Genomic DNA, 57671 nt, shown 5'->3' with positions numbered 1-57671 from the left:
AACAATGCATCGGTAAATAACTTTACTCGCAACAATCGTGCTGGGGCGAGAGCCGCTACAGCGGAGCGTTCTGGCGTTAGGGTAGAGGATGATTTTTATCGTCCTGGAACTACTAGAAGAGAGAGAGTCGTTACTCCCACACGCCGCGACATCGAAGCCAAACTGACTTTACCTTTAGATCGGGCATATCGTGGCGGTAAAGAAAAAATTCGGCTCGAAGATGGGCGATCGCTAGAAGTAGCTATGCCTCCTGGAATGGTAGACGGACAGAGAATCAGGCTTAAAGGTCAGGGTATTGAAGGGGGCAATCTCTATCTCAAAATTACCGTCGCCCGCCATCCTTTTTTTGAAGTTCAGGGGGCAAATATTTATTGTAAAGTTCCGATTACGCTTACTGAAGCAGTTTTGGGCAGCTCGATCGAAGTACCGACTATCGATGGTTTGGTCAGAGTAACCGTACCCCAAGGCGTAAGATCTGGTCAAAGATTGCGTTTGGCTAACAAAGGCTATCTCGAACGCTCTGGCGATCGCCCCGAATCATTTAATGGTAATGCTCGTGGCGATCAGTTGGTCGAACTGCAAATTGTCGCTCCTAAAGAAATAAGCGAAGCCGAACGAGAACTATACGAACAATTGAGAGAATTAGAGCAGTTTAATCCCCGTCAGAATATAATCAAAAACTTACGGTTTTGAAGTTGAAATTCATAGCCAAGGAAGCAGAGAAGAAAGATATATAGTCATTTTAATTTAGAGTGAAACAATCTCTTTTTGCTATAAAAGTCTTCCAGCCAAAAAAAATGTTTCGTTTTTATTTGAAATAACGATACTTTCTACTTTCTACTTTTTACTTCCTACTTTTTCATGATTCCCAGACGCTATCAAAGAATAAAACAAGTTTTAGACCGCCGACAGCCAGATTTAACAATTTTGACCGAAGACGTTCACAAACCCCATAACTTTTCGGCAATTATTCGTACCTGCGATGCGGTAGGAGTTTTTGAGGTTCATGCTGTCAATCGCCATAGCGAAATGCCTACCTATTCTCAAGTCGCTCAGGGAAGTGAAAAATGGGTTGGTTTGCAGGTGCATCCCGATATCAAAACGGCGATCTCTCGGTTACAGCAGTCGGGACACGCAGTTTATGCCGCTCACTTTAGCGACAAGGCGATCGACTATCGCCAGGTAGACTATACTCAACATACGGCAATTTTAATGGGTACGGAAAGATGGGGCGTAACTGAGACTGCTGCCAATTTAGCCGACGGACATTTAGTAATTCCCATGTTAGGTATGGTACAGTCCCTTAATGTCTCGGTAGCTGCTGCCGTAATATTGTTTGAAGCTCAACGTCAGAGATTGGCAGCAGGTTTATACAATAAAGTTCGTCTCGATCGCCAAATTTACCAAAAGGCAATTTTTGAGTGGGGTTATCCAGAACTAGCAGCGATGTATCGCCAACAAGGAAAACCCTATCCCGAATTAGGAGAAGAAGGCGAAATAATTAAATAATCTCTGCTAAGATAATAATCAATTTATCTTAAGGTACACGATCGCAATATTGATTTAAACTAATTCTGCTCTTGCTTTTTGGAGAACTTTTCCCGCAGATTGGGCAAAAACCACAGTGAGTAATAGCCCTAAAATGAAATCTGGCAAAAACGAACCAGTTAGTAAAACTAAGCCAGCAGTTATTAACACTGAGGTATTGGCAATAATGTCGTTACGTGAACACAGCCAAACTGAAGACATATTAATATTGTCGTTACGGTGACGAATCAGCAGTAAAAAGCAGATTAGGTTAGCTACTAAAGCTAAAATACCGATCTCGCTCATCAAACCAACTGTAGGGACAGTTTGAGCAAACAATTGACAGGTAGCTCTGGCAAATACAGCGATCGCCGTAAGAAACATAATACCGCCTTTGAGTATAGCCGATCGCGCCTGGGCTTTTTTACCTTTTTGAATGACACAAAGGCTACAGCCATAAACTAAAGCATCGCCCAGCATATCTAAGGAATCACCTGTTAGAGATAAAGAGGCTGCTTTAATTCCCCCGCTAAACTCTACTACGAACATCACCGCATTGATTATCAAAATAATCCACAACACTTTACTCTGGCGTTGTTGTAGCTTTTCTAATTCCTTTGCTTTGTGTTGACAACAGTGTTCTGCCATTATTATTTTAACGTTCAAATGATTGTTTGAATAATATTTATGATATCTCTCAAACGTTCAAAAAAACATTAGAATATAAGCTACATTGAAACTATCGAAATAGAGAAAAATCAAGTCATACTGAGTAAAAGCTATATTAACTCACGCAAAGAGTAGCTGAGAATATCAGTTATACGCCTATCTTTTAGGGAATAATAAGCTAATTTACCGTCATTACGATATTTAAGTAATTTCAGATCGCGCATTTTCCGCAAATGATGGGAAGCGGTAGCGATCTTGACATTTAACAAGGCAGCAATATCGCAGACACAAAGCTCATCACCGTTTCTCAGGGCATAAAGTATCTTAACCCGCGATCGGTCTGCCAAAGCATTAAAGATAACCGTCATTTCCTCTAAAGTATCTTCATTAGGTAAAGTTGAGCGAATTTGCGTAACTAACTCGGTGTTGAAACATCTTACCTGACAAAGATCGTCTGCTTTGGTTTTACTCACGGGTTATATAAGGGTAACGGCTAAATTTTATTTAGTTCAATGGTACAAGATAGTTGATTTTCTAATGGGTCAGAAAGCGCGATCGCAGCTAAACCAAACTACAGAACTTAAGTAATGCGATCTGAACATTAATTAAAATGTCTAGAAGAAGATAACTAATCTAATCAAGATTTATATGCCAAGGTAGAAAATTTAACTATCTTTTGAATTAGAATCTTATAGGCAAATTTTAAAAAACTGGATTTTTCCGAAGTATTTTATGCTTGGGATTGTAGCAATTAAGATGAAGCCAGTTCATGTTGGCGATCGCTTCTACAACTAAAAAATTACCCGATCGCCAAAAAGCCGAAAAGATTTACTGTTTCGGCGATCTAGTGGGTTATGGTCTTTATCCCACCAATTTCACGCTAATTAGATACTCTCAACTGAGAACCCCGATCGCCTTTATAAACTTCAATTCTTGTTTGAAAGGCTTCTTTAAATTGCGGCATGTGGGTAACGGTAAGGATACAGGCAAAATCTGAAGCGATCGCATTAATTGCTGCTACCAAACGTTCGCAACCTTCGGCATCTTGAGTGCCAAATCCTTCATCGACAATTAACATCTGAAGGGCAGTTCCCGCTCGTTGAGCTAGGAGTTTAGCTAATGCCAATCTTACCGAAAAATTAATCCGAAAAGCTTCACCACCAGAATAAGTTTCGTAGGGGCGCGTTCCTCCTGCATCGGCAATTAAAATATCTAAGGTATCGATAAGCTTAGTCTTTTTCTTAGAACGGTTTTTGCTTGCTTTTTGGGTTAAAAACTGAACGTGAAACTGATTTCCCGTCAGTCTGGCTAAAATTTGATTGGTTTCGGCTTCAAGCTGAGGCAGGACATTTTCAATGGTTAGTGCCTGAATGCCATTTTTACCAAAGGCTTGGGTTAGCTCTTGATAGATGCGAAACTGTTTTTCATACTCTTTTAACTGTTTGCCTTTTTCTTGGTATTTTGTTTTGAGGTTATCAATTTGGCTTATTGTCTGCTGCAACCTACCGCTTTGAGAAATTAATTCGTCTAACTGCTGGCGGCGTTGGTGAATAGTAAGATCTAGCTGTTGAATTTCACTACGGTAGTCGTCTATCTGGTTTTTCTGAGCGATGTAGTTATCTAACTGTTGTCGGGCGGTATTTTTGTCTTGCAAACGCGAGCGTAACAAGCTTTCTAACTCCTGCAATTTCTTTTGTAGTTGGGGATATTCCTGTTTGGCTTGCTGTAATTCTTGATGTTTGAATTGCCAAGATTGTGCCTGACGTAATGAAGCCAAAATATTTTGATGGATAGTGCGATTGTAACCCAACTCTTTTATTTGCCGTTCTATATCGTTTATTTGCTGTTGAATTTCCGAATCAATAGGTAACTTATCTAACTGCGTTTGTAGCTCGGTAATTTGCTTTAGTAGCTCTGGTTTTTGCCGATCTAATTTTTCCTGACGCGATCGCGCATCTTCTATTTTTGCCTGCTTGATTTCTGCCCATCTCAGGTTATTTACTTCACCTCGAATTAAAGCGTGAGTTTGTTCGTCATAATTTAGCTGCTTAATTTGAGTATCTAGCTGCTTAATCTGTGTCTGAAACTCGACTGCATAATTACCATTACGTAGAGAATTTTCTAAGCTATCTTTTTCTTCTTTAGTAGCCTGTAATTTGTCGTAAATTTCTTCGGTTGCTTCTAGCTGTGCTTCTAGTTGCCCTAATTGTTGCTGCAAAGAATCATAATTTACTATTTCACGAGATATCTGCTGGTATTCCTGACGCAGCAACTGTAATTCGCGATCGCTAGTGGTTAGTTGCTCTCTAATTACCCACATTTGTTCTTCTATTTCTTGTTGCTGTTTGCGGGTTTTGTCAATAACGCGATCGCGATGGTGACGATCTAACTCTTGTTGACATAATGGACAGGCAGCATCGGGTATTGCCAGCATTTCTAATTTTTGCTGTAATTCATGTTTTTGCCGTTCGTAAAGGCGATGATTTTCCTGTAGCTTTGAGCGAAATTCTTTTCTTTCGTTGCCTTTTTCTTCAACTCGTTTTTGATATACTTTTTTCTTATCTAAATCTTCAATCCGAGCATCTACTGTCAACAGGCGATCTCGCTTTTCTGGCACTGTTTGAATATCTAATGCTAGCTGTTGGGCAGAGGTTTGTAATCGCTCCAATCGTTCGTAAAGCCGCGCTTCTTCTCTTTCTATTTTGGTTTGTAAGTTATTTCTCTGTTGCAATAACGGCGAGACATATTGTTGAATTCGATCTAATTCTTGAAGTCTTTGACGATGCTTATTTAATTTAGCGACTGCCTCTGCTACTTCTTCAGAACGAGCTACAGTTTTATGTATTTCTCCTTCCTGTTGCTCGATTGCCTCAATACGAGTTTTTATCTGACTTACTTGTAGGGCGATCGCGTTTTGCTGCCGAACTAACTGTCTTTCTAACTGTTGTTTTTGCTGCTGTGCTTGTTGATGTGCGTCTAGCTTTGCCGATAAATCTTTTTCTGCTGTCTGCCACTTTAATAGTTGTTCGTAACCTTTGGTAATTTCTGTTTCTCGCTGTAGCAATTTGGCGAGTTGCTCTAGTTTGCTTTGTAAGCCTGTAATATCTTCCGTAGCGCGATCGCAGTCTTTAACTAAATTTTGATATTGATTTTCTCGAACACCAATCTGTTGTTCCCAACTCTGACGCTGATATTCTACTGCCTGTATTTGCTGTAGTCTGGCGCGATCGCTTTCCTGTAACTTCTGTAGCTGGGTTATTTGCTGTTTGCCTTGCTCTATTTGAGCTTCAATTTCTTTTCTTTTGGCTAATTCTGTTTCTAAGGGTGCTAGACTCTGCTGTGTTTGTTCGATTTTAATTTTATAATCTCTAGCTATTTCTTTGGCTTGGGAGGCTAATTCTTCGTAGCGATCTAACTTTAATAAGTCTGCCAAAATCTGCTTGCGTTCGCTAGGACGGCGTAACATAAATTCATCCGCTCTCCCCTGGCGTAAGTAAGCGGAGTTGATAAAAGTATCGTAGTCTAATTTCAAACAGGCATTTATTTCATCCTGTGTTGCTTTCAAGCCTTTGGCGGTAAGGGAACGAAATCTTCCAGACTCGGTTTCTACCTGAAATTCTAAGGAACTACTTCTACCTCTAGGGCGGGAGCGAATAATTCTATAAGTGCGATCGTTATAAATAAAGTCAAAATCTACCCTAACGTTATTTGCTCCACCATGAATCACATCGTCTTCGGTTGCAGCGCGACTTTTACCCCAAATTGCCCAGGTAATTGCTTCTAACAGAGATGACTTTCCCGCGCCATTAGCACCGCAGATACAAGCCGTATGTAGACCGCGAAAGTTTAAGCTTGTATTGCGATAACTTAAAAAGTTCTTGAGAGTAAGCTGTAGCGGAATCATGCTTTAGGGCAATGTCTAAATAAAATAAAGACTGTAGGAGTATATTTGACCTGTTTTCTAGTTTATTGCCGTGTTTATTAGGTTTTCCGCTTTTTTGTTATATAGTTTATAAAAATTTACATTGATTACTTTAATCTATAAATTTTCTTTTGTGTCAGTTTTTGAATTTTGAAACATTTCATAGTAGGGAATACTGTTTTGTACTGAATAATCGATCTTAGAAGCATAGAAATTACCTTCTTTGTCGTAAAAAGCCCAGGCAGTGGGAAAACGCAAGATTGCTCCCATAGTTAAAGGCACTCCAGATTCTTTTAAAACTTTGATTCTTCTGTGGAGTGTACTTCTAGATAACCCTGTTTCTTCTATAAGCTGTTTGTAGGTGTATTTTTTACCGTCAATTAACATCGTTTTTGGTGTTTTTGTGTCATAAATTTAATTGTGACACAAAAAACTGGTTTGAAACTAGTGCGATCGCATTAATTCAGACATATAACACAGCTAATTCTTAACTTCTTTGACTGTTAAAGCACTTATTAAAATACTGATACGTCGCGCTATCTCATAAGCATTCTTCTGAGTAACGATTAGTCTATCAATATCTAGATCTAGCGATCGCCATTAAAATTTTTTCAGTTTTCTTTTGTGTCAGTTTTTGAACTTTGAAACATTTTGGATAGAATGTTGTTTTGTACCGAATAATCGATCTCAACGGACAATATTTATTTCATTTTAAGGTAAAAATAATATTGCTTTTTAAAAATGTATCATAAATTTAAATATGACACATAGATAAAGAGTTAAGCTACAGATAAATAATTTGTATTTCAGTCGCTCATGGCACTACCGAGAATTAAAGTAGCCAAAGATAAAGCCGAATTGGTTCGTAACCTTCTAGATACTAGAGGTACAACTGCACCATTTCAAACTTATGCTGATGTCATAGCGTTTGCTGCTAGTTTGGGAGCAAAACATCAACATCGAGTACCAATTAAAGAAGTATCTGGTAACGAACCCGCACCTATTAGCCTGGAAGTATTTATCTCTCGCGGTTACGATAGCTTAATCAAGCTGCTAGCGATCGCCGAAACTCAAAATATCAAAATTATTGCGCCTCATGATGTTAAAGCAGAGGAGCAAAGAATAGCGATTTTTGAAGAGTATGCCAATGGTGGACTAGAAAAGCTAAGAGAAGAGTTACGCGGTGCGGTAGATTATACAGAAAGATTATTGTTGATTCTCAATGCAGAAAGATTTAAAGAAGAACCTATTGACGAAGAGTTTGACTTAAGTAGGTTTTTGTAAAATCGCGATCGCGTTAATGGCTATGTGAGAGATCGTATTGCCTTTACCAATTTTAGTAGTTTTTTTTGCCAATCATCAGTAAACGAACAATATGTAAATACTGCTGCCCATATTTTTGTATCAAATATTGAACTTTGAAACATTTTTAGAAAAACTGAAATTAAGTGCTTAAACATAATTAATTACATCTTGCGATCTTCCGTTTCCTATTTCCCATTTTCCTTTTACCGCTCTTAAGCAGGAAATTGATTTTGTGAAACAATTTTTATCGCTACATTTGTGTCATATATTTATATTTGACACAAAACTAAAGTTTTTAAAACCTCAAAGAAAAAAGCCTTTGAGGATAAAAATATCGTTGAGAAGTAAAACTAAAACTATTCTGCACCGCGCTCTTCAACATTTACTCTTTGGGTAAACATAGTAATACCGTCGCCACGTACTAAAATAGTCGATAGCCAGTTACTATCTGGAAGCAGCGGTGCGGTAACTAATTTATAGATCCCTCCTGCCGACAGTGGCTGTAACTCTAAAGCAGTAGGATTGAGGTAGCGATCGCTTGTCGTTCTCTCTTCTTCTACCGCACCTAACAGTACGTCTTGCTGAAGGGGTTCGGTAACGACAACATCAAAATTATATTGTTCGCCAGTTTCTACAGTTTTGGGCGCGAAAACTTCAATCTGTGGGGGATTTTGACCAGAGGTTAGTTTGGTTTCTTCTGATAAAATCTCTTGACGAATTATTTTACCATCTTGAAAATACTGGCGCGATCGCAAAGTAGAATCGAGCCGAACGTCTCTTCCTTGGTTATTTTTAGTTCCACTAATTTTGGTTGAGGTTTCGGCTACTAGCTCATTGCCGTTATTTTCCCATGATTCTATGGTAGTTGTGTAGTTTAGATTGGAATAGTCTTCCCACATTTGAGACAGTGCCTGAGATAGAGAACTGCGCGACAAACCATCGGTGTTGGTATATTCGGAACTATAGTATTCCATCACTGCTGATATATCTTTATCGTTAGCAGCCGCTTCTATTTCTGAAATAATTGTTTGTAGTTTTTTAGGTGCATCTGCAGTTTGCGCCTCAGCCAGACTTCCAGATACTCCCCAAATACCCAAACCAAGTAACAAAGCGATCGACCAGTTATACTTAAACAGGCGGTTTTTCATATTAGCCAAAATTTTCATAAAGTTTATTTTTGGTATTACAAGTAAAATATATAAAACTTTTTTCTGCTTAACGATTCTCAATAAATTAGTAATAGCATTTTATTAAATCTTTAACATATTAAAACCCAAGTTTATCAGATCTTCATCATTGGCACTTCAAAACTATTCACAATAGAATAGTGGGTGACAAAAAAAGTTTATCGATCTCTAAAAAGTCTTTTGGCGATCGACTCTTAAAAGCCCGACTCTATTTTTATTAGTTATTGCAAACAGCAAAAACTTTTATTTATAGGGTAAGTTTTTAATGAAAAGTTGGTATTAATTTAAGCCTTATTACTCTCTTACACACACAATAATTAAGATGAATGAAAACTATCGTAGCCAATCTACTGATTAGTAGTTTTTACTGTGCCTCTTTATTTAATACTCCTGCTTTTGCTAATTCTCAACCCCATAAACATCCAAAATCATCAAATCGTGACTTGTCGGCAAAATTATTCACTTATGATAAAATATCGACATTTTCGCTTAATGTCAACCAGATAAATATCGATCGCAATATAGGCGTAAAACTCAAACAAGAAGGAGTTAAAATAAATCCAGTTAACGACAGAGTTTTATCTTTAAAGCAACAGCCGTTTACACAACAAAACCAAAAAGAAAATTTAATTCTTGGTTTTCAAAACACGTTTTGGCCCAGTCAAAATCAAAAATATTGGGGTCTAACTACTATCGAGCATTTTGGTAAAGGACATAGCGAAGAAAAATTTAATTTATCCAGATTAAATTACGCTAACGAAGCCCCTGTCTTAGCTCCAGGGAATGCAGTATTAACTGTTTCTGGAGGAGGCAACAAAGACTTAGTCGATCGCACTACTAATTCTAAAGAGTTTGAAGAATTTAGAGGCGGGGTTGCCTATCATCAAGGTTTGTCTGATGATGTCACAGTTGGTGTTGGTTTTATTTACGAAAATTTATTACAAAGCTTTAGCCAGTTTACTTACCAAAGTGATTTTTTACCTTTACGCACCACTGTCTCATTGTTAACTGGAGAACGAGGATTAGAAGTTCGCTCTCACATTCGACTCAAACCTTTAAACGATCTGGTTGTTAACTACTATAACGAACCAGAAAAGCAAAGGTTCGATTTAAACTGGGCGATGCTTTCGGGCTTGAATCTAACAGCCAGGGGGAACAGCCAACAAGAACTTTTAAGTGCGGGATTAAAAGTAGCAGCTAAAAACGAATACTTTTCTTTAAATGCCAAAGCCGAACTAGACAACAACAACAATTGGAATTGGCAATTAGACTCTCAACTAGGCAACTTGCAACTAGTTCTTGCTGCCAACAAATTCAAAACTCAATCGGAAGTCAATCTGAATATTTTAGATTCGCTACCTGTAGGTTTTGACTGTTCTCTCTTTTTTAAATACGAAATACGTCAACTACCAGATAGCCAAAAGAATTTAACTATTTGGGGAGGAAGTTTGCATTCGCGTTCGTTGTTTAAAAGCGATCGATACCGATGGAAGTTCGATCTTGGTTATGGCTATGGTTCTCAAGGAGATGGTGCGATATTATCTACTTCAGTCAGGTTGAAACCAAATTTATCACTTAGAGTAATTTACGAAGAAGTGTCTGCGCTGTCTGATGATACTAATGTCAAGTTGCAGTTAGCTAAATAACAAAAATTGGCTGTCATTCCGCTTCAATTGACCTGCCAATTACAAAATTTATATTTCTTTGAAAAACTTTAATGCGGTCGCTACAGCTATTGCTGTTAAATGCAATCGTTTAATTCCGATAAGAGTAATTATAAGCAGCTTTAAAGAAAACAACAACAACGTTCACAAAGTTAAAAAGTAGTATTAAATACTATTGTTGTATAAACTATTCTGATACCATATTCTTAACTTCTACAACGTTAATAGAGATAAAATTACTGATATCTATGCCTTACCCTCTAAGTGCTGAAAAGCTGGCAAAAACAAAACAGGTAATCTAGCTTTTAAAAATGCACTCGTGGGCAACCGAAGAACTAAAGTATGCTAAGCTTCCAGACAAAAGATTAAATCAAAGATCGATCGAAATTGTTGAAAATTTAGCCCAACAACCTCATGGGAGTGTTCCGCAGGCAAGCGGTGACTGGGCAAACACCAAAGCTACTTACAATTTCTGGAAATCGTCACGAATAAAGAGTACCTTTGGAAATTTTAAAGCAACAAACACGGACAAGACCTCTCAAGACTAAGAAAAAAAATCAAAAAGAGGCAATCGAAGGAATTGCTTCGGATGGTCAATTAGAAATTGTAGTTCCCCGCCAAGATGAGCAAAAATCTTGGACTGCTAATTTGACAACTCGCCATGCTAGCTTTGACTTGTGGAGATTTTAGAACAACAAAATAATTTTTAGGAGTTCATCAGGAAGAATTGGCAAAAACTGAAGAAATAATAGAAAAGGCAAGAGCAAATGATTGGGAAAGACAGATTGAAATGAATACGAAAGTAGCTAATAATTTAAAAAAAAATAAATAGTTCTTTGGAGGAGAATGATGGGTGACAAAAGAATAGAGGTACTTACTAAGGCTGCTGAGAAAAAAAAGAAAGAAGCTTTAGAAAGAACCGAAAAAGCAATTCAAACTTTAGTCAAGAAGCAGCATAAAATTACTATTCGCTCTGTAGCTAGAGAGGCTAATGTTTCTGTTAGCTATATATATAAATATCCAGAATTAGCATATCGTATTCAAACTTTGAGAGAGCAACAGAAATATCATCCTGTTAAACCTCAATCACCTTCTAGTAAGACTCATCAAATAATTGCTACGCAACTTCGTAACCGCATCAAAATATTGGAACAAGAAAAAGCAGAACTAACTAAAGAAATAAAAATTATCGCTACCAATGTTTATGAAATGGGAAAAAGCGAAAATACAGTAGATCGTCTGAAAGCAGAAAATATTAAATTAATGGAGGAAAATAAAAGACTTAGAAAACAGTTGGACTTTACCGAAAAACAATTGTCTGAATCAAGAAACTTTATTCTTTCTCAAGGATATAAAAACAAGACAGAAAATACAAAAAGTCCAAAGAACACAGAAAAAGTTATACAATTAGTACCCAAAGAAAATGATTTAAGTTCTTTTTTTTCATCTGAACAATCAGCTTTAATAAGCGCACAAATAGACGAAGAAATACAAAATTTACTTTCAGAATTAAACATCAGATTAAGCAAAACCTTAATTGAAGAAATTAAAACTAAACCAAGAGAGCAAGTTATTAGTGCGATTGCTGTTGTTCGAGAGAATATAGATACTGGAGTTAAAATTAGAAGCAAAATCGATCTTTTTAGAAGTGCTTTAAAAAGTGAACATAGTTCTACTGTGCTATAGAAACGACGTTTTTGCTGCGTTTCAGTAGCAATATCTGTTATAAAATCTGTTTCTTTACTAGTGCGATCGCTAGAAATAGATTCAAAAAATGACGAGTCAGACTGGATAAGAGCTTACCTAACTTATGCGGTTTGACTAATGAGGTAGGTACTGCCAGCATAGGATCGAATAAATGGGCTAACTGAATAAGATGGGCTTCGCTAACCAAACGGAAAACTTAGCCGTCGCCGCCCAAGCTCCAGGGTAAAGATGAAGTGAGAATTTCTAATTCTGGTTCGCGATCGCGAAAGACTAGTTCATCACCTGTAACTCCATTAGCGTCTCTATAGGTAAACGTGAGCGTGGTTCTGGGGAGAAGTTTAAGTTATTGGTGAAGAAGTGTAATAGCTTCTATCCCGTCTAAGAGAATTGAAAGTAAAACTGAACCCAGGCTAGAACACTTTTTTCATTGGACAGAGTGAAGCAGCAGGAGAAGAATAGTGGGAAAATCAAAGCTATTAAAGATAATAATTTGTATGTTTAACATGATTCATCAAAACATCAACGCCAATCTTTGAAGTATTATTGTAAATTTTTGATGAAGTTTATTGCTGAAAATGAGAAGATTTGATGAAAAAAGCTAAATATACACTAATAAAGATTCATAATGGAAGACAAGACTAGATGTTCATTATTATTTACCTTTAACCATAGCGCGTTGTAACTGACGTGCTTTTTTTTGTGTACTCAGCACTACAATTGATATTGTGCTTGAAGGTTAAGTAATTTGTTTGTCGCTGCTTCAGCATTGTCAGCCAATTCGGCAAAAGAAATTAGTCTAGCTAGTTCTTTGCGTAGTAAGTTTTTTTCTACTTCCCATGTGTCGCGATCTAAGTTGGGCGGTATAACAATAGTATCGAATAAGGCTGCTTTTTCTTTACCAGGATAGGGACGTAAAATTCTACCGCGACGTTGTATAAACTGACGTGGATTGGTACTACTAGCTAAAATTACGGCAGTTTTAATTGCGGGAATATCGATGCCTTCATCCAAACAGCGAATGGCAACTAAACCCTGTAATTCTCCTCGTTCAAACTGACGGCGCAAACTTTCTCTTGCTTCGACTGAAGTGTCGGTAGTATAAGTATTAATACGATAGCCTAATTCTCTGCCTAAAATATGGGTTACAGCTTCTATTTGTCGCTGATATCGATCGCTATAGTTGGCAACGCAACCATCACTGCAATAAAAAAGTGTATGGCTGGTATTGAGTCTGGTTGACATTAATTCTTTCAAAATTACTAATTTATTTGCTGCCGTACCAATGAGGCGCGATCGCTTGGTCAGTAAAGCTGTTAAATTATTATTTTGCAAGTTGGGATTTTTACTCAAAGCCCAGCCAATTCTTTTAGTTAACCTGGCATAAATTAATGCCTCTGACTCAGTTAAATTTACAAACAAAGGATAATAATCATAACGAACTAATGCACCTTTATTTATCGCGTCTGCCAGGGTGAATTCAGGTTGAATTATCGCACCAAAATAGCTTAATAAAGCATCGGTACCTGCTTCATCAAAATGCCGTTCGGGAGTAGCAGAAAGAGCCAAGCGTAAGCCTATATTACGCGGCAAGCTAGCCTCCAAACGACTAGAACCCAAATTATGCGCCTCATCGCCAACAATTAAAGTTTTGGGTGGAAAAAATTTAAGCTGCGATTGAAACCCCGTTTTGATAAGAGTTGAATTGGTAGTAATAATAGTTAAAAACGATCGCTCGCGGTTGCGAAGATTATATAGTTGCGTAGATAGTTCGCTTTGCCAATCGTTTACTCGCCTCATGGCAATAATGGGCTGCAGATTGAATTTAGCACATTCTCTAGCCCATTGAGTAACTAAATGGCTATAGGGGCAAACTATTAATAAAACCTGCAAACCAATTTGTTGGTAAAGTTCGGTAGCGATCGCCAGGGCAATAATGGTTTTACCCGCACCAGTTGCCATTTTTAAAGTGCCTCTGCCTTTATTTTCTAGCCAACTAATAACTGCCTGCTGCTGATAGTCTCTCAGCTTTAAATTGCCGGGTAAAATCGGGATTTCTGGCGGTTGATATTGATAAGAATGTTTATTTTCTTGTAAGCGATTACTTTTAATGAAGCCTTTAGTTTGTTTGACTCGATATTGTAAAGCTAACTGGTGCCAGTTTATTTGCCAGTTGCTACTGTTGGCAGATTGTTCGATAATTAAATTTTTATCTCGATCGCAGTTTACTTTCATCTACAATAATTTAACTAATAACCGATTTTTTATTGTAAATAATTGCTGGTGCAATTGCGCTAACTTTATCTAAATGTATACGGCAAAATTTAATCTCTTAGACTACATCTTAATTAACTATTAACTACTAACGACTATCTGTAACGTCTGATGTAAATTAAAATGACTGAATAAATAAGTTGAAACGAAACAAATTACGTAACCCCAGATGTACAATAGTTAATTTTTGAAAGATTAAAAGTATAAAGGCTAATAGCTACGAACAAATAAGCTTTCAACGAAGCTTCTTGGTGAGCATTCCCTTGCGGATTAAAAATTCTGCGGGGTCTCACCGCTATTCACATTAAGCGTATCTGTATTTAAGAACAAGTATTAAAAATATCAAAGACAATTTGAATCGTACAGGCAAAAGCAACTAAAAAAATTATTAGTAAAGATGACAATAAGCTACTCGCCAAAGCAATAGTAATAATAAAAGCTGCCGCACCAAGTCGATAAAAAGTTACAATTCTTTTACACTTAGTCTGTCCCAAATCGCAACTCGTCCAGTGTATTCCCGATAAAACTAACAAACATAGAGCCACAGAAAGACAGAAAAAAATATTATCGCCAACAATATCCGAACTTTCCAAACTATGATGAATAATTTTTTCTACTCCTACACCCGTCGCCGTTAACCCAATTGTTAGAGGAAGATGGGCATAAAGCCAAGTAAGAGCAATCGCCATGTTACCTTGTTTCATAGCGTAAAGAGGTGAATTATCTACGGTATCGAAATACATCCACCAAAAACTAAAGGCGATCGACAAACCTAAAAATGCAGTAGCGATCGAAACCATACTCCATTCCTGCTGCGAAACGCTACCGACAACAGCAACTATCGATTCGCCTAGAACAATAAGAGTAAATAGCCCAATTCTTTCGGTAGTATGAGATAAACTGGGGGGAACTTTTTTAACTCTTTTACCTGCTGTAAATGGCGTAGCAAAGTCAATAATCAAACCTATTCCCCAAAAGACAAAACGCCAGGGAATAGGCACTATAGTAGAGATTAACCAGAGAACGACACTGCTACTAAAACCGATCGCATACCAGCTTGTTAGCGGTCGCGCTTTGGGAATATGGTAGCCTGCATGAAGATATTGACAAATTAGCACGACGCGGAAAGCAATATAGCTAAAGGCAAAAGCGATCGAAGAAGAATCTAAACCTCGATAAACATTAGCAGCCATAGCCGCAACAATTGCCATTTGTAGTAAGGTAATTAGGCGATCTACTAAGCCATCGTTACTAAAGCGAGTATCGTAAAAAGTAGCACCGATCCAACACCACCAGACGGGAACGAACAGAATTACAAACTCAACTAAACCAAATCTAGAAAAATTTTCATTGAGGTTATGAGCGAGTTGAGCAATAGCTACGACAAAGATCAGATCGAAGAACAGTTCTAGCCAGGTTGCACTACGTTCTTCTTCTTCGCACTCATCACGACGTAATATTGGCGGTTGAAATATGGCTTTGGTCATTACAGTAAACAGTCAATAACTAGAAGTTTATCAATAATTTATCAAAAGCATTACTCTAAAAATATTGAGAGATAATATAAATTAGAAACTAGAAGCTTAAAGCTAGTGGCTAACAGTTTTGAAGACGATTCAAATACAATAATTAGAATTGTGTGAATTACTGAAAGCTTTATAAATTAAGTAACTTAATTTGTAACTTCTTGGCGAGCGTTCCCTTGCGTCTTTCGCCAAACAGCGCATTCGCAAGGGCGCGTGGCTTGAATTTACTTCAAGCCCTTGTGTCGCCCGCGCAAGCGTCGCGTAGCGACTTTAAGCCGTTAGGCTCTGTGGTTCTCGCCGCTTTTAACTTTTAATTTTTGACTTTTGCTGTATGTATGCAGTTATTTCTCCAGAAAAAATCGAGATTCCCCCAGAATCGGTGTTAAAAATACCTGGTAGTTGGACAGAGTATAAAACTCTATTACAGCAATTGGGCGATCGCTCGATTCCTCGCTTAAAATATCGTCCTGGAGAAATTTGGTTGATGAGTCCTTTACCAGAACACGGACGCAACGCTAGTTTAATCGCTGATATGGTAAAAGCGATCCTAGATTATCTTGGAAAAGAGTATGACTCATTTACTCCTATTATGATGAGCTTGCCACAAACAAGTGGTATCGAACCAGATTACTGTTTTTATATCGATAATTGGCAAGTAATTTCGGGCAAAAAAAGAGTTAACTGGGAAGTAGAACTGCACCAGATTTGGTAATCGAAATTGATATTATCAGCTATACAGATGTAAATGATTACTTGGCTTATAAAGTTTGAAGTTTGGCTGTTTAAAAGCGATGTGGTGACCATTTATTGTTTGGAAGGAGAATGTTATCAAGTTAAAAACTTTAGCCGTAGTATAGCCGCAATAAAAAAGCATTAAACAAAGCAAAATTCTTTACTTAATAGTGCTTGACATGATATTGTATTCATAATGGCAACTTGTGCGTAATGCGAACCAGTTCTAGTTGTGTCAAGTTGCAGCGATTGAGAATAAGCAATTTAACAATTACCAGAAATAACCTGGCTTTATAGTAGTATGACCTTTATTGCGATCGTATTCTAATAGATATTCTCTGGCGATCGCTTCTTGTTCTCTGAGTTTGGTTACTTCTATTTTGCCAACTTCGGTATCGGTAGATAAAAGAATTACTTGATGGGAAGCAGTGGGGAAATATCTTTCTACTAAGTTGTGACGGTGAGAAGAATCTAGTCTACTTAAGGGTGTATCGATCGCAATGGGTAAATTTTTACCCGATACTCTAGCCAGTCCCCATAAAAAAGCAATTGACAGTAGCTGTTTTTCCCCAGCAGATAAACGCTGTTTGGGTACTTCCATCCCTTGAAAATCGTAAAGGGAAAGACGAAAAGTATTAGTTTCAATAACCACGCGGTTAACTAAATTCGATTTGTGCAACAGGTAGCGAAAACATTCAGTTACTTCGGTTTCTAGCTTGTTTAATTTTTTGAGAGTGAGTTTTTCTCTAAATAATGCCAAAGTTTTTTGTACCTTAGCTGCCGACTCGATGATATGCTTATCGTTACTAAGATCGATCGCGCTTTCGCTATAGTTTTTTAATTCTTTTTTGGTGCTTTCAATTTCTCTTTCTACAGCATTGTATCGCTGTTCGAGCGTATCTAAATCGGCTTTATATTCGCTGACTATCTTTTGTGCTGCTTGCATCGTCTCATCTAGTTTGCGATAGTCTTCTGGTGAAGCAGCACTAGCTAATTGTTTGTCGGTTAGATCTATTTCTGCTTCAAGTTGTTTGAGCTTGTTGATATTGTCGATCGCCTGTTGTTTTTGTAGTGGCAAACGTTCGGCAATTAAAGCATTTAATTGTTTGATAATATCTTCATCGATATTTAATTTATTCTTTTTGTGAGCCAGAGAATCTTCCAATAGACGATTTTCGCGATCGATGAACCATGATATTTTATCTATATATTTGTCTGGTAAAGCAACTTCGTTTAAATAGTTTAGTAATTTATCATCACGCTCTATAATAATATTTTTAGCCTGTTGAAACTGTTGTGCTTTCAATTCTGCTTCCCCCTGTTGCTGCGCGTCGAATAACAGAGAAGTTATCATCATTAGCGGTAAGCTACTATCGGCAAGTTTAATCAAATCGTTTCTAATCGCTTCGGCATTGCTAGATAAATCTTGGCGTTTGGTTTCTAACTGGTTTCTTTCGGCGGCAATCTTACCACCTTCTACTTTAAATTTATGTATAGCGCGATCGCGTTTTTTATAAGCGGCTTTTAGCTGTTTTTCTATTGCAGTTTTTTTATTAACTAATTCTTCTTTTTGCTTTATTTTAGTTTCTAACTTTGCTTCTATTTCTGCTATGGTTGCTAGTTGAGATTTATTAGCAACCGCCTTTCTTTTGCGACTAACCAATACTTCCAAATCTATTGCCAGTTTATCGGCTAATTCTAACCCCAGTAAAGCATTAATCGCATCGACAACATTAGAGGGTGGCGTATCTAATTCGGCTAATTCTTTTACCTGTTCGCCATCGAATAAAAATAGATTGGATATACCCAAAGGTAAAATATTTTCAATATATTCATCCCAAGTAGATTCTAAATTGCGATCGAACTCGCCTTCTACTTCAATACTGAGGCTTTCTTTTCCGTCTTTCAAATCTCGATTCCAAGCACGAATAATTTTAAATATCGTCCATTTATCATCGACAATATATTCGAGGGATAGCTCTATTTTAGTGAGTTCTCCTGAAGTTGCCCGACTATTTATCGACTGAATTAAAAAATCGCTATAACCCAAACTTCCTCGTGTCGAACACTTAGCTCTCTGTCCGTATAAAGCCAGTCTAATTGCATCCATGAGGGTAGTTTTTCCGCCGCCGTTCATCCCACCTAATAGAATAATCGGGCGAATGCCACCATCATTTTCTGGACGAAGATTAATTACCTGCTTGCCAGCATAAGCACCAAAATTTTCTAATACTAATTCGGTAAAGATCATTAATTATTTATTGTCTTTGAAATGAACGAGCAAACTGTTTAAATACTGGTAAATATTTACCAGTAAGCTTATTGTCAACTTGTCCTTGCATAAGATAATAATAATTTTCACTATCTAATAAAACTACTTGATATAGAACAATTTTTTCTTCAGATTTGACATCTTTACCTACTGCGGTAATTTCATAACCATTGAGGTTATTTATGGTAATTTTACTTTCTGATGCGATCGCAATTTCTCTTAGATTATCAGTTTTTAACAATCGTTCGCGGGCAAATATTCCTAGTTCTTTATACAGTGGTGCAACGGAAGGAGCGACTACAAATACAGGAGCATTTGTAGATTGAGAGGAAAACTCACCATTTTTAGTATAAATCAGAGAGTTGACTAGCCTTTGAGCTAGTTTAAGATCTCCATATTCTTGTAATGAATAATCTAAACCCTCAGTTGGAGAGGTTGCTATTTCTGAATTCCAAGTAACTGTCAGCAAACTATATTTTAAACTTTCTGAATACTGTGCTTCAAACTCTTGAGGAAAACCAGCCGCTACTAAAACAGACTCGGTATTATTTCCCAACAGTAAAATCCATTTAAGAAACTCCGTTCCATAAGCCTTCTGACGAACCTTAAGCATAGTAGCATCTTTTCCATCTACCACAACTGTCTGCTGTGTTAATAAAACCATTCCCTGTTTGGCTAGTTCTTCTGAATTAATCAAACCAGGCTTTAATTGAGAAATAGGTGCGGAAATTTCAGTAACGACTATCGAACTGTTGCTTTCTTCCTCTTGATAACCAGAAAAACGAGTTGCGGCTACAAAACCTGCTGGCGGTACTATACTAATTTTTGTGCCTAAAATTTTCTCTAGCTTGTCTTGAGACAAAGCTGGAGTAGCAATTAAGCCTAAAGTGAAGACACTGGTAATTAGTAAAGAAGTTAGTTTTTTCATGCTAAATTAACTTTGATTTTAACTTGTATCACCTGCAAGCTAACTTATCATCAAAAAAGTCAACCTCCGTAGTTGTACCAAACAAAACTTACACTAAAAAAGAGTAAATCATTTTTTAGTAGAGAATTTAATATTTGCCCAAGATAGTTGCTCTACTTGTTTATTATCATCTAATTCTTGAAGCTGTTCTTTTACTTTTTTGATATTGCCCTCAGCTGCAGCAGTTTGTAAGTTATGTTTTTTATGTGCATTAGCAATGGCATCATCTTTATTTCTCGAACTGCTATCAAAGCATTTTTCCAGACTTTCATAAATACCAACGCGCCGAGACTTAGTATGAAATTGTCTTTCCGTATCTAATAACTTTGACATCAATTCTAAGTACATTTCATCATCGCAAATTTCTTCCAGCACTTCCCATTCGTCGCCACCAAAAACTTTGTTTTCTTCTACACCTACTCTAATATCTTTAAATTCCTCTCTCGTCACTTCTTGGTAAATGCGAGGTAAGCTATCATCAAACTCGTGTTTTTCTTCCAGCCAAATTCTTCTAATTTCGCTCAATTCTTCGGGAGTAATCAAATTAATATCTTTAAATTCTGCTGGCGCATTGTCTCTAACCTGCACTTGCGCTTCTAAAACTTTTCTTAGCCAATTTTCACGCCACTTTTTAGTATAAGGTCCAGGTATGTTCTTAATAACCTTTTTACCTTTGCTCTCACGCTCGAAAAGCTGTACCTGACCTCGAAGACGGCGAAAATCTCTGCGATGGCGGTCTTGATGAACATCTAGTTCATTACGTATGTCTAATAAAGGCTGTAACCATTCTTTTTCTTCATCATTTTGAATCATAGCTTCCATCGACCTATCTTTATTTACCATTGTGCATACCCAACAGCCAAATCTAGAGTCGCCGCAGCTAGGAGTAGAAGTATCAACTACCAAAGGACATTCATTATCAGCAGTTGCGCCGCGATACATAGTAAATAAATCTTTGTTGCTTTTGCCCCAAGGATTGTCCCACTGCATCAAAAACAGCCATACTTCGTCATCTCGCCATTCTTGTATTGGACTATAAATTAAGGCATTGGGTAACGTATCACTGTAGCGTAGAGAATTGAGTAAATCTGAATTGGAATTTAATAACTCACTAACTTTTCTAACTTCGTACTTAGTCATCGTCGCGGCTCTTTTAGTACTTTCGGCTTTGCGAGTACCTAAAACTAAAACTACTTCACCACTAACTCGGACAACGTTACGAATAAAATCATTGGTAGGACGAATTTTTAATCTTTCAGTACACCAGCGAAATCCATGACGCGGTGCTGGATAGCCTTTACCCATCAAATTAACCCAAAATGTACTTTTAACATCTGGAGCAAGTAAATGTGGCTCTACAGGCAAGTTTTGTCTATCAGCAGCAAGTTTAATTTGTTTCAAAGACTTGCTAACCCAAGTTGCCACAATAGGATTTTCTACCAACGTATCTGTAGTAATAACGTAAATCTTTTTATTTCTTTTTTCTTCAGGCAATTTGGCTATAGCATTCCAGACAAGCTGTAAAGTTGCTGTAGAATCTTTGCCACCAGAATAACCGACAACCCAAGGTACACCATCATGACAATATAATGCTTGAATTTCCTGAATTAGTTTATTAACGTGAGTGACAAAATCTGAGACATTACGAGATGCTGACAATGAAGTTTGTCCTTGTGCCATGTTATCAACTAGGTTTTGTAATTGGAATTTTAATATAGCTATGATCGAACATAGCAGCAAAATGGTTCGCTCAACTTAAATAACTAGGCAAAATTAATAATTTAGCGTATCTGGCTGTAGGACTTGAATCAAGCGATGGTACTTTCTAACAAAAGTTTCAAGTGACTGAGGACGTTCATCCATTCTTTCACAAAGTACGTCAAACCCTCCGTGTGCATATTCATTCATTCGCTTAATTCCTTCATTAGATAAGTATGGAGGAGAAGTAATAACTAATTCCGATATCTTACTGTACACAGATGTACGCTCTTTTAAATCTATTCCTATTCGAGAAAGTTCTGTGTTTATTAATAGACCTACTAGTAGCTCACCACGAGGACGAAAAACACCAGGAAAATCTCTAAACAATTCATCAACTTCATTTGAGGGAATATTTATGTTTCTACGTTTAGTAATAAATCCAGGTATCAAGCAAAAATAATAAAGATCGAAGAGAATAATAGTTTTCTGTTTGATGTCTCGGTCAAAAGCTTTAAACCATCTTTTTGCATCCTGTCGTAATTCAAATCCCAATTTGACTATATCTCCTGCTCTAAATCGAATTGTTCAAAAAACTCTTTTCCTTCAACCAATATTCCATTGCTTGTTTCAGTAACAAGACTGTCATCTTGGTTTTGCCAAAGATGCTTTGTTTGGGTAACTTTGCTAAATAGTGTAATGTAGTTAACTTCTCCATCTACTGTTTTATGCAAAGTATCAATAAATCCATTTCTCTCGCTTGAAATAGTGAAAGCAAAAAATTGATCGAATAAAGAAGGAATAAAGCCTGCTACTTCTCTTCTAACATTGAGATCGAGAGAAATAGCGGGACTATCAACAATAAAAGGTAACTTATAAGTACTTTGGTCAAAAATAGTTGCCAGGAAAGCATAAGCAACGGACAAAGTTTGACCTTCACTTCCTCTTTTACGGTTTCTTAGTCGAAGCGAATTTTGAATATCATCTAAAACGACAGGATTGCGAGTTAAAAGTTGAGATATACGTTGATTAGTTCCATCAATCATATATCTCCGTAGCTTTTCTCTAGCTTGTTTATGAGCCTGAGTTAATATCGCTTGGATTATTTTTGTTCTTTTAAGCAAATTTATCGTATTGCTTGCTTCTGCTACATCAGCCTCTGCTTGTTTTATTAATCTATCTAGTTCTTTTAAACATTTGGTGTCATCTTTAGGATTGCTTAGGGCAACTCTTTCTATTTCACTTAGTTGCTCTTCATAAGCTTGCAAATTTGATTTCAGCTTTTCTTTTTTATATTGTTTATCTTCTATTTCTGAGTCCCCCTGCTCTATACGGTGTTTTTCTATTGCGGATATTTCAGTACTTTTAGTATCTCGTAATCTAACAGAGTTTCCTAGCCGTTCTAGTTGTTCTTTTAGCTGTAAAGAAAATTTTTCTGTGTTTTTATTACAATATTTAGCAATATTAGACTTGATAATATTTAATGCTGCAACTTCGTCTTCCGCTAGATATTGACTTGCTCGTTCTCGAACTTTCTGACTCGATATTTCATCCATAGGACGACCGCAGACACATTTTGATGCACGAGCTAATTCATCAAAGAACTGCTGTGAAGTAGATGTGGGTAATTTTAAACTATCTAAATTATCTTTTAGATTTAAAAGCTCCAAGCCAAAGTTAGGAACTAGTTTTTGTGGATTACGCATTTCTTCAATACTTTGTTGCAGTTCAAAATTTACTGCTATCACTGCTCGCTCTAACTCTTCTTTTGTATTTTTAAGTTTTGCTCCCAAATTTTTATCTTTATTAAAAGCAGCCTCATATTCTTCTTCTGCTTTTTGAAGATCTATTTTTAATTGAGACCGAAGTAAATGTAATTCTTTTTGTTTAGCTTTTATCTCTTTTTTTCTTCGCTTCAAACCTTCTAACTTATTTCTTCTGCGATTTAATCCTTGTTCTGTAGTAGAAGTTGTGTTTGCCGAATGATTCTCCCAATTGATCTGAAACTGACTACTAACATCGTCAAATAAAGATAGTTGAAATAAAGCATCAATAGCATCACGAGCGCGGGTCTGTTTGTCATCTAGCAAGTTACGCGCCAACTCCCCATCAAAAATAAATAAACTAACAAATTCTATATTTAAAAACTTTTTGATAACAGATGGTGGAAAAAATCCATTTTGGATACCAGAATTATAAGTAGTTTTGTACTCTATCTTTTCTCGCTGGAAATCAAATCTGAGTTCAAATGTCAGTAGCTTGTCATTGAGCGATAATCTAACAATAAAAGAACCAGATTCAGCAAGATTAGTATTATTACGAAATTCTGCTATTTGCTCGGATGTCCATTTCTGCGCCGAACCAGATAAAGTAGCCCGCAAAAGTTGTAAGGTAGTGGTTTTTCCAGTTCCATTGGGCATTTGGATAAATGTTGCCTTGTACGGAATCTGAGTATTTGGAGGACATAAAGATATTTCGTGGTCTGGACAACGTAAATTAGAAGCCGACCATCCTAAAATATTAAGTTTAACAGTCATAATAATTTTAATGCTCGATATTTATCGCTTCTAAAATAACTTTTAAATAGTCCTTGATACTATCTTGATTGTTTAAATTTACCGTTCCATTAGATAATTCCTCCAGCAAATTAATAATTTTTCTGGCAACGCTTTCCGACTGATTATTTTGAGATACTGCTTCCATTACTGATTTTTTAACTTTTTCATCCAATGCCATAACTAATCAAATTCACAACGAATTTTTGATAAACCAGTCAACCACTCTTTACGAGCTTGGTCGCTATTTAATTCTGTCTTATTTTCGTCCTGATTGCGTACTAAATCAACTACGATAGCTTTTTTACGAGGATTATTCGGGTCTTTACGTAAACAACGCCCTATTCTCTGAATTGTTTTTAATTTAGCTCTGTCAGACGAAAACAAAATTACTGTCTGGAGAGATTGAATATCTATACCTTGAGAAAGTTTATCACAAGTAATTAAACAAGAAATTTTGCCATCTGCAAAATCAAGTAATTTTTGTTGATTTTCTTGAGAATAATAAGTATGGAAATTGTGAATATATTTGTGTATTATTGCAATTGCTTTGTCTCCATACCTCATTTCTTCCACAAAAATTATGCACTTTTCTAGTATCTCTAAGTTATTAACGATAAATTGCTCAAAATAAGGTAGTTTAGCTGTAGAAACTTTGTGAACTCTTGCTAAAGCATTCCAGAAATCTGTTTTTGACATGGGTTTACCAGCTTTCTTCTTTGCTTGCTGAGTTCTGTAAAGAGATTGTATTTTACTTTTGTCTTCATCGGAAGGTTCGTATTCTATTGGATAATAATCAAATTCACAAAGAATACCGCGACGAATAGCTTTTTCAAGACTAAACTTATAAATTACAGAACCAATATGTTCCTCAAGAAACTTTGTTCCTTCTAAATCGTATTCTCTTTCTGGTGTAGCACTCAATCCTAATCGATAACTGATTCCATCAGATAATCCTGATAAATCTTCAATCATTTGCGGACTACCAAAAGAATGAGCTTCATCATAAATAATTAATAAGCGTTTTCTAACAGGACAAGTCAAGATTCTCAATACGTTACGTAAAGACTTAGAAGAGACAATTAAAATGCTAAATTCAGGATCGAGTTCATACTCATCTTTCTCGTGGAATTCTTTATAGTGCTTTAATACTCTAAACTGAGGATTCAAATTACTGGCAACTTCATATAGTTGTTCTACCCACTGGTCTAATAAGTCAGTACCGATAGTAGTAATAATAATAGTGTTAACATCTCTTGAATTAACTAAGTGCTGCAAAATAGAAATTGCTGTACGAGTTTTACCTGTACCTGTTGCCATTTCCAAAATTCCACAACGATGTTTGAAAAAAATATTTTTTGCTTCTGTTTGATGTCGCCAGCGACTGTCTATCAGTTGAGTTTCAATTTCATATTGTTGTTTTCGGTTTTCCGATACTGATTTAGATTTAAACTTAGACTGAGATGTAAAATCTAGTTTTAACTCTGGCTTTTTGTTTGGACATAATTGTAATAAAGATTTTTTAGCAGCTTCAGGTAATTCAATCACATCTAAGTTATTCGTTTGATTATTCCATAACTTATTGAAATTACTTGCTTTACGTAAAGTTCTATTTTTGTCTTCTATTTTCCACGAACAAAAAACATCAATACATTCAAAATTAGCAATTAATGCAGTTGAACTTTCATTAGCCGAGCCTGTAAACGCAACAATGTTACCTTCAGTATCTTCAAAAACACCGAGTTTTTCGTGGTAGATGCCTTTTTGCCGAATATTAATAGGAACCGCAAGTTTAATATCGAGAAGTTGCTGACTTAATAACCAAGCAAGGCACGCCAAACGATCCTTGACTACTTCGTCAAATTCTTGCTCTAACTCTCTTTTGGTAACTGCTGCAATGATTTCTTCTCTTTGCTTGAGACCTTTGCTAATCGCTTCAATATCTTCATCAGATAGTTTAGGCGATGCAATCAACTGCATTTTTCCGCCTGCGTGAATCAAGGCTTTCAAGCCTTTACCAGCAATAGCCATTGAGGAGCTAGAAAAAAAACCGACTGCTCTTTTATAAACTATCGACTTTTCTAAACACGGAATATAAAAATTCTGTACTATCGAACAATCATTACTACGGTATTCATCTTGAATAGTTAGCTCATCTAAACCCAAATTAACCTCTTTATTAGAAATACGCTTTAATATCTATCATTCCCAAAAAATAATATAAAATTTTAGCAATTTTAGAGGTTTTAAAAAATTGTTTGACTATTTTTACTGCGATCGCTCTTTTTTATAACTAATAACTTTTATCTCCATCGCCAGCAAGAGGAAATTTTGTCATTAGTTGCTATTTGAAATTAAATTTAAAACTATAACTTTCTATCGAGTTTTTTTATTAAGAAAAGTAACTAAGCTTTATTTAGAAGCAACAAAGAAATTCTCACACATGACACAAGAACAAACTCAAGAAAAACAGCAAGCATTTTTAGATAAAGTTATTACTAACACTAGCTTGGAAACGGTCAACGAAGCACAGACAGCAACTAAAGTAACATTTCGGATTTTACGCGACTGTCTACCAAGAGAAGAAGTAGACAAGCTAGCGGATGAGTTGAGAGGCGAAGAAGCACCAAAGGCAGATATGGAAGTAAAAGACCTTTGGAAAGATCCCAATCCGATGGTAAGCTTTTTTAGCTACATCAGTCCCGCTCAAAACCTTAACATTTCCAAAGACGTTTTTCTACTACGTCTCAAGCAAGAAGGTGCGGTAAGACACGAAGCCGATGCCGAAACCGTTACTAAAGCAGTGTTTAAAGCGACTAAAGATGAGTTATCTCAAGAACAAGTAAGCAATGTTGCTAAGAGTATTACTGACAATGAGCTAAGTCAACTATGGCAACAGGCTTAAATTGTTTAATTTAAATATTTTTAGTTAGTTTACTAAAGCAATCGCGATCGCTCTTAACAATAAAGTTGGAGCGATCGCTTTTTGCATTAATAGTGTTATAGAGGTTCTTAAGCAAGTGAGGTACAAATTTATACTCGAAACAAATTGCTTAAACCCCTATTGTCTTTTACCTAATTAAATTGGAGTTTACTTTGTATGACCGAAAATTGCTATAGAGCGATCGCTTTAGGTTAGATAAAGCGATAAAGCTTCATGTCAACACTACCATATTAGAATTTTTTCGCGATGTAAAAACCGCATATTTTTAATCTTTTTCTATGCACATCGCAAATTTACAATTGACAAATTTATTTTAACCATTTAAAATCACCGCTAACCAGCAGTTATTAATAATTAGTTTCAGATGAAATAGAAAAAAAATAGCGCGTAAAAACAGTAAAAAGCAATACATTTATATCATTTTAATTTTTAGCGTCTAACGCTTAAAAAATTATTCAAATAGTTTGTGTGTCACTGTCGATCGATAAGTACACGCTTGTTTATCAATGAGCATTTAACATCGATCCTCTGTAGTGTTCAATGGTCAATGTTTACTGTTCATTATTTATTTAATCTTAAGAGCTATTTTTAATTTTTAAGTCAAAAAAATAGTATAGCCACGAAAATATTTATTAAATTTCAGCTTGTAAGCAAATTTTTTTCACATTTAGGATCGCGACAATATACTCAAAACATAGGATTCAGCAATATGGCTCAGGCTCGTTTTCAAGAAGTCACCGACATAGCAGGTATTTCCTATGTCGGTCAAAGTCATGGTGGTGCTTGGGGAGATGTTAATAACGATACTTTGCCCGATCTTTGGCTATCCAATCACTACAAACCCGATATTTTGTATTTAAATCAGGGTGATGGAACTTTTAGTGATGCTACTTCTAAAATACTTGTTAAAAAACAAGCTGGTGACACGCATGGGGCAGCATGGGCTGACTTTGATAATGATGGCGATCTGGATTTAGTACAGTTAATAGGAGCAGAGGGCGGTCAGGGAGTCGGTTCAAATCGACTGTACATCAATAATGGGCAACGACTAGTAGACCGAGCTAGCAAACTCGGAATCGATTATCCTTTAAATCGCGGACGAACTCCCCTGTGGCTAGACTACGATAATGATGGTCGGCTCGATTTGTTAGTAAACGGACAAGCAAGACCTGACGGACAGGCACCAACCACAATTTTTCGGCAGATCGACGGTAAGTTTGTAGATGTTGGTTCTACTACAGGTTTAGAAGTTGTCAATAGTTCCTATGCTTTACTGTCAGATCTTTCTAAGGACGACAATTTAGACCTTTTAATCCGAAAACGGATCTACGATTTAACTTCAAATCCTTTTGAAGATATATCTGTTGATGTATTACGCAATCTTTCAGGCTTTGTAGACGTAGCGAGTGCCGATCTTAATGGCGATCTGTTGTCAGATTTGTATATAGCACGCAATACTCTAACACCCTCAAGTCTGTATAAAGACAGTTCTAATGGTTTTAGAATGTGGCTAGCACCAGGAGATAAAAAAGATGGGGTGCAGTTTAAGACTACAGGAAACGTAACTTTCAAACTGCGTAGTTTTAGTGGGAATGGGTTTAATCCAACTAGTTTTCAATTTACTTTATCTCCAGAAAATCCCCAAATACCCAAGACTGTTCCTGGAATAGATATTAGCTATAACGATAACCTCAAGCGTTGGCGACTCTCGTTCTCTAAAACAAAAAATAAAGGCAATCTTACTGGTATTGTACGAACTACGGAGCCAATTTCTGGCTTGACTGCTTTTGGCTTCGATAATAATAGTTTGCCCGAAGAAGATATTCTGTTGCTTAATAGTAGTCAGGGTTTTAAATACCGAGAAATCTATGGTATTCCAACTGCTGCCAAAAGTGTAGTCACAGGGGATTTTGACAACGATATGGATGTAGACGTATATATCGTCACGTCAGAACCTGCGGGAAATCAACCCAATGTTTTTTATGAAAATCAAGGTGACGGAACTTTCAAACGAGATCCCAATGCTGCTGGTGCGGCTGGTTCTAAATTGGGTGTAGCAGGAGACGCGATGAGCGTTGATTATGACTCCGACGGTTTTCTCGACCTGTTTGTAAATAACGGTCAGTGGCCACCACTACTTTATAATGACGGTCCTGCTCAACTGTTTCAAAATCAAGGCAACAACAATCATTGGCTGGAAATCGATCTCGAAGGAGTAGAAACCAATCGCGATGGCATAGGAGCTAAAGTTTTTACTACTGCTGGTGGAGTTACTCAGCTTCGCGAACAGACGAGTGGAATGCATTTTCGTTCGCAAAATCATCAGCGAATCCATTTTGGACTTGGCGAAAACAAAATAGTAGATGAATTGGTCGTCAACTGGCCTAGTGGTATCGAGCAACGAATTAAAAACATTCCAGCCGACCAACTTATTAGAATAATCGAACCTTCAGGTTCATTCTCGTTGGGACAGCCTAACTACCAAGTTGGTAAAGAAGAAGGGGTTTTTCTCTGGCAAGATACTTTAGATGGTACCTATCATCTTCGGGTCAATGGAGATAATGTTGCTACAAACTTTGAAATTGACTTAATTGCTACTAAGGGATTGCTGAAAACAGCAAACGTTGAATTAGAGTCTAATGACAAACTAGAAGTAAATAAGTTTGGTTTTTCTTTAAATTCTCAGCTGCGCAATCGACAAGATGGTATAGATTTCCAGCTAAAACCAGGCGCAAAGGCTCTGTTTTCGGTAACCCAAAATGGTATTGCCAATCCGCGACAGCTTAATGTCGGTAGCGAAAGTTCGCGACTGGCACCAGCGGGATGGATTTTTAACTCTAATGAACTTACCCAGCGTCCCGCATTTGAGTCGGGCAAAGACCTCGGCTTATTTGTAGGTAAAGGAGCCAATTCAAAAACCATCGAGTTTCGCTCTAGCGGTGACGGTAACTTACACCAGAGCGCTCTCGCTGTTTTTGCCGCTAAAGATACCGCTAAATTTCTGCCAGTCGGACTAGACAACAGTGGTGAAGGAAGCGACAAGCTGATAAAAGCCAGTAATGGTTTAGAAATTCGAGGCTCTGTAGGCTATGGAAATGATGGACTCGATGTCATTACCTCAGAACCTGTCAAAATGGGACTTGCTTATCAGCAAGACAATCTAGTCCAGCCTCATTGGATTAATCCTAACCATGACTTTCTAGGATTTCCCAATGCCTATTGGCTCCCTTCAGCAATCGAATAGATTTTGCCAAAAAAATCGTACCAATTCACAAAAGTAGCAAGACAGATAATATATTTTTACTTAATAGGAAAAAACTCTAAAATTATTGCTCTTGGCTTCTGCATAAAGACAAATAATAAGTATCTTGTTATTTTCAAGAATTGATATTACTAAATGAAATGACTCAACTATTTTGAGTTTTAAGCTCGATTTTAGTGGCGCGATCGCAAATTTAATCCAAGCGATCGCGAGGAACTGTTGAAATATTTATTGAAGAATTTTACTGTGAATTGAAGCAACAATCGCTTTATGCGATCGCTTCTTTTTGTCATTTTAACGATAATACCCAAATTAGCTGTTTTGAAACCTGCCAGTGTTTCAGTTTTCCTCTCTATCTACCAGTTACCGCTAAAGATTGATGGTTTTATAAATTATTATGCTTGCTTAACTTAATTAAAAATTATTTTGTAATACTTTCTTTTTTTAATGCTAATTTTAAATTTGGTAAATTAGCTGTTTGCAATCTTCGTTTGATTTCTTCTTTGGCTGCTTCAAATGTATCGAACTTTGGATTTAAGCCAAAAGGAATCCAAGCACTATATTTCATTTCTTGTAGCTCGATCTTTACTTTTGCTGGTGTGAGGAATTTACGTGGCGAAACATAGGCTTTTTCTACGTAGCCTTCGCCATTATTTAACTTAGTAGCAGGTTTGGCAAAGTCTTGTAAATATTCTTCTACTAATAACCACGCTTGGCGATCGACACTAGCAAGCAGATAAACAGTATCGAATAAATTTGATGGTGCAACCTTTTGTTTGTGGTTTTCTAAAGTTTCATACACTGCAAGATAGGAAGAAACAAGCTTTCCACTAGCAGATTTTCTATATTTTTGAGCCTCGAAACCAAAACATTGGATAAATAATCCTATACGCCCTTGTCTAGACATAGTTATTATTCCGCTTCTACTGTATTTTTGTAAATCGATTCCTCTATTGATAAGTAATTTATCAATATCAGGCATTTCAGGACGACTGCCGACTCCTCTTTTTCTTGTTATGTAATCATTGCTGATTGTTGCTAACTTTTTATAAATTGCTTCTCGATCGATCGGTTCGTTAAAAACTAGTTTGATTAAATCTGAGGTGTAAGGAATTAATCTACCTACAAGAAGACTGTACCAGCTTTTGTTTTGTAGTTGCTGTTGAAATTGAGCTAAAGATTCTGGTGTCAGAGTTGCGATCGATTCTTGGGCTAATTTTGTTAAAAAATAGTCTTTTGCTATTTCTGTCTTTTCTGCCGTTTTCCACAAATCCAAACGAACTACTTCAACAGCGTAATTATTTACAAAGAGGCGATACGTGAAAGGACAGTAAGGTGAATATGATTGCCATCTATTTACATAGGCTTTACGACTGCCAAAGATACTTTTAAAGATCGCTTCTCTTTGTTCTATTGAATCTATTTTAAATTTGGTATCAAGTGCTTCTGTATTTATACAAATATGAATAGTATTCAATTCCAATACTTGTTTGTGCGCCATCCAATTATTGTTAATTTGAGATTCAATTTCTTTTCTTGGCGGTTCTACACCTAAAATAAAAGCAAAATCTGCGATCGCAACAAGGGTTTCTCTTAAAAGTGTTTCAGTCGGACGTACTTTTTTTGTTTTGACTGGACTTGTATTCAGATGAGGACTGTATTTCTCGATGCGTTGCTTTTCTACAGTATCTAATTGAGAGCGATCGACTCGCTCGTAGTAAATAGTAAATTTTTGCTGCTTGCGAGCTTCTAATTGATAAATGCGATGATGTGTTTTACCTTGCCAGCGTTTGTTAATGTTCGCAGCTTGCCCTATATACCAAACGTGGTTATTTTCATCGATTACATAATAAATTCCCGAATATTCTGGAAGTAGCTGCCTTAGCGATAGATCGACTTTTGGTAACTGTAAAATAGCTGAATCGGCGATCGACATGGGAAAATTTCTAATAATAAATACTTTTATAGCTTCAGTATTCCCATTATGATTTTGGTATTTGCATTTGGGTTAAAACTGTTAGGCGATCCGAAGGCTACGCGGAACGTAATCGCGCAACTTTATTTAATTACTCAAATAAGTCAAAATCATTTTTTGTAAGAGCGATCGTAAATATAGCCTAAATCTTTATTAGTTCCTAAAGTTTTACGCACTACATTTATCGTTCTACTTACCAGATAATTAGATTGCTTGGTAAGGGCTGCGGGCATATAATTAAAGCCCAACCTAAGTACATTGTCGATCGAGCTTACGATTCCTGCTAATAAGTTTTGATTTTCGCGAAAAAAACGCACTTCATAATCGACAAATATGGGCTGCCAACTGATTTCGCGATCGCCATAATACTGCTGATAACGGTTTATTAAGGTGGGTAAAGCATTGCGATGTTTTTCAATCTTGGCAATTGCTTCCTCTGAGTTTTGGGGAGCAAAATACCTTTTTACTACATAGCGAGCAAACTCACCCATGCTATCCCTTCGAGAAAAAGTCGAGAAATATAAATGAGAGTTAGATTGCTTTGCGGCATAACCAGAACCTAAATATAAGGTTGCCTGTCCGCCAACATAACTATCTACCCATCCTCCAGCTACACCCATTCGAGCATTTAGCAGTTTGTCTCCTTGATGCCAGAAGCGAGTGCCAGGTATCAGTTGAAACTGGGGTTGAGAATTCCAGTTTTTTTCGGCTTGCGGTTGATAAAAATAACTGACTCCTGCGGCTAGATTTATAGTCGATCCTTCGAGCAAAGGGGATAAACGGTAAATTCCTGGAGCCATCATTTCTGGCTCTCTGGCTGCGTGTCGCATCATAGTGTAATAATCAGGTACGACACAAATGACATATTGCCCAACGTAAGGAGCATTTTGGCGAACCTGTGCTTGATAGAAAGGCGATTCAATAATTGTTTTTGCTGTTGCTTCATTAGCAAATACAAAGGGGACTAAAGTTTCGGCAGGTGGAGCTTGCGATCGCATTTTCTTGTAGTCTACCGTTGATTTGGTAAAGGCTAGTTCGGCATAAGTTAAGGCTAAAATTCCATCAGCAGGTTTTTTTGCTAAAGCCTGACGCACGGGATGTTGGAGGTTATCTCGAAAATCGTCTCGATCTTTTTGTCTTTGCTTTCTCTGATAGTTTGCCTTTTGGTAAAGTCGATCTAAAATAGCTTGGGATTGCTGCCAGATGTCAAAAGTAACCTGACGGTATTCATCGCGAATTTCTTTATTTTGGGCGGCAATTTCTAATTCTTTTAAGGTTTGATAGCGAACAAATCGATCTAACTTGTTGACTTGCTCTACATCTGTCTGGGAAATATGCTGCGCCAACATAACTCTAGTACCAAAGTCTAGCATTATTCTTTCCTGGCTAAATTTTGCTTTCCACCAGGGAGGATCTGGTACAGAATTACCGTCAATAGTGGTATAAAAATCAACTACTTCAGGGCGAAAATCCGCAGCTAATGCCATATACAACAGAGAATCAGCTAAAATTTCTGCTTCTTGTTTAGTAATATTTTGGGGATTAAAACCCAATCGATTGAATAATTGTTTATTTTGTAATAAAGAGCCATAGGTAGCCACAAAAGCACCACCAGAACTAGCTCCCGAAACACAGGCGACGTTCAATCTAGCATCATTAGCAACCTTGTTAGCTGCGTTTCTAACTATTTCTGCTGCCCAAGCAAAAGTAGAAGCCCAATTGTAACCATTTCCCGAAGCAGAAAGACAGACAATTTCTGCTGCTGCATCAACTCTTTCTGCTACTTTAGTTTCATGAGCCTCTAAGGAGCGAACGGAAGCATTTACCGCTACTAAACTCGCAACCCATAAAAGTTTAATTGAAGCCTTTTGCAATACTTTCCATCCAGGCATTTTAGTTAAAGAATAAAGTTTATTGCCCAAATTTGTACGAGCAATCGTAGAAACTGCTTGAGGACAAGATTGCAAATCTGACATAGTAGGCTGGTAAAAATTGACTAATTAAGACTGCTAAAGAACAGAATACTATAACTTTGTAAAGCCTAAATTGTAATAACTGAAGCGTATTGAGAAGGGCTAAACTAAAGCATAAGCCAAATGACGTTAAGTTGACGGTTAAAGATAGTGAGTCTGTTTAAGAAGTTGCGTAGTGGAGCATTGATAGGCATTGGTTATATGCTGTCTCCCCTCTCTTGGTGGAACGATCTATTTTTTAATCTGCCGATCGCTTTAGTATTTGGTTATGGTGTCACTTGGATCGCTCCAAATTGGTTTTTACCTGGAACTATTGTTGGTTACTGGCTCTCAAACGTTCTGGGTATAGTGATGATGCAGTTTGGCGCGATAGATATGTTTTGGACTGAAAAGCAACAGAACGTGAAACGAGATTTATTAATAGGATTGGGTGGTGCAACCCTTTACACCCTTATTGTTTCTGCTTTGGTTTATTTCGATGTTTTAAAGATGCCCGATTTTCTAACAGATTTACATCCTTAAATATTAAGCATTTATCATTTAACATTTATTGTCTGTAATGTTCAATGGTTAATGTTCATTGTTCATTGATAAGGCAATCGCTTTATTTTTACTTAGACTCAATCCGAGCTAAATAGGCGCGAATCATAGCTTGTGTTCCCTGTTCGCCGCCTTGTCCGTTATCCATTTCTTTGACTATTTTAAACAGGCGATCGGCTAACTCGGTTCCAGAAAGATCGCGATTTTCTAAAGATTGATTGATGCTTTGCACTAATCGCAAATCTTTAAGAATGTGCTTGATGGCAAACCCAGGAGCATAATCACCGTCAATTATTTTTTCTCCCAAATTAGATAAAGCCCAGGAACCAGCCGCTCCCGTACCGCAAACATCTACAACTAGATTGGGATCGATACCCTGTTGTTTAGCCATCTCCATTGCTTCACAAATACCTACCATATAAACGGCGCAGAGAATCTGATTGCACATTTTAACCGCCTGTCCGCTACCAATATCGCCACAGAGAGTAATATTTTTTCCCATTGCTTCTAAGTACGGCAAACATTCTTCAAAGTCAGCTTCGGCACCTCCTATCATAATTGTCAGCGTACCTTGCTGTGCTCCCGTGTCGCCTCCAGAAACTGGTGCATCCATAAATCTAAGCTGCTGTTGCTGTAATTTCGCGCCAATTTGTTTTGCTGCTTCGCTGCCGATGGTACTCATATCTATCACCAAAGTATTAGGTTGGGCAAACTGCACCACTCCTTTATCTCCTAGCAACACTTCTTCGACATCGGGAACATCTCCAACGCAGGAAAATACTATTTCAGCCGTTGTTACTGCCTCTTGTAACGACTCAACTACAGTTGCACCTCCTTCAGCAGCTAATTTGACTCCAGGGCGATCGCTGGTTCGATTCCAGGCTCTAACCTCATAACCACGACGCGCCAAATTAGCCGCCATCGCTCCACCCATTAATCCCAATCCCAAAAATGCTATTTGTTTGCCCATGATTTACTATCTTGACTACTAACTGCCGTCTGCGGTCTTTCCAAAAAAACGGTAACAACACGATCGCATTTTGACTCAAACTCGCCAGATAGTAAATCGCGTTATTCGATAAATTAGAGCGAAAAGCGATTGCTAGTAAAATAAGTATGCACTTACTATTTTCTACTTCCTACTAACGATTTATCACCCGCCAATCTGCGACATAGTACGAGTATAAACTCCTGCATCCGTACCAGAATCTCTTTGTTTGAAGTTAACTTCTGGTTTGATTGCCAGTAGCTGTTTTACCTGTTGTTGCAATTCGATCGCGCTCATTCCTTTACGCAACATAGTTTTAAGATCGATTTGCCCCTGTTCGTTTAATAGACAGGGACGCAGCCAACCATCTGCCGAGAGGCGAATGCGATTGCAGCGATCGCAAAAACATTCAGACATCTGAGAAATAAAGCCGATAGTTCCTTTGGCACCAGGAATTTGAAACACGTCCGCAGGTCCATTACCGTTGACTTGAGATGCTTCTAGCCCCCAGCGTTGCCGAATTGTCTGCCGCAACTCCTCAGAATCAATCCAGGCGCGATCGCCAAACAGTTCGGGATTGCCGATGGGCATAAACTCAATAAAGCGAACGTGCCAATGGCGATCGAGGGTTAAAGCAGCTAGATCGAGAACTTCGCGATCGTTTACCCCAGGAATCACCACTACGTTTAATTTTAAAGGATCGAACCCTACCCGATGCGCTGCTAATATACCTTGCCAGGTTTGCTGCCAACGACTGCGCCCGCGATTGCCAATGATTTTGTCAAAAGTTTCGGGATTTAAAGAATCGAGGCTAATATTGATTCGATTTAAACCAGCATCGTATAGTTCTCCTGCGAGATTGGCAAGTAAAAAAGCATTGGTAGTCATTGCCAAATCTTTTGTTTGCGGCTGTCGGGCAATATCTCTTACTATATCTACTATTCCAGGACGTAGTAATGGTTCTCCTCCCGTCAGACGAAACTTGGTAAAGCCTACGGGGATAAACACATCTTTGACTAAAGTAGCTATTTCTTTATTGGTCAGTAATTCTCCACCGAGAAGATAATTGAGTTTGGCACCTTCTGGCATACAATATTGACAGCGAAAATTACACTTATCGATGACGCTAATTCTTAGATAGTCAATTATATTAGACATTTATATTTGTATATGTTTCCTGGTATTTCAAGTATAGAAATAATAGATATTTATTATCGATCGCCACTATTTTATGAATAGCAAATTTTGATGAGCAAGCGAAGTTCGTCAAGAGCAAATGTTAGTAGCAATGGCTATTTGTTAGAATTTTTTTCAATTCAGCGATCGCTGATGATTAGCTATTTGAGTCTAACTTCATTTTAGTAGACATAAAAATTACTATAAATCTAAAAGGAAAAGTAACTTGCAAGGATACACTCTACCAGTTTTTGCCTGTGCTTCGGCGATCGCTGCCCTGCGACACCTCCATCAGGAACCAGAACTGCACTCGGTAAAAGTCGATCTAATTAAACCAGCGCAAATAGTAACTATCGACATCGAACAGGTAGCCAAACTAAATAATAGTTCGGCAATTGCCATTACTCGTAGCGATCCTGGAGATCATTTAGATCTAACACGTAATACTCCCGTTTGGGCATTAGTTACATCTGCTGAGGCAGTTAAAGAGCAAAAAATTGAAATTAGAGGAGGAGAAGGAGTTGGTCTTCAGCTAGATCGACAGGAACGAGCAGCTATTTATAGTTACGCGCGTGAACTAATTACAGCCAACCTTCAGCCTTTATTGCATCCTCAAGAAAGCATTACCGTAACCATTATTTTGCCTGAAGGACGCAGATTGGCAAAGCGCACTTCTAACGAGGCTTTTGGGGTAGTAGAAGGATTATCTCTGTTGGGGACAACTGGTATCGTTCAGCCATTAGTTGCTGCTAGCCAGTTAGAGGCATATCAGACTAAGTTAGCTGCCAAAGCCAAGTTATTTGACTCTTTGGTATTTTGCATTGGTGAAAACGGTTTCGATTTGGCACAGCAGATGGGAATCGAACCCGAACGACTAGTAAAAACCGCTAACTGGCTGGGTTCGATGTTAGTTGCTGCCGCACTTTGTGAAGTGAAATCGATTGTCTTATTTGGCTATCACGGCAAATTAATCAAGTTGGCTGGCGGTATTTTTCATACTCACAATCATTTAGCCGATGGTAGGCTGGAAATTTTTACCACTCACTGCGCTTTACTCGGTATGTCAACCGAGAGTTTGCGGCAAATATATACTTGTGAGACTACCGAAGCTGCTCTATGTATGTTGCGCGATTTAGACGCTAGGGAAAATAGTGATTGGGTAGAATTACTTTATAGCGCGATCGCATCCAGGATAGATAGTCGGGCTGAAAATTATATTGCTAAATACAGCGAGCAAAAGGTGCGTGTTGGTTCGGTACTGTTCGATCGCCAGAGAAAAATTATCGAGCAAAGTCCAAATGCAACTATTTTGCTATCAAACCTATGATATACTTTTTAGAATATTTCTAATACTTAATAGAAAATAATAAGTCCCAAGCAATTGTAACTTATAAATTCAAAACTTGGTAGACAAACTTTAAGTTCTGCAAAGAATAGTAATTAAATATATATACCTTTAAATCATCTAGAGAAATAGTGACTATTCAAACTCAAGCCAGCCCTCAAAACACAGAGTCTCTATCTTCCGAGTCTCTAGCCAATACTCTCGATCGCCAAAAAATTATTATTATCGATTTTGGCTCGCAGTATTCCGAGTTAATCGCCCGTAGAATTCGCGAAACTCAGGTTTATTCTGAAGTTATTTCCTATCGAACTACAGCAGAACAGCTACGCCAACTCAATCCCCAGGGAATTATTCTTTCTGGAGGACCTAATTCTGTCTACGATGAACATGCTCCCCAATGCGATCCCGAAATATGGAACTTAAAGATTCCCGTTTTGGGAGTGTGCTACGGCATGCAGCTAATGGTCAAACAGCTTGGCGGAACTGTAGAGCAAGTCAAACTAGGAGAATACGGCAAAGCCAATTTATTAATTGAAGATCCGACAGACTTGTTAACCAACGTTGAAGATGGCTCTACGATGTGGATGAGTCATGGTGACTCTTGTACCAAGTTACCAGCAGGATTTTCTGTTTTGGCTCGCACCCAGAATACCCCCTGTGCGGCAATTTCCCATCCCGAACGCAAACTGTTTGGGGTTCAGTTTCATCCAGAAGTCGTCCATTCTGAAGGCGGTATCGCTTTAATTCGTAACTTTGTCTATCATATTTGCCAGTGCGAACCTACCTGGACGACAGAAGCTTTTGTAGAAGAATCAATCCGCGAGATCAAAGCCAGAGTAGGAGATAAAAGAGTCTTGCTAGCTCTATCAGGAGGTGTAGATTCATCGACCCTGGCTTTTTTACTGCATAGAGCTATTGGCGATCGCCTTACCTGTATGTTTATCGACCAGGGCTTTATGCGTAAAGGCGAACCAGAGCGATTGATGCAGATATTCAAAGAGCAGTTTCACATTCCCGTAGAATACGTTCAGGCGCGCGATCGCTTTATCAGACAAATGGAGGGAGTAACCGATCCCGAAGTCAAACGCCGTCGTATCGGACACGAATTTATTCAGGTTTTTGAAGAGGAATCTCAAAGATTGGGACCATTTGACTATTTAGCTCAAGGCACTCTATATCCCGACGTAATTGAATCTGCCGATACTAATGTCGATCCCAAAACAGGCGAAAGAGTAGCGGTGAAAATTAAAAGCCATCATAATGTAGGCGGTTTGCCCAAAAATCTCCGTTTTAAATTAGTCGAACCCTTACGCAAGCTATTTAAAGACGAAGTTCGTAATGTCGCTCGTTCTATTGGTTTGCCCGAAGAAATCGTGCGCCGTCATCCTTTTCCTGGTCCTGGGTTAGCAATTAGAATTATTGGCGAAGTTACTGCCGAACGACTGAATATTTTACGCGATGCCGACTATATAGTGCGGGACGAAATTAGCAGACAGGAAGTTTATCATGACTTCTGGCAGGCTTTTGCTGTCTTGCTGCCAATTCGTAGCGTCGGCGTTATGGGCGATAAGCGTACCTATGCCCATCCTGTAGTACTACGGTTTATTACTAGCGAAGATGGGATGACTGCCGACTGGGCGAGAGTCCCCTACGATCTGTTAGAAACCATTTCCAATCGCATGGTTAATGAAGTTAAAGGTGTAAATAGAGTCGTTTACGATATTACTTCTAAACCACCTGGAACTATTGAATGGGAATAAAAAAAAGTTAAAAGTTAAAAGTTAAATAGGCAATAAGCAAGAAACACTAAACATTTAATGTTCGATGAATTTATTTATTGGGATAAATTTCTGAACCAAATCGCTCTGTGAACATTTTCTTTGTTTGCCTAAAAAGTTTTAACTCTAAATCGGGATCTAGCCCTTCAGCTAAAAATATTTCTCTAACGAATTTATCAACTTCATAGTGTTCCCTAAAAAGAAAATGTTCTAAATTATAAAAAGGACTGCAAATTCCAAGTTCCAAACAAATTTTATTCAGAAACTTGCTAATTTCTTTTCTTGTAGGCAATATTTATACTCCAGCTTATAATACCAAACAATTATTTATTATCTTCCAAAAACTTATTAATACTGCCAATAAGCTGCTGTTCTGCTGCCTGTCGATCGCCATAGCGATCGCGCGAATATTTACTTGTCAACACACAAAATAAGTAAATATCTGCTATTTACTTATATTCTTGTCCTTAATCTATTGTTACTTTCGGAAGATTCTATAATCCTTGGTATTTGACATTAATAATAAAGCACCAACAGTTTAAGACCAAAAAAGGATTAATTCAATGACTTCACAAGATATTGGCGAACAGGCAATTAGCAAAGCTGCCGAAGTGGGTATGGAATCTCAGTTAGACGAATCGGAAGAGCTAGATGTAGATGTTCGCACTAATCCTGCCGATGCCGCTCAAGGAAAATTAGATTCTGTCAATATTAACGGCAAAGGGTTAGTAATGAACAAAGAACTCCGTGCTGAAAAGCTGGATATGAAAACCAACAATATTAAGGTCAATCCGCTTAAAGCTGCTTTTGGCGATATTGAAATGGAGCAACCTACCGATGCCACAGCATGTATTGTTCTAACCGATAAAGATATCGAACGAGCTTTTAATTCTGAATATATTAAAGATAAGCTCAAAGACCGCGAAGTAACTATCGACGGCGAAACGGTAACAGCTAATGCCAAGCGAGTAAATTTTTCTCTGCCAGGAGAAGGAAAAATTAGTTTGGAAGCCGATATTTCTCTAGCCGACTCTGAAACCAAACAGATTGCCTTTACTGGCAAACCTCGCGTTAGCGACAACGGCAATAAAATTGTTATTGAAGATGTAGAATATACTTCGGGTAAAAATGAAGCTCCCGAACTAACTCAGGCTTTGCTAAATAGTGCCGAAGAATTATTAGATCTGCGTAACTTCGAGCTAGCTGACATGAGCTTACAGTTAAAAAAACTTGACGTGCAAAAGGGAAAAATGACGATTAATGCCGATGCACGAGTCAATCAATTGCCTCAAGAATAATAAATAGCTTGTTGATGGTTCATTATTTAGTTGTCGCTCGTCTCAATAGTTAGCCATCAATTTTTATTAGAATAAAATTTAATAAAGTTTCGAGTTTGGGTACGAATTTGAGGGAAGATAGAACCTAAGAATGTTATCGAGCTTAGGCAATAATGTATTTACTGATTCCTGCTGCGGGAATGGGACGCAGAATGGGTAGCGATCGCAATAAGCTACTATTAAAATTATTAGACAAACCGCTATTAGCCTGGACTCTGCTGGCTGCCGAAAAATGCGATCGCCTTACTTGGATGGGAATTATCGGGCAACCTTCAGATTTCCCCGACTTTAAAGACATTCTGGCAGAGTTAAACCTCAGCAAACCAGTAGAATTAATTATCGGCGGCGATACCCGTCAACAGTCTGTAGACAATGGTTTGGCAGCTTTACCAGCAGCAGCAGAAAAAGTTTTAATTCACGATGGCGCAAGATGTCTGGCAACTCCCGAACTGTTTGCCCGTTGCGCCGATGTTTTGCAAACCTGTCAGGGAGCGATCGCTGCTGTACCCGTTAAAGATACGATTAAAGTAGTAGATTCTAATAAGTATATTCAAGACACCCCAGATCGCAGCAATCTCTGGGCGGCTCAAACACCACAGGGTTTTGAAGTTAAATTACTCAAAGAGTGTCACCAACGAGGCAAAAAATCGGGCTGGCAAGTTACCGATGATGCAGCTTTATTTGAAAAATGCCAGCTTCCCGTAAAAATAGTTGAAGGGGAAGAAACCAACTTGAAGGTTACTACTCCTGAAGATCTGGCGATCGCCGAATCTATTTTACGCCAGCGATCGAAGTTAGATTAAACCATTAACCCATAAAAAATAGTTCGTAAATATTGAGTATAACTTCGACAACAATTAAAATTACGATATACCACTCTACTCTTACCGCGCTTCGATGCTGCATCAAATCCAGTACGGTTTGAGCGGTACGAGAAATTAATTCTAGTTTGCGTTCTAAAGCGCGATCGCGTTCGCGAATTTCGTATTCATCTTCTAAACGAACATAGAGACGTTCTAAATTAGGGTAATCCCATAGCTGTTCTGGTTTTTCTTCGATTCCTACCAGACCAATCGTGGTTTGCTGAACCATGATATTATTGCCAATCAGCTTTAAAAGATCTTCTCCATCATGACGACCATTGCCAAATTGTTTAATACTAGCAGCGATCGGCTCAATTTTGTCAAATACCATAGTAATAGCGTTTTCATAGTGGCTTAAAATTACGCTTTTGGCTAATACATCAGCCACAATTTGTAACCGTTCGACGCTAAACTCTTTTAATTCTATGATTCCATTGTCGGCAATAATTTCTTTGCTATTGGGATTTAATTTTATTTGTGCTTCTTCAAATTCTGGTTCTTTAAAAGGTTTAGCAATCCAGGGCTGCAACTTTTCAATAAAAGCAGCTTCTTCTAAAGAATCGAGTCCAAACAAAACTACTGCGCCGTAACGCTGTAAGATGACACAACCATGTTCGCCTGCTGCAATAGTTAGAGGAGAATCTCCCAAACATTTAGTATTTTCCAAAGTTCGCAGATCGAGCTTTTCGCCAATAAATAAGGCGCGGACGCTGACAGTTTTTTCTCCTGCAAATTCAATAATATTTGTTTGAATAGTATTCATTTTAGTTTTAATAGCCGATTAATTTCGTAATTAGTAATTCGATTTAACTATGAGTAGTAATTTTAATTTCCATATCTTTAATCATTTCATAAATTTGCTTTTGTCGTTTTAATGGTCCCCATTCATACAGCAACAACTCAATTGGATACCACAAACCAACCCAACCAGCAATTAAAAAACCTTCATTTAAAAATCTATGTACCAATATCGGTAAGTATTCTATCTTGTCGAATAAAGTAGATATTACAAGACAAACTGCTAAAAAAAGTAATCCTCTTTGTAAAGCGCGAATTCCCCGTCCTCGTAGAGAAGTTATATCGTTAGAAATATTCTCGATCTTGTTGTTACAGTAATGCTGTAAAGCATTGACAACCGATTTTTCTAAATTTTCTGAAAGCTGATGGTTTGGAAGCAAGATTGTAGTTCGTACTTTTTCTGTTAGCGAGGTTGGTTTAAGTTGGTTGACAATACGCTCAATCCCAGAACTAGACTCGGTTTGCGGTCTAAAAAGATCGAATTCTGGATCTTTGAACAAATATTCAATCTTATCGAGCTTCAGACTAAAGTTATAGTAACTATCGGTCATTAAGGTAACAAAATAGTCGATCTTACTTATTTTAAGTTTATAAAGCTAAAAAAGCGTATCAAACAAATGAAAAATTATTGCTGTAGATTGAATCAAACTATAACTAGGGACTGACATTTTTTCTGCTTGTCCGTTGCTAGATTGAATTCAAGTAACGAATTTATTTTTAGCAAATGAATACAGAAAACCAACAATCGGAACCAACTGCCTCTGGCGGCAAACAAACTCCTGTAGATCCGACTCAGCGTCGAACGGGACAGGGAGCAGATACAGATGCTAGAGAAAATGCTGCGCCTGAAGCTCCTGGTACGGATAATCCTCAAGTAGAAGGAGATCCCAATCAAGGTACGGAAGCTCGTTAATTTGCCAGACAATCTACATTGTGTTTTTGGAAAATCCACATTGCAAAAAAAGCCCAGCTATTTTATAGATAACTGGGCTTAAGTATTAATCTATGTGGCTAGAGGTGCAAACGTTTGTCTTTGAAGCAGAATTAAGCAGTTTGGTTTTTAGCTTCACCAAGATCGATCTTAACTACTTTATTTTTTTCGGCTTCCGATTTAGGTAAAGTTAGATTTAGAATACCGTCTTTATATTCGGCAGTAACGTTAGTGTTTTGAACTTTTACGGGTAGCGGAATTACTCTAGAGAATTTACCGTAACGGAATTCGCTTCTAGTTTTACCATTCTCTTCAGATTTAGTTTCTGACTTACGTTCGCCAGAAATCGCTACTCGGTCTGCCATAACTTGAATATCTAGATCTTTGGCTTCCATGCCAGGAACTTCGAGTTTGAGATGCAAAGCATCTTCTTTTTCGGTAAGTTCGGCAGCGGGGACTCTAGATAAATTATTAAAGTCACTCCAAGATTCGGGAGTTATAGCATCATCAAATAAACGATTAAGTTGACGCTGTAAAGAGTTCATTTCTTGCCAGGCATTATATCTTGTTAAAGCCATAATTAAAGTTTTCTCCGATTGCTATTTGCTTAGCTTGGTTGGACTATTTGTTTCTTTAATTATTATTTTAATAAGTAGGCGAGCAATCTAAAAGTGAGGCTTTTGTCCCATATATAGTAGTGCTTTCTGCCCGAACCAATAATATCTATCTGGGTAGAGAAAACTGTACCTATGGCAATTCGGTTACTTTTTTTAATTGTCAACAGCTTATTTTCTAGCAGTACGAAATAAATGAGAATGTTCGGGATGGTATAGGCGCGATCGCTTGTTCTTAACTTGTTTTAAAGCAGGACTAATTAGATACATTACGGTTCTAATTAAATTGTTTTCTTGCGTAACCTGCGCCATTTTTGATAATGGTACCACCCAAATCTGTTCGTCTTGCCAACCCAAACGAAAACAAATAGCTACGGGAGTATCGGCAGGATAGTGTTGCAGCAGCTTGGCTTGAGATTCTTCTACATGACGCGCTGCTAAGTAGAGACACAAACTAGCTCGATGTGCAGCCAGGGAAGCTAGTTCTTCAGTTTCTGGTACTGCTGAGGCTTTACCGCTAATTCTGGTTAAAATAATCGTCTGGACTAGTTCTGGTACGGTTAGTTCCGTTCCCAAGGTGGCGGCAGCAGCTTGAAAGGCACTAATGCCAGGGATAAGTTCAAAAGGAATATCAGCAGCAGCAAAAGCCTCTATCTGTTCGCCGATCGCGCTATACAAAGATAAATCGCCAGAATGCAAGCGCACTACGGCGAGATTTTGTCTGACTCTAGCGATCGCCAGGGGAATAATTTGTTCTAAAGTTTTATTTCCAGTAGGAATCAGTTCGGCATCGGAACGTACATCCTGCAAAATTTGTTTGGGAACTAAAGAATCTGCATAGAGAATGACATCAGCGCGATCGAGGATTTTTTTGGCTTTAATAGTCAGTAATTCGGGATCTCCAGGTCCCGCACCAATAATATAAACACCTGGTTTGAGAGAAGGATTATGGGGCATGAAAGAAGTTTTTAAAGTCAAAAGTTAAAAGTTAAAAGTCAAAAGTAAACTAGCTACTTGATATTCTTTGCTCGATTAACATCAAGTAGAGGACGCTTTAACCAATAAAGCCAAGCCAAACCAATTAAACCAAAAGTAATTTCTGCCAAACTTATTAGTTGTGCTACTCGTAAAAAACCCAGCATTAAACTGTCGGTTCGCAATCCTTCAATCCAAATTCGACCGCAACTATAGGCGATTAGATATACAAAGGTCAAAGTTCCTACTTTTAAGCTGTTTTTGTGTTTCAAACCCCAGAAAAACAGCCACAATAGCAAAATAAACACCCCAATATTCCATAAAGATTCGTATAAAAAAGTAGGATGAAAATATTCATAGTTGATATACTCCAATGGTCGATTGGCAGGAGGAATATATAGTTTCCAAGGTAAATCTGTGGGTCTGCCAAAGGCTTCTGAGTTAAAAAAGTTGCCCCACCGCCCGATCGCCTGTCCTAAAATCAAAGAAGGTACTACCAGATCCGATAACTGCCAGATAGAAACTTTTTTCAAACGGGCAAATATCAGTCCCGCGATAGTGCCGCCAATGATTGCCCCGTGAATGGCAATACCACCCTGCCAAATAGCGATAATATCCTGGGGACGTTGCGAGTAGTCAGACCATTTAAACAAGACGTAATAAAGTCGAGCGCAGGGAATAGCCCCAATAACCAGCCAAATTGCCAAATCTGCCAGTAGCTCGGGGTCGACTCCGCGACGTTTTGCTAAATACTGCGACAGACTAACGCCAATCAACACTGCCGAGGCAATTAACAAACCATACCAGCGCAATGCCAAAGGACCAATTTCTACAATGATTGGACCTGGAGACTGAAATTGAACGAGTAGCATAAAAATAAATATAGAGGTAAATGCGGCATTTCAAAAGTTTATAAAGCGATCGCCACAATTTAAAACTGAGGTTCAAATCATACTCTACCTCAAATTAAATCTATAATTTTTATAGCTCGGACAAAATTACTTTATGACGCTACAAACTGCCAATAAATCTACACAGCCAGCTTCGGAGGTTCTGTTAGGTAAATCTCTACCAGAACTAACCGAATGGGTACAACAGCAGGGACAACCTGCTTATCGAGGCAAACAACTATATCAGTGGCTCTACCAAAAAGGAGCGCGATCGCTAACAGAAATTTCGGTTTTTCCCAAACGATGGCGTGAGGAACTAGCCGACTATCCTTTAGGACGTTCTACTATTAATTATCGCAGTATTGCCGCTGATGAGACGCGCAAGTATTTATTACGCCTTGCCGATGGTGCGATCGTCGAAACCGTAGGTATTCCCACTGCCAAACGCCTAACTGTTTGCGTTTCTTCTCAGGTTGGCTGTCCGATGGCTTGTGATTTTTGCGCTACGGGAAAAGGCGAATTTGTACGCAATCTTCAAACTCATGAAATTGTCGATCAGGTATTGACAGTGCAGGAAGATTTTCAGCAACGAGTTAGCAATGTAGTCTTTATGGGTATGGGAGAACCGTTAATGAACCTCTCACCAACCGTAGCTGCGGTTAAATCTCTCAATCAAGACGTAGGTATCGGGCAGCGATCGCTCACCGTCTCTACTGTTGGTATTCCTGGTAAAATTGTCGAACTAGCGCAACATAAGCTACAAATTGTTTTTGCCGTCAGCCTTCATGCACCCAATCAACAATTGCGCCAGCAGTTGATTCCCAGTGCCAAACACTATCCTCTAGATACTATACTTGCCGACTGTCGGGAATACGTGAGAGTTACGGGTAGAAGAGTAACTTTTGAATATATTTTACTGTCAGGAGTTAACGACTTACCCGAACATGCCCTGGAGTTAGCCAACTTGCTTAGAGGTTTTCAAACTCACGTCAATCTCATCCCCTACAATCCCATCTCAGAAGTCGATTATCAAAGACCCGATCGCTATAGAATTGAAGAATTCGAGCGCATTTTACAAGAGCATAAAATTGCCGTTAGCGTACGCTATTCGCGGGGTTTATCTGCCGATGCTGCTTGCGGACAGTTAAGAGCATCCCGTATATAATTCAATTCCTTTTACTTCCAATGTACGAGAATTAATACGATTTTTAAGCCGAAATAGGAGAGTAACCGCTAATGCCTGGAGCATAAGCTTCAATGACTCTTGCAGTTTTATAACATTGAACTAGCAAATAGTCACAACTGCGACATGAAGTACGAACCAGAGAATTATCTATAATGTGTTTTTGAGCGAGCTCGCCACAGTTGGGACAGCGAATCGTTTGTGTTTTAGTCATGTCTTTAGTCGATTTTTTTTAAATGTAATGTTATTAAAAATATTTAAAACAGGGGCGTTAAGACTCAGGCAATTTTAGCCTGTCTTTAAATATTATATTTTTTTTAAAAGTCAATTAAACCATACTTTGTATAGATTTAAGTTTAGTTTTAAGCGATCCCTGTATTTAACCGTACAAGCTTAACAGCTTATTTTAAGATATAGCAACGATTTTATTTTTTCTTAATGGCGATCGCCTCTTGAGTGAAACGGGCGACGCAATACTTCTTATTTAACAATTGGCAGTTGACTGTTAGAGGAAGGGTTTCATAGCACAAGTTCCAGATACAGTTTGTAGTTTTATTAACAATAATTTTAAGTCGAACTCGTAACGAATATGATAATTATAGAAACTCATAACGACTTTAATTTAGGTACAGCTCTATCGAACTTATAGCCTGCAATCTAGGAAGGATAAGTAATAGAAAAACTATATTTTGGTAATTTCACTTATTTTTGACGATCGCAACTGGTAAAAAGTGTTTAACACCGACAGTAAAACTAAAGCTTCTACATCCATACAGTCATTGGAGGATGCCTTAACTCTGTGTCGAAATTCGGGGATGCGAGTTAGCAAACAGCGTTATCGAGTTTTAGAGTTACTGTGGCAGACAAACGAACATCTTTCGGCTAAAGAAATTTACGCCCGTCTCAATCAACATTCTTCGGCTGTAAGTCTGGCAGCGATTTACCAAAATATAGCTGCATTATCTGCCCTGGGCTTGTTAGAAAGTATTCCCAGTTCCAAGGGACATCTCTATAGCAAAGTAGGTGATTCCCATGCCCACTTAATGTGTTTGGACACTGAGAAAATTCTTGACGTTAGAGTCAATTTACCTAAATCTTTAATTGTCAAGGTCATACAGGAAGTCGAGCAACAGACTGGTATTCAAATTGTGGACTATCAGCTTAATTTTTTCGGCTATCAAAAAAAAGCTAATTTACTTTAAATAGAAAAATTATGAGCAGTGAAAGCAAATGCCCATTTTCGGGCGGATCTCAAAAATTTACGGCTGGCGGTGGTACATCAAACCGAGACTGGTGGCCGAATCAATTAAACCTGAATATCCTGCACCAGCACTCGCCTCGGGCTAATCCCATGAGCGAAAGTTTTAACTACGCAGAGGACTTCAAGACCCTCGACTTAGCAGCCCTGCGAGCAGATATCTTCGAGTTGATGACCACTTCGCAGGACTGGTGGCCAGCCGACTACGGTCACTATGGACCACTCTTCATTCGGATGGCGTGGCACAGCGCTGGCACGTACCGCATCGGCGATGGTCGCGGCGGAGCGGGTTCGGGTAGTCAACGATTTGCGCCCCTCAACAGTTGGCCCGACAATGCTAACCTCGACAAGGCACGTATGTTGCTATGGCCCGTCAAGCAGAAATACGGTAAGAAAATCTCTTGGGCAGACCTTATGGTCTTTGCAGGTAACTGCGCTCTGGAATCAATGGGCTTCAAAACCATCGGCTTTGCTGGCGGACGTGAAGATGTTTGGGAGCCAGAGTTAGATATTTACTGGGGTTCTGAGACTACGTGGCATGGGGATAAAGACTATAGTGACAAACGCTACAGCGGCGATCGCGTATTAGAGAATCCTCTCGCTGCCGTTCGGATGGGGCTAATCTATGTCAATCCAGAAGGACCCGATGGCGAACCAGATCCCGTTGGTTCGGGGCAAGACATTCGCGAAACCTTTGGGCGCATGGCGATGAACGACGAAGAAACCGTCGCGCTCACCGCGGGTGGTCACACCTTCGGTAAATGCCACGGTGCGGGCGATGCGTCCCATGTGGGTGCCGAACCCGAGGGCGCAACCATTGTGGATCAGGGTTTGGGCTGGAAGAGTACCTTTAACTCTGGCGTTGGTGTCGATGCCATTACCAGCGGTATCGAAGGTGCCTGGACTCCCACGCCAACACAGTGGGACAACAGCTATCTCGAAACCCTATTTAAATATGATTGGGAACGGGTGAAGAGTCCTGCCGGTGCGTGGCAGTGGGTACCCAAAGACGGTGCTGGTGCCGATACGGTACCCGACGCGCACGATCCGTCAAAGCGTCACGCTCCAATGATGACCACAGCGGACATGGCTATGAAAATGGACTCTATCTACGAGCCAATCGCGCGACGTTACCACGACAACCCAGATGAGTTTGCCGTGGCGTTTGCCAAGGCTTGGTTCAAGCTAACGCACCGCGATATGGGTCCCCTCTCCCGCTATCTTGGTTCGGAGGTTCCAGCAGAAGAGTTTTTATGGCAAGATCCTATCCCGGCAGTCGACCATGAATTAATTGACGAGGGAGATATCACCGCCCTAAAGGATAAGATTCTCGCTTCTGGTCTGTCGGTTTCCGAACTAGTCTCCACCGCCTGGGCATCGGCAGTAACCTACCGTGACTCTGATAAGCGCGGAGGAGCCAACGGAGCGCGTATTCGCCTCGCGCCACAGAAAGATTGGGAGGTCAACCAACCAGAGCAATTGGCGAAGGTGCTACAAACCTTAGAAGGAATCCAAAACGAGTTTAACAGTTCGCAGTCTGGTGGGAAGAAGGTTTCTCTCGCCGACCTAATCGTTTTAGGCGGCTGTGCGGGCATCGAGCAAGCGGCGAAAAAAGCAGGTCATGACGTGAAGGTACCCTTTACGCCAGGACGCATGGATGCGTCGCAAGAGAAAACCGATGTGGAGTCCTTCGCCCCACTCGAACCAAAGGCTGATGGGTTCCGCAATTACATAAGAGGCGAGCATACCTTGTCAGCAGAAGAGTTACTGGTGGATCGCTCGCAGTTGTTAACGTTGAGCGCACCAGAGATGACGGTTCTTATTGGCGGTCTGCGGGTTCTGGGTACCAACGTCGGCGACTCCAAACACGGTGTCTTCACCCAGCAATCAGAAACGTTGACTAATGACTTCTTTATGAACCTGCTCGATCTGGGTACGACCTGGAAGGCGGTTTCTGAGGCAGAAGACGTATTTGAGGGAAGCGATCGCAAAACTGGCGAACTTAAGTGGACTGGCACCCGTGTCGATCTCATCTTCGGTTCAAACTCTCAGCTAAGAGCGATCGCGGAAGTCTACGGATGTAAAGATTCAGAGCAAAAATTCGTACATGACTTTGTAGCAGTTTGGGACAAAGTGATGAACCTCGATCGCTTTGACCTAAAATCTTAAGGTCTGAGTAGTTAGATTCAATTAAAGTTATTTTGCTAGTAGGCTGAAGCTTCTGCTTCAGCCTTTCTTAATAATTGTTCTCTTAAGTTATCTCAAATAATACATTTTAGAGCGATTACGCTGAGTCCTGCGGACTTGCTCCGCAACCGCGTAGCCTACGGATCGCTCTACTACAAATAGCCAAAGTATTTTAGCGAAGGTTCGGCATAATTTAAGAACGTTTCTCTATCCTCCGTACTCAAATTTTGAACCTGATTGAGATTAACATCTTTACGTAAAAAAGCGTTTAATTCTGCTGTATTCAGCCAAAATAGTTGATAATCTCGTTCTCCCATCGTATGGCGATAAGTTCCGTCTTTGCCCATACTTTTTTTGGTATACATTCTAAATTCGATCAGGCGATCGAAATCTAAATTAGCGTATTCGTAAATCTTCTTGGTAAAAGAAATATGGTCGGCGAGCAAATCTTCAAATTTTACTAAATGATAATTTTTTAGACGCTCGGCATCTCGAATCATTTTTTGACATACTGTCTGGTACATTTTGCCGCAGTACTCGGCACTGTAACCCCGACGCACAAACCCTTCGCAAATAGCAAAACCATTCCGTATCAAAGCGATATAGGTTGCATCTGGATACATTTTTTCTAGCACGTCTGTCGCTAAGACGACTCCATCTAAGTTTTTGGCTAATAAACGAGACGCTTTGAGTTCGGATTCGGTATATTTAACGTTTTCCGATTTGTATTGATTCATTTCCGCATTCAATTTATGCCAGTAAAACAGGTAATCGACATAAAGGCGGGTTAGATAAGGAAGCTGGTTTCTTTTTTGCAAGCAAATAGTCGAAAACGTATTTTGTCGTGCCGTAATTAGCACGGGTGCCCAAAATGGTTTTAAAAATCGATTGCTCCATTTAACTAGCGGACTTTGAGTCTTAGCTATACCTTTGCCAAAAAACATTTGATGGGTTTCACCGCCAATTCCACAGACATCGGGATGAGATAGCAATAGATCGATTACTAAAGAAGTACCTCCACGTTGAAAACCATTAACAAAGATAGGGGCATTGTTCAGCATAAAACTAGTAAGTAGACTGAATTAAAGTTAACTATAAATACACTTAATCCAATCTTATAGTGCGATTGGGTAGATTTTCGATTTCAATATCATAAGTAAAACCATCGTGAGCTATTTGTATATAGTCAAAAACGCTCGAACTAAATACTTCGTCATCTAAATAATGAAAGGGATTATTACCTGAATTTATGTTGTATAAAAAATAACAAAAAAAGAGAATTTTTAAAAACAACATCGAAGGCAAGATTTCTTTTTTAAATCCCTTCCATTTATATTCAATTAGAAAGTAATAAAACAGACCGCCAAAAGTATATAATACAAACGCAAATCTATATGAAAAATGATGTATATCGCGTCCGATAAACATTAAAAATAATAATATAGGGTGTAAAAAAAGTAATAATTTTTCGGTGGGAGTTTCAAATTTTTTCTCTTTTAAGAGAAACATGATAATGCAAAAAATAACAAATCCTTCTAAAAAAGGAACGCCAAAACTGCTTTGACTGGAGCGAATATTGGCATAACTCTGAGTTTTAGCTATGATTATTGCTGCATATTTGGCGGGCATAAATCGAACTACCAAAAAAACAAATCTAAGCAATATAGCATTACTAAAGGGTAGAAAAAGCCCCGCAGCGAATATGATTATTTTGACATATTTTCGTCTGAGAAATTTAGCTTTATCGTAGACAAATAAAACTCCTAAATAAATAATATTAGCGAAGTGAGTACACAAGCTAAAAATATATACTCCCCACATAACAAGCTTTTTTTCTGCATAAACTACTGCGACCAAAAATATCACGGTAGCTATATACTGTCTGACAAAAAATCCCTGAATATCCAAAAATCCAGGTGTAGCAATAATAAACATCGACAGCAAAGCATAATTTTGTGGTGATAGTTTTTTAGCTATTACTAAAAAAGTAACGGCATTAAAAAAGAATGACCAAAAAAAGATGAAAGCATATTTAGAGCCATTAGAAATTAAAAATACAGGATAGCTAAGTAACCACAGAACAAATTCAACACCTTGTTCTCCAGAAATTTCAAAAGGGTTATTGCCATCAAGACGTTCGTAATTAGCGGTATAAACAGCTAAATCGGAAATAACATCTAAAGAAGAAACAAAAATAGTGTTAGTAAGAATTACCAGTAAAATAAGCAGTAAATTTAATTTGCTGTTTGGTTTGCGATTGAGATGGATAAAATAAAGCAGTGGAAAAATACCCAAAATTGGAACAAACATCCATAATGCCAAACCAAAAAACAGGAAGATTGCTTTGTCGTTTTTATTAGCAAATGCCTTATTTTTATGCTTTTTACTGAGGTTTACCTGCATGAGAATTATTTAAAATTTCTTCAAAAAGTTGGTGATATTTTCTTGCCTGTATTTCTACAGTAAATTCTTGTTCGACTTTGGCTCTTGCCTGACGAGATAGATCTTGCCAGCGTAATTCCTCTTCTAAAACCCAACTTATTCCCCACGCTAAGTCTTCGGGTTCGTAAGGTTTGGCGAGATAACCAGTTTCTAGATGGGCGATCGCATCTGACAAACCACCGATGTTAAAACCCACGCAGGGAGTACCACAAGCCAAAGCCTCAATGATGGTATTGGGTAGATTGTCTTGTAAGGAAGGAGCTACAAAAACATCTGCTGCCGCGTAAACCAGAGCTATAGAGATATCATCGTTTAGCTTGCCTAAATAGTTAACTTTAAAGCCGAAATCTGGTGTTTTTTTGGGTTGAGAACTACCAAAGACAACTAGTTCGATCCGTTCTGAATCTTGCAAATAGCTTAATTTTTGCAAAGCTGGCATTAATAAATGAAATCCCTTGCGGCGATCGCTCGTTGCCTGAAGTGCGCCAAATAAAATAATTTTTTTATCGGGTGGTAATCCTACTAGCTTTTTAGCGAGGCTTTTCTCAATTGGTTGGTATCTTTGAGCATTTAAGCCATTGGGTATTGCTTCTATTCTCAAACCACCAAGTAGAGAACTTTTTCGCGCACAGTCTGCCAGCCAGTTACTAGGAGTCACGATAGTTAGGTTTAAGTCTTGCCAAGCTTTGAGTTTGCGCCGCCAGATCCAGCGAGATAAGTCCCAATCTCTATTGCTGTGCAGTTGAGGACAGGCTCCGCAGGCTTTTGTGTAGCGATCGCATTCTCGGCTATAGTGGCAGCCTCCAGTAAATGCCCACATATCGTGCAGCGTCCAAACAATAGGTTTGCCTAGCTTGGGTAGAGATTCAATCTGTAGGTATCCGCTGTTAATCCAGTGTAGGTTGATAATATCGGGAGCGATCTTAGCAACCTCAGCAGTAACTCGATCTGGCAACCACTGAACGGAATAGGGTAAATTTTCTCGTTGTGGGTAAAATCGCGTTGGCATGCGATCTAAGCCTGGAGCTAGCTTCATCCATGTCTGGGCTAACTTACTTGTAGGCGACAAAACCGTAAAATCATCGCGGTTATCTATTCCCACCAACATACTTGAGTCTACACCAAGCTTTCTCAACCCATGATGGAGACGATAGGCAGCAGCATAACCACCCCCACGACCATTAGAACGTCCAACCGAGCATACTTTCATTTCCTAAAAAAAATACCATCCATTTGAAGTAATCTACCTGTTTTTGGGTCGGTAAATCCAGGAATAACCGCATGAAGCTCGTAACCTAACTGTTCGAGAAATTTTAGCATTTCTATGTAATGTGGTTGTCCCTGGTAGAGGGGAACTAAAGATAGTTCGATCTGAATACCCTTAATTCGAGGCAAAATTTTAGTTGCTCCTGCCAATACCTGTCTTTCAAAACCCTGAACATCTATTTTTAAAAAAACCGAATCAAACTCAGTTGTGAGATACTTTGGGGCAATAGTATCCAAACTACTGAGTTTTACTATTTCTGAATCGACATAAGCAGAATTAGGAGCGGCATCTACATGATCTTCTAAAACATCTAAAACCGAACTGCTGCGATCGTTGGCAGATATGTTGATGGTAATTTCACCGTCTTTATCGCCAATTGCCATACGGGGTGCGGCTTCCCAATAAATATCGCGATCGCTTGCGGCTACTAATTGCGCGTGAGGTTTAGAAAGCGGCTCGAAAGAGACAATTTGTCCTTTATAGTCCAAGTCACGCAGCAGCAAAGCATACTCGCCAATATTTGCCCCTACATCTAACACCAAGTCGATGCCGTAATAGGAAAAAAAATGCTGCATCCGAGCCATTTCCGATCGCTTGGGCAAATACCTTTTTATTTCAATTCCCAGATTTCTTAATAGCTTCTTAATTAATTTTCTAGCCATATATAAGCGCTTCGCTAAAGTAAAAAGTTAAAATTTAAAAATCAAAAATAAAATTATAGTAGTTCTCATGCCTTTTGCCTTTTGCCTTTTGCCTTAATTAAAATGTGTGTCTGTTATGACCGAAAACCCCTGTAAATTGTTACTTTTCCTGCCAAGCAAAGATATTAAGCTGTAAATCGAAACCAGCCATAGGCTTTAATTCTACAAATGGAGCAATATTTTTCTTCATTACATTGCGGATATGAACTCTAAAATTACCCTCAGATAATATAGTCAGTATTTTATCTAAATGTTGCTCTTGTCCGACTCTAGAGTGATATTCGATAAAAATATGTTTTGTCCGATCTAATAAATCTCTACATCTGGGAACGACAAATGCTTCCGCACCTTCGATATCCATTTTGATAAAATCAAAGCGATCGCCCTGTAAAATATCGGCAATATCGACGGCTTCAATTTCTAAAACACTATTTTCCCGATCTTCTCGTTCGTCACTAATATGTCCGCCATCAGCACCTTCAGAAACAAATTTAAGAGTGGTATTTTCATGCCATACTGCTTTGTTGAATAGCCGAACATCGTTAAAGCCATTGTCACAGACATTTTTTTTCAGATAATCGAACACTTTGGCATCTGCCTCAAACGCCGTTATTTCGGCTTGGGGATATAAATGTTTAAAGAATAATACGCTCAAGCCAATGTTTGCCCCCAGATCTAAAATTTTGGGAGTTTGGTTACTAGCTTTAAATTCATAGAGTCTTTCTAAAAAAATTTCTTGATAGGAATATAAAAAAGACAGAGCATCGGGAATTAGCAAATCGTAGCCGTTAACTCTGACTCGACACTCTTGATAACGAGGCAAGTTTCTTAATTTAGACCAAAGTGAATGATAGGTAAAATACTCTCGGTTGGTAAGCATACTGTGAATATGCTTGATTGGCTCGACAGCGATCGGTTTGATAATTCCGCTCATACAAAAGTTTTAATTAGAGAATAGTATGACTAAAGATCGGCTAGCGATCGACTATAAAACACATTTATAAATTTAAAGTAAAGAGCTTTTTGGCTTTATTGACAGCGCGAACCAAAAAAGTTTTGCCAAAAATTTTGCTTTGAGTAAAGTTATCTGCCTCAGCGTGGCGAATAATATAAGGAGGATGCTGTAAGGGAAAAGAAATTTCTCCTCTAGGCAGATTAGCCATAGAGTCTTTTTTATTGACAGTATGAGTTCCTTCAGTAGCATAACCAATATTAGATACCAAATTTACTTCAGGAAGAACGGTTAAACCGTTTTGCAGCCAACAGGCAAACGTCCAACGGTATGCCCAACTATTAATCTGTTCGTCATAAGTTAATTGAAAAATTTTGCGCCAATAGTTTACCGCTTTTGTATCTCCTAAAATATATTCGAGCCAATTGCCCTCTTTAATTTCTTGCCAGAGACTCATCTTGATATCGTAATGTTCCCAGGCGCGTCCCCAGGTTGCCCACCCCCAACAGTGATTGTAGCGAGAGTAATAATAGCTGTATTTAGTACGCCTGCGTCCAAACTGAAAGTTATCACCAGAAATAGCCATGATGCGGCGATCGCTGCGATAATAATCGAGTAGTTCTTCGCAAAAACGAAAAAAACTAGGATCGGGAACGCAGTCATCCTCTAAAATAATCGCCTCCTCCACCTGAGAAAATACCCAGTCCAAACCAGTAGAAACCCTGAGCTTACAGCCCAAATTGAGATTGCTATAGTCGGTCAAAACCTCACAGTCCCAATCGACGCGATCAATTATAGTTCTTGCTGCCGCACATTTTTCAGCCTCGTCGGGGCGATCGCTTCTCGCACCATCGGCAACTACCAAAAGCTTGGGTGGCTTTGCCTGACGGACAGCTTCAAATACTTTTTCGGTTGTATCGGGACGATTGAAAATCAGTAAGACGACAGGGGTTTTCATTTAGTGGCGAGCTAATCTGAATATTACCGAAATAATATAGCAATTCTCGATTAGGCGTTTGAGACTTTGTTACATAATATATTTACGTCTATAAAGGAAAGATTCCCCTATCTGTAATTACGCGATCGCGTCCAGAAGAAGCGAGTTTAATTTTGGCTAAAAATCTGAGATATTCCTAATGAAATATTTATTTCGATGCTTAAAGTCTCTGTATTCTCTAAATACTCAACAGTATACTAAGGTTCGCTAACTGCCGATCTTTGAGGCAAATTTTACTTTTAGCAAAGCCTAGCTGTAATAAGATTAAAAATTATTCAAGCAGCAGGATTAAA

49 protein-coding genes (1 of these 49 only partly in view) are annotated in these 57671 nt (G+C 38.4%); 18 read left to right on the top strand and 31 right to left on the bottom strand.

Annotated elements, in window-relative coordinates:
- Both KV40_RS03950 and trmH read left to right on the top strand, forming a co-directional pair.
- A protein-coding gene (locus tag KV40_RS03950; protein ID WP_036478259.1) for a DnaJ C-terminal domain-containing protein crosses the window boundary here: on the top strand, positions 1–693 show its 3' portion. The gene continues 237 nt to the left of window position 1, outside the view; 693 of the gene's 930 nt are visible here — the last part of the coding sequence; its start codon lies beyond the left edge, outside the window; it ends in the stop codon at positions 691–693.
- Positions 694–861: 168 nt separating this feature from the next.
- Positions 862–1509, top strand: coding sequence for a tRNA (guanosine(18)-2'-O)-methyltransferase TrmH (gene trmH / locus KV40_RS03945; protein ID WP_036478258.1), 648 nt, complete (start codon positions 862–864; stop codon positions 1507–1509).
- 54 nt (positions 1510–1563) lie between these two features.
- On the opposite strand, the gene KV40_RS03940 is transcribed toward trmH, so the two are convergent.
- From KV40_RS03940 to KV40_RS03925, 4 genes are all read right to left on the bottom strand, one after another.
- Positions 1564–2175: a cation transporter gene (locus KV40_RS03940; protein ID WP_172657227.1), complete on the bottom strand. Its 612-nt coding sequence runs from the start codon at positions 2173–2175 to the stop codon at positions 1564–1566.
- A gap of 131 nt (positions 2176–2306) precedes the next feature.
- Complete coding sequence (locus KV40_RS03935) at positions 2307–2669, bottom strand: metalloregulator ArsR/SmtB family transcription factor (protein WP_036478257.1); 363 nt, start codon at positions 2667–2669, stop codon at positions 2307–2309.
- Between the two features lie 407 nt (positions 2670–3076).
- On the bottom strand, positions 3077–6100 hold the full coding sequence (gene sbcC, locus KV40_RS03930) for an exonuclease subunit SbcC (protein WP_036478256.1): 3024 nt from the start codon (positions 6098–6100) through the stop codon (positions 3077–3079).
- Positions 6101–6235: 135 nt separating this feature from the next.
- Positions 6236–6505, bottom strand: coding sequence for a winged helix-turn-helix domain-containing protein (locus KV40_RS03925; RefSeq protein ID WP_036478255.1), 270 nt, complete (start codon positions 6503–6505; stop codon positions 6236–6238).
- Between the two features lie 429 nt (positions 6506–6934).
- Between KV40_RS03925 and KV40_RS03920 the strand changes: the two genes are divergently transcribed.
- Positions 6935–7402 (top strand): DNA phosphorothioation-associated protein 4, encoded by a 468-nt coding sequence (locus KV40_RS03920; RefSeq protein WP_036478254.1) that lies wholly within the window; start codon positions 6935–6937, stop codon positions 7400–7402.
- A gap of 377 nt (positions 7403–7779) precedes the next feature.
- On the opposite strand, the gene KV40_RS03915 is transcribed toward KV40_RS03920, so the two are convergent.
- Entirely contained in the window at positions 7780–8589 is an 810-nt protein-coding gene (locus KV40_RS03915) for a nuclear transport factor 2 family protein (RefSeq protein ID WP_036478253.1), read from the bottom strand.
- A gap of 347 nt (positions 8590–8936) precedes the next feature.
- Here KV40_RS03915 and KV40_RS03910 point away from each other — a divergent pair, with 347 nt between their 5' ends.
- The 3 genes from KV40_RS03910 (at position 8937) to KV40_RS03900 (ending at position 11960) form a co-directional block, all read left to right on the top strand.
- Positions 8937–10256 (top strand): hypothetical protein, encoded by a 1320-nt coding sequence (locus KV40_RS03910; RefSeq protein WP_036478252.1) that lies wholly within the window; start codon positions 8937–8939, stop codon positions 10254–10256.
- Positions 10257–10585: 329 nt separating this feature from the next.
- Positions 10586–10822: a transposase DNA-binding-containing protein gene (locus KV40_RS33070; RefSeq protein WP_072013769.1), complete on the top strand. Its 237-nt coding sequence runs from the start codon at positions 10586–10588 to the stop codon at positions 10820–10822.
- Positions 10823–11120: 298 nt separating this feature from the next.
- Complete coding sequence (locus tag KV40_RS03900) at positions 11121–11960, top strand: DUF6262 family protein (protein ID WP_216595517.1); 840 nt, start codon at positions 11121–11123, stop codon at positions 11958–11960.
- A gap of 37 nt (positions 11961–11997) precedes the next feature.
- Here KV40_RS03900 and KV40_RS36020 read toward each other — a convergent pair whose 3' ends face one another.
- The 3 genes from KV40_RS36020 to KV40_RS03890 form a co-directional block, all read right to left on the bottom strand.
- The gene (locus KV40_RS36020; RefSeq protein ID WP_216595516.1) at positions 11998–12168 is read right to left on the bottom strand and encodes a hypothetical protein; all 171 of its coding nucleotides are present in this window, start codon (positions 12166–12168) and stop codon (positions 11998–12000) included.
- A 524-nt stretch (positions 12169–12692) separates the two neighbouring features.
- On the bottom strand, positions 12693–14213 hold the full coding sequence (locus KV40_RS03895; protein WP_081942748.1) for a DNA phosphorothioation system restriction enzyme: 1521 nt from the start codon (positions 14211–14213) through the stop codon (positions 12693–12695).
- Positions 14214–14572: 359 nt separating this feature from the next.
- Positions 14573–15739, bottom strand: a complete 1167-nt coding sequence (locus KV40_RS03890) for a low temperature requirement protein A (RefSeq protein WP_036478250.1) — start codon at positions 15737–15739, stop codon at positions 14573–14575.
- Between the two features lie 370 nt (positions 15740–16109).
- Here KV40_RS03890 and KV40_RS03885 point away from each other — a divergent pair, with 370 nt between their 5' ends.
- A complete protein-coding gene (locus tag KV40_RS03885) occupies positions 16110–16490 on the top strand; it encodes a Uma2 family endonuclease (protein ID WP_052055329.1) in 381 nt (126 codons plus the stop codon).
- Between the two features lie 291 nt (positions 16491–16781).
- Here the strand turns inward: KV40_RS03885 and dndD are convergent, their stop codons facing one another.
- The 7 genes from dndD to KV40_RS03850 all read right to left on the bottom strand — a co-directional run bounded on the left by dndD (position 16782) and on the right by KV40_RS03850 (position 26168).
- Complete coding sequence (dndD, locus tag KV40_RS03880; RefSeq protein WP_036478249.1) at positions 16782–18761, bottom strand: DNA sulfur modification protein DndD; 1980 nt, start codon at positions 18759–18761, stop codon at positions 16782–16784.
- A 7-nt stretch (positions 18762–18768) separates the two neighbouring features.
- The gene (locus KV40_RS03875) at positions 18769–19710 is read right to left on the bottom strand and encodes a hypothetical protein (protein ID WP_036478248.1); all 942 of its coding nucleotides are present in this window, start codon (positions 19708–19710) and stop codon (positions 18769–18771) included.
- Positions 19711–19818: 108 nt separating this feature from the next.
- Positions 19819–21429 carry a DNA phosphorothioation system sulfurtransferase DndC gene (gene dndC / locus KV40_RS03870; RefSeq protein WP_036478247.1) on the bottom strand — a complete coding sequence of 537 codons (1611 nt, stop codon included), beginning with the start codon at positions 21427–21429 and terminating at the stop codon, positions 19819–19821.
- Positions 21430–21522: 93 nt separating this feature from the next.
- Positions 21523–22002, bottom strand: coding sequence for a hypothetical protein (locus KV40_RS03865; RefSeq protein WP_036478246.1), 480 nt, complete (start codon positions 22000–22002; stop codon positions 21523–21525).
- A gap of 5 nt (positions 22003–22007) precedes the next feature.
- Entirely contained in the window at positions 22008–23984 is a 1977-nt protein-coding gene (locus KV40_RS03860; protein WP_036478245.1) for a hypothetical protein, read from the bottom strand.
- Between the two features lie 7 nt (positions 23985–23991).
- A complete protein-coding gene (locus KV40_RS03855) occupies positions 23992–24183 on the bottom strand; it encodes a CxC ATPase DNA modification system associated small protein (protein ID WP_036478244.1) in 192 nt (63 codons plus the stop codon).
- A 2-nt stretch (positions 24184–24185) separates the two neighbouring features.
- Positions 24186–26168, bottom strand: coding sequence for a DEAD/DEAH box helicase family protein (locus tag KV40_RS03850; protein ID WP_052055328.1), 1983 nt, complete (start codon positions 26166–26168; stop codon positions 24186–24188).
- A 277-nt stretch (positions 26169–26445) separates the two neighbouring features.
- Between KV40_RS03850 and KV40_RS03845 the strand changes: the two genes are divergently transcribed.
- Both KV40_RS03845 and KV40_RS03840 read left to right on the top strand, forming a co-directional pair.
- On the top strand, positions 26446–26907 hold the full coding sequence (locus KV40_RS03845; protein WP_036478242.1) for a DUF2267 domain-containing protein: 462 nt from the start codon (positions 26446–26448) through the stop codon (positions 26905–26907).
- A gap of 748 nt (positions 26908–27655) precedes the next feature.
- Positions 27656–30190 carry a CRTAC1 family protein gene (locus KV40_RS03840; RefSeq protein ID WP_036478241.1) on the top strand — a complete coding sequence of 845 codons (2535 nt, stop codon included), beginning with the start codon at positions 27656–27658 and terminating at the stop codon, positions 30188–30190.
- A gap of 439 nt (positions 30191–30629) precedes the next feature.
- Here the strand turns inward: KV40_RS03840 and KV40_RS33065 are convergent, their stop codons facing one another.
- Both KV40_RS33065 and KV40_RS03830 read right to left on the bottom strand, forming a co-directional pair.
- A complete protein-coding gene (locus tag KV40_RS33065) occupies positions 30630–32144 on the bottom strand; it encodes a GIY-YIG nuclease family protein (protein ID WP_036478240.1) in 1515 nt (504 codons plus the stop codon).
- Positions 32145–32293: 149 nt separating this feature from the next.
- The gene (locus KV40_RS03830; RefSeq protein WP_253274159.1) at positions 32294–34159 is read right to left on the bottom strand and encodes a hypothetical protein; all 1866 of its coding nucleotides are present in this window, start codon (positions 34157–34159) and stop codon (positions 32294–32296) included.
- Positions 34160–34312: 153 nt separating this feature from the next.
- On the opposite strand from KV40_RS03830, the gene KV40_RS03825 reads away from it, so the two are divergent.
- Positions 34313–34678, top strand: a complete 366-nt coding sequence (locus KV40_RS03825) for a hypothetical protein (protein WP_036478278.1) — start codon at positions 34313–34315, stop codon at positions 34676–34678.
- A gap of 88 nt (positions 34679–34766) precedes the next feature.
- On the opposite strand, the gene KV40_RS03820 is transcribed toward KV40_RS03825, so the two are convergent.
- Both KV40_RS03820 and moaA read right to left on the bottom strand, forming a co-directional pair.
- Positions 34767–35666: an NAD(P)-dependent oxidoreductase gene (locus KV40_RS03820; RefSeq protein ID WP_156113931.1), complete on the bottom strand. Its 900-nt coding sequence runs from the start codon at positions 35664–35666 to the stop codon at positions 34767–34769.
- Positions 35667–35849: 183 nt separating this feature from the next.
- A complete protein-coding gene (gene moaA / locus KV40_RS03815; protein ID WP_072013767.1) occupies positions 35850–36842 on the bottom strand; it encodes a GTP 3',8-cyclase MoaA in 993 nt (330 codons plus the stop codon).
- Positions 36843–37086: 244 nt separating this feature from the next.
- Between moaA and cbiD the strand changes: the two genes are divergently transcribed.
- The 4 genes from cbiD (at position 37087) to ispD (ending at position 42123) form a co-directional block, all read left to right on the top strand.
- Positions 37087–38187 (top strand): cobalt-precorrin-5B (C(1))-methyltransferase CbiD, encoded by a 1101-nt coding sequence (gene cbiD, locus KV40_RS03810; RefSeq protein WP_036478237.1) that lies wholly within the window; start codon positions 37087–37089, stop codon positions 38185–38187.
- 149 nt (positions 38188–38336) lie between these two features.
- Entirely contained in the window at positions 38337–39965 is a 1629-nt protein-coding gene (gene guaA, locus KV40_RS03805) for a glutamine-hydrolyzing GMP synthase (protein WP_036478236.1), read from the top strand.
- A gap of 581 nt (positions 39966–40546) precedes the next feature.
- A complete protein-coding gene (locus KV40_RS03795; protein ID WP_036478234.1) occupies positions 40547–41281 on the top strand; it encodes a DUF2993 domain-containing protein in 735 nt (244 codons plus the stop codon).
- A 152-nt stretch (positions 41282–41433) separates the two neighbouring features.
- Positions 41434–42123 carry a 2-C-methyl-D-erythritol 4-phosphate cytidylyltransferase gene (gene ispD, locus KV40_RS03790; RefSeq protein WP_036478233.1) on the top strand — a complete coding sequence of 230 codons (690 nt, stop codon included), beginning with the start codon at positions 41434–41436 and terminating at the stop codon, positions 42121–42123.
- A 4-nt stretch (positions 42124–42127) separates the two neighbouring features.
- On the opposite strand, the gene KV40_RS03785 is transcribed toward ispD, so the two are convergent.
- Together KV40_RS03785 and KV40_RS03780 are read right to left on the bottom strand one after the other, a co-directional pair.
- Positions 42128–42946 (bottom strand): RMD1 family protein, encoded by an 819-nt coding sequence (locus tag KV40_RS03785; RefSeq protein ID WP_052055327.1) that lies wholly within the window; start codon positions 42944–42946, stop codon positions 42128–42130.
- 43 nt (positions 42947–42989) lie between these two features.
- Positions 42990–43532 (bottom strand): hypothetical protein, encoded by a 543-nt coding sequence (locus tag KV40_RS03780; RefSeq protein WP_036478232.1) that lies wholly within the window; start codon positions 43530–43532, stop codon positions 42990–42992.
- Positions 43533–43705: 173 nt separating this feature from the next.
- Here KV40_RS03780 and KV40_RS03775 point away from each other — a divergent pair, with 173 nt between their 5' ends.
- Positions 43706–43894 (top strand): hypothetical protein, encoded by a 189-nt coding sequence (locus KV40_RS03775; RefSeq protein ID WP_036478231.1) that lies wholly within the window; start codon positions 43706–43708, stop codon positions 43892–43894.
- A gap of 131 nt (positions 43895–44025) precedes the next feature.
- On the opposite strand, the gene KV40_RS03770 is transcribed toward KV40_RS03775, so the two are convergent.
- The 3 genes from KV40_RS03770 to lgt form a co-directional block, all read right to left on the bottom strand.
- Positions 44026–44490 carry an Hsp20/alpha crystallin family protein gene (locus KV40_RS03770; protein ID WP_036478230.1) on the bottom strand — a complete coding sequence of 155 codons (465 nt, stop codon included), beginning with the start codon at positions 44488–44490 and terminating at the stop codon, positions 44026–44028.
- Positions 44491–44697: 207 nt separating this feature from the next.
- Complete coding sequence (gene cobM, locus KV40_RS03765) at positions 44698–45483, bottom strand: precorrin-4 C(11)-methyltransferase (protein WP_036478276.1); 786 nt, start codon at positions 45481–45483, stop codon at positions 44698–44700.
- Between the two features lie 53 nt (positions 45484–45536).
- Positions 45537–46373, bottom strand: coding sequence for a prolipoprotein diacylglyceryl transferase (lgt, locus tag KV40_RS03760; protein ID WP_036478229.1), 837 nt, complete (start codon positions 46371–46373; stop codon positions 45537–45539).
- Positions 46374–46506: 133 nt separating this feature from the next.
- Between lgt and rlmN the strand changes: the two genes are divergently transcribed.
- On the top strand, positions 46507–47556 hold the full coding sequence (rlmN, locus tag KV40_RS03755; protein ID WP_052055326.1) for a 23S rRNA (adenine(2503)-C(2))-methyltransferase RlmN: 1050 nt from the start codon (positions 46507–46509) through the stop codon (positions 47554–47556).
- 43 nt (positions 47557–47599) lie between these two features.
- Here the strand turns inward: rlmN and KV40_RS03750 are convergent, their stop codons facing one another.
- Positions 47600–47788: a hypothetical protein gene (locus tag KV40_RS03750; protein WP_036478228.1), complete on the bottom strand. Its 189-nt coding sequence runs from the start codon at positions 47786–47788 to the stop codon at positions 47600–47602.
- 517 nt (positions 47789–48305) lie between these two features.
- Between KV40_RS03750 and KV40_RS03745 the strand changes: the two genes are divergently transcribed.
- Positions 48306–48776 (top strand): Fur family transcriptional regulator, encoded by a 471-nt coding sequence (locus KV40_RS03745; protein WP_253274158.1) that lies wholly within the window; start codon positions 48306–48308, stop codon positions 48774–48776.
- An 11-nt stretch (positions 48777–48787) separates the two neighbouring features.
- Positions 48788–51001, top strand: a complete 2214-nt coding sequence (katG, locus tag KV40_RS03740; RefSeq protein WP_036478227.1) for a catalase/peroxidase HPI — start codon at positions 48788–48790, stop codon at positions 50999–51001.
- Between the two features lie 170 nt (positions 51002–51171).
- On the opposite strand, the gene KV40_RS03735 is transcribed toward katG, so the two are convergent.
- From KV40_RS03735 to KV40_RS03710, 6 genes are all read right to left on the bottom strand, one after another.
- Positions 51172–52080: a sulfotransferase gene (locus KV40_RS03735; protein WP_036478226.1), complete on the bottom strand. Its 909-nt coding sequence runs from the start codon at positions 52078–52080 to the stop codon at positions 51172–51174.
- Between the two features lie 43 nt (positions 52081–52123).
- Positions 52124–53422 carry an EpsG family protein gene (locus KV40_RS03730; RefSeq protein ID WP_036478225.1) on the bottom strand — a complete coding sequence of 433 codons (1299 nt, stop codon included), beginning with the start codon at positions 53420–53422 and terminating at the stop codon, positions 52124–52126.
- Positions 53403–54671 (bottom strand): glycosyltransferase family 4 protein, encoded by a 1269-nt coding sequence (locus KV40_RS03725; RefSeq protein WP_036478224.1) that lies wholly within the window; start codon positions 54669–54671, stop codon positions 53403–53405. The genes KV40_RS03730 and KV40_RS03725 overlap by 20 nt, the downstream gene beginning before the upstream one ends.
- Positions 54668–55390, bottom strand: a complete 723-nt coding sequence (locus KV40_RS03720) for an FkbM family methyltransferase (protein WP_036478223.1) — start codon at positions 55388–55390, stop codon at positions 54668–54670. The genes KV40_RS03725 and KV40_RS03720 overlap by 4 nt, the downstream gene beginning before the upstream one ends.
- Before the next feature lie 139 nt (positions 55391–55529).
- Positions 55530–56363 carry an FkbM family methyltransferase gene (locus KV40_RS03715; RefSeq protein ID WP_052055325.1) on the bottom strand — a complete coding sequence of 278 codons (834 nt, stop codon included), beginning with the start codon at positions 56361–56363 and terminating at the stop codon, positions 55530–55532.
- A gap of 64 nt (positions 56364–56427) precedes the next feature.
- Positions 56428–57339, bottom strand: a complete 912-nt coding sequence (locus KV40_RS03710) for a hemolytic protein HlpA (RefSeq protein WP_036478222.1) — start codon at positions 57337–57339, stop codon at positions 56428–56430.
- Between the last annotated feature and the right edge of the window lie 332 nt (positions 57340–57671).

This window comes from Myxosarcina sp. GI1, assembly GCF_000756305.1.
Classification (GTDB): Bacteria; Cyanobacteriota; Cyanobacteriia; order Cyanobacteriales; family Xenococcaceae; genus Myxosarcina.
This window is presented reverse-complemented; position numbering and strand designations above follow the sequence as displayed.

Excerpts from the sequence above, each read along its gene's own strand:
- trmH (WP_036478258.1), top strand. The coding sequence starts at position 862 with ATGATTCCCAGACGCTATCAAAGAATAAAACAAGTTTTAGACCGCCGA.
- KV40_RS03940 (WP_172657227.1), bottom strand. The coding sequence starts at position 2,175 with ATGGCAGAACACTGTTGTCAACACAAAGCAAAGGAATTAGAAAAGCTA.
- sbcC (WP_036478256.1), bottom strand. The coding sequence starts at position 6,100 with ATGATTCCGCTACAGCTTACTCTCAAGAACTTTTTAAGTTATCGCAAT.
- KV40_RS03925 (WP_036478255.1), bottom strand. The coding sequence starts at position 6,505 with ATGTTAATTGACGGTAAAAAATACACCTACAAACAGCTTATAGAAGAA.
- KV40_RS03920 (WP_036478254.1), top strand. The coding sequence starts at position 6,935 with ATGGCACTACCGAGAATTAAAGTAGCCAAAGATAAAGCCGAATTGGTT.
- KV40_RS03915 (WP_036478253.1), bottom strand. The coding sequence starts at position 8,589 with ATGAAAATTTTGGCTAATATGAAAAACCGCCTGTTTAAGTATAACTGG.
- KV40_RS03910 (WP_036478252.1), top strand. The coding sequence starts at position 8,937 with ATGAAAACTATCGTAGCCAATCTACTGATTAGTAGTTTTTACTGTGCC.
- KV40_RS33070 (WP_072013769.1), top strand. The coding sequence starts at position 10,586 with ATGCACTCGTGGGCAACCGAAGAACTAAAGTATGCTAAGCTTCCAGAC.
- KV40_RS03900 (WP_216595517.1), top strand. The coding sequence starts at position 11,121 with ATGATGGGTGACAAAAGAATAGAGGTACTTACTAAGGCTGCTGAGAAA.
- KV40_RS03895 (WP_081942748.1), bottom strand. The coding sequence starts at position 14,213 with ATGAAAGTAAACTGCGATCGAGATAAAAATTTAATTATCGAACAATCT.
- KV40_RS03890 (WP_036478250.1), bottom strand. The coding sequence starts at position 15,739 with ATGACCAAAGCCATATTTCAACCGCCAATATTACGTCGTGATGAGTGC.
- KV40_RS03885 (WP_052055329.1), top strand. The coding sequence starts at position 16,110 with ATGTATGCAGTTATTTCTCCAGAAAAAATCGAGATTCCCCCAGAATCG.
- dndD (WP_036478249.1), bottom strand. The coding sequence starts at position 18,761 with ATGATCTTTACCGAATTAGTATTAGAAAATTTTGGTGCTTATGCTGGC.
- KV40_RS03875 (WP_036478248.1), bottom strand. The coding sequence starts at position 19,710 with ATGAAAAAACTAACTTCTTTACTAATTACCAGTGTCTTCACTTTAGGC.
- dndC (WP_036478247.1), bottom strand. The coding sequence starts at position 21,429 with ATGGCACAAGGACAAACTTCATTGTCAGCATCTCGTAATGTCTCAGAT.
- KV40_RS03860 (WP_036478245.1), bottom strand. The coding sequence starts at position 23,984 with ATGACTGTTAAACTTAATATTTTAGGATGGTCGGCTTCTAATTTACGT.
- KV40_RS03855 (WP_036478244.1), bottom strand. The coding sequence starts at position 24,183 with ATGGCATTGGATGAAAAAGTTAAAAAATCAGTAATGGAAGCAGTATCT.
- KV40_RS03845 (WP_036478242.1), top strand. The coding sequence starts at position 26,446 with ATGACACAAGAACAAACTCAAGAAAAACAGCAAGCATTTTTAGATAAA.
- KV40_RS03840 (WP_036478241.1), top strand. The coding sequence starts at position 27,656 with ATGGCTCAGGCTCGTTTTCAAGAAGTCACCGACATAGCAGGTATTTCC.
- KV40_RS33065 (WP_036478240.1), bottom strand. The coding sequence starts at position 32,144 with ATGTCGATCGCCGATTCAGCTATTTTACAGTTACCAAAAGTCGATCTA.
- KV40_RS03830 (WP_253274159.1), bottom strand. The coding sequence starts at position 34,159 with ATGTCAGATTTGCAATCTTGTCCTCAAGCAGTTTCTACGATTGCTCGT.
- KV40_RS03820 (WP_156113931.1), bottom strand. The coding sequence starts at position 35,666 with ATGGGCAAACAAATAGCATTTTTGGGATTGGGATTAATGGGTGGAGCG.
- moaA (WP_072013767.1), bottom strand. The coding sequence starts at position 36,842 with ATGTCTAATATAATTGACTATCTAAGAATTAGCGTCATCGATAAGTGT.
- KV40_RS03795 (WP_036478234.1), top strand. The coding sequence starts at position 40,547 with ATGACTTCACAAGATATTGGCGAACAGGCAATTAGCAAAGCTGCCGAA.
- ispD (WP_036478233.1), top strand. The coding sequence starts at position 41,434 with ATGTATTTACTGATTCCTGCTGCGGGAATGGGACGCAGAATGGGTAGC.
- KV40_RS03785 (WP_052055327.1), bottom strand. The coding sequence starts at position 42,946 with ATGAATACTATTCAAACAAATATTATTGAATTTGCAGGAGAAAAAACT.
- KV40_RS03780 (WP_036478232.1), bottom strand. The coding sequence starts at position 43,532 with ATGACCGATAGTTACTATAACTTTAGTCTGAAGCTCGATAAGATTGAA.
- KV40_RS03775 (WP_036478231.1), top strand. The coding sequence starts at position 43,706 with ATGAATACAGAAAACCAACAATCGGAACCAACTGCCTCTGGCGGCAAA.
- KV40_RS03770 (WP_036478230.1), bottom strand. The coding sequence starts at position 44,490 with ATGGCTTTAACAAGATATAATGCCTGGCAAGAAATGAACTCTTTACAG.
- cobM (WP_036478276.1), bottom strand. The coding sequence starts at position 45,483 with ATGCCCCATAATCCTTCTCTCAAACCAGGTGTTTATATTATTGGTGCG.
- lgt (WP_036478229.1), bottom strand. The coding sequence starts at position 46,373 with ATGCTACTCGTTCAATTTCAGTCTCCAGGTCCAATCATTGTAGAAATT.
- rlmN (WP_052055326.1), top strand. The coding sequence starts at position 46,507 with ATGACGCTACAAACTGCCAATAAATCTACACAGCCAGCTTCGGAGGTT.
- KV40_RS03750 (WP_036478228.1), bottom strand. The coding sequence starts at position 47,788 with ATGACTAAAACACAAACGATTCGCTGTCCCAACTGTGGCGAGCTCGCT.
- katG (WP_036478227.1), top strand. The coding sequence starts at position 48,788 with ATGAGCAGTGAAAGCAAATGCCCATTTTCGGGCGGATCTCAAAAATTT.
- KV40_RS03735 (WP_036478226.1), bottom strand. The coding sequence starts at position 52,080 with ATGCTGAACAATGCCCCTATCTTTGTTAATGGTTTTCAACGTGGAGGT.
- KV40_RS03730 (WP_036478225.1), bottom strand. The coding sequence starts at position 53,422 with ATGCAGGTAAACCTCAGTAAAAAGCATAAAAATAAGGCATTTGCTAAT.
- KV40_RS03725 (WP_036478224.1), bottom strand. The coding sequence starts at position 54,671 with ATGAAAGTATGCTCGGTTGGACGTTCTAATGGTCGTGGGGGTGGTTAT.
- KV40_RS03720 (WP_036478223.1), bottom strand. The coding sequence starts at position 55,390 with ATGGCTAGAAAATTAATTAAGAAGCTATTAAGAAATCTGGGAATTGAA.
- KV40_RS03715 (WP_052055325.1), bottom strand. The coding sequence starts at position 56,363 with ATGAGCGGAATTATCAAACCGATCGCTGTCGAGCCAATCAAGCATATT.
- KV40_RS03710 (WP_036478222.1), bottom strand. The coding sequence starts at position 57,339 with ATGAAAACCCCTGTCGTCTTACTGATTTTCAATCGTCCCGATACAACC.